The 57671-nt window shown below is 44.9% G+C and carries 20 protein-coding genes and 1 tRNA gene (2 of these 21 running past the window's edge); 7 read left to right on the top strand and 14 right to left on the bottom strand.

Translation table 11 applies throughout. The features are described from left to right. The 5 genes from FLA_RS09480 to FLA_RS09460 all read left to right on the top strand — a co-directional run. Positions 1 to 226, top strand: the 3' portion of a protein-coding gene (locus FLA_RS09480; RefSeq protein WP_076380244.1) for an AraC family transcriptional regulator. Its footprint begins 512 nt before the window's first position; only the last 226 of its 738 coding nucleotides appear in the window; its start codon lies off the left edge, out of view; it ends in the stop codon at positions 224 to 226. Between the two features lie 44 nt (positions 227 to 270). Further along, positions 271 to 1236 carry an NAD(P)-dependent alcohol dehydrogenase gene (locus FLA_RS09475; RefSeq protein WP_076380243.1) on the top strand — a complete coding sequence of 322 codons (966 nt, stop codon included), beginning with the start codon at positions 271 to 273 and terminating at the stop codon, positions 1234 to 1236. A 101-nt stretch (positions 1237 to 1337) separates the two neighbouring features. Further along, positions 1338 to 2231 (top strand): NmrA family NAD(P)-binding protein, encoded by an 894-nt coding sequence (locus FLA_RS09470; protein WP_076380242.1) that lies wholly within the window; start codon positions 1338 to 1340, stop codon positions 2229 to 2231. A gap of 391 nt (positions 2232 to 2622) precedes the next feature. Next, the gene (locus tag FLA_RS09465) at positions 2623 to 3720 is read left to right on the top strand and encodes a DUF1573 domain-containing protein (RefSeq protein WP_076380241.1); all 1098 of its coding nucleotides are present in this window, start codon (positions 2623 to 2625) and stop codon (positions 3718 to 3720) included. A gap of 30 nt (positions 3721 to 3750) precedes the next feature. Further along, positions 3751 to 4008 (top strand): chitin binding peritrophin-A domain-containing protein, encoded by a 258-nt coding sequence (locus FLA_RS09460; RefSeq protein WP_076380240.1) that lies wholly within the window; start codon positions 3751 to 3753, stop codon positions 4006 to 4008. Between the two features lie 335 nt (positions 4009 to 4343). Here the strand turns inward: FLA_RS09460 and FLA_RS09455 are convergent, their stop codons facing one another. Beyond that, positions 4344 to 5306, bottom strand: coding sequence for a zinc-binding dehydrogenase (locus FLA_RS09455; RefSeq protein ID WP_159445132.1), 963 nt, complete (start codon positions 5304 to 5306; stop codon positions 4344 to 4346). A 106-nt stretch (positions 5307 to 5412) separates the two neighbouring features. On the opposite strand from FLA_RS09455, the gene FLA_RS09450 reads away from it, so the two are divergent. Continuing rightward, the gene (locus FLA_RS09450) at positions 5413 to 5763 is read left to right on the top strand and encodes a winged helix-turn-helix transcriptional regulator (RefSeq protein ID WP_076380238.1); all 351 of its coding nucleotides are present in this window, start codon (positions 5413 to 5415) and stop codon (positions 5761 to 5763) included. Positions 5764 to 6252: 489 nt separating this feature from the next. On the opposite strand, the gene FLA_RS09440 is transcribed toward FLA_RS09450, so the two are convergent. Beyond that, positions 6253 to 6326: transfer RNA gene (locus FLA_RS09440), tRNA-Arg, on the bottom strand. Positions 6327 to 6786: 460 nt separating this feature from the next. Between FLA_RS09440 and FLA_RS09435 the strand changes: the two genes are divergently transcribed. Beyond that, positions 6787 to 7428, top strand: a complete 642-nt coding sequence (locus FLA_RS09435) for a 4'-phosphopantetheinyl transferase family protein (RefSeq protein ID WP_159445131.1) — start codon at positions 6787 to 6789, stop codon at positions 7426 to 7428. On the opposite strand, the gene FLA_RS09430 is transcribed toward FLA_RS09435, so the two are convergent. From FLA_RS09430 to FLA_RS09380, 12 genes are all read right to left on the bottom strand, one after another. Then, a complete protein-coding gene (locus FLA_RS09430; RefSeq protein WP_084206325.1) occupies positions 7409 to 8119 on the bottom strand; it encodes a thioesterase II family protein in 711 nt (236 codons plus the stop codon). The genes FLA_RS09435 and FLA_RS09430 overlap by 20 nt on opposite strands. 66 nt (positions 8120 to 8185) lie before the next feature. Next, positions 8186 to 8308 (bottom strand): hypothetical protein, encoded by a 123-nt coding sequence (locus tag FLA_RS31945; protein ID WP_262495971.1) that lies wholly within the window; start codon positions 8306 to 8308, stop codon positions 8186 to 8188. A 114-nt stretch (positions 8309 to 8422) separates the two neighbouring features. Beyond that, complete coding sequence (locus FLA_RS09425) at positions 8423 to 10363, bottom strand: prenyltransferase/squalene oxidase repeat-containing protein (RefSeq protein ID WP_076380236.1); 1941 nt, start codon at positions 10361 to 10363, stop codon at positions 8423 to 8425. Positions 10364 to 10381: 18 nt separating this feature from the next. Next, positions 10382 to 10876, bottom strand: a complete 495-nt coding sequence (locus tag FLA_RS09420) for a TPM domain-containing protein (protein ID WP_076380235.1) — start codon at positions 10874 to 10876, stop codon at positions 10382 to 10384. A 34-nt stretch (positions 10877 to 10910) separates the two neighbouring features. Continuing rightward, the gene (locus FLA_RS09415; protein ID WP_076380234.1) at positions 10911 to 13334 is read right to left on the bottom strand and encodes an outer membrane beta-barrel family protein; all 2424 of its coding nucleotides are present in this window, start codon (positions 13332 to 13334) and stop codon (positions 10911 to 10913) included. 24 nt (positions 13335 to 13358) lie between these two features. Then, the gene (locus tag FLA_RS09410) at positions 13359 to 15032 is read right to left on the bottom strand and encodes an ATP-binding cassette domain-containing protein (RefSeq protein ID WP_084206324.1); all 1674 of its coding nucleotides are present in this window, start codon (positions 15030 to 15032) and stop codon (positions 13359 to 13361) included. Positions 15033 to 15043: 11 nt separating this feature from the next. After that, complete coding sequence (locus tag FLA_RS09405; protein WP_096510867.1) at positions 15044 to 37870, bottom strand: non-ribosomal peptide synthetase; 22827 nt, start codon at positions 37868 to 37870, stop codon at positions 15044 to 15046. A 32-nt stretch (positions 37871 to 37902) separates the two neighbouring features. Continuing rightward, positions 37903 to 47436, bottom strand: coding sequence for a non-ribosomal peptide synthetase (locus FLA_RS09400; RefSeq protein WP_076382761.1), 9534 nt, complete (start codon positions 47434 to 47436; stop codon positions 37903 to 37905). Positions 47437 to 47462: 26 nt separating this feature from the next. Beyond that, positions 47463 to 48431, bottom strand: coding sequence for a 2,3-diaminopropionate biosynthesis protein SbnB (locus tag FLA_RS09395; RefSeq protein ID WP_076382762.1), 969 nt, complete (start codon positions 48429 to 48431; stop codon positions 47463 to 47465). Between the two features lie 12 nt (positions 48432 to 48443). After that, the gene (gene sbnA / locus FLA_RS09390) at positions 48444 to 49454 is read right to left on the bottom strand and encodes a 2,3-diaminopropionate biosynthesis protein SbnA (RefSeq protein WP_076382763.1); all 1011 of its coding nucleotides are present in this window, start codon (positions 49452 to 49454) and stop codon (positions 48444 to 48446) included. 11 nt (positions 49455 to 49465) lie between these two features. Further along, the gene (locus FLA_RS09385) at positions 49466 to 50869 is read right to left on the bottom strand and encodes an aspartate aminotransferase family protein (protein WP_076382764.1); all 1404 of its coding nucleotides are present in this window, start codon (positions 50867 to 50869) and stop codon (positions 49466 to 49468) included. A 30-nt stretch (positions 50870 to 50899) separates the two neighbouring features. Next, a protein-coding gene (locus FLA_RS09380) for a non-ribosomal peptide synthetase (RefSeq protein WP_084206567.1) crosses the window boundary here: on the bottom strand, positions 50900 to 57671 show its 3' portion. It continues 3026 nt past the right edge of the window; only the last 6772 of its 9798 coding nucleotides appear in the window; its start codon lies beyond the right edge, outside the window — the gene reads right to left on this strand; it ends in the stop codon at positions 50900 to 50902.

Genomic DNA, 57671 nt, shown 5'->3' with positions numbered 1-57671 from the left:
TCTTTTCAAACAACAAACAGGGAGCAGCCTTTCAAAATACCTGTTGTGGACAAGGCTACGCCAGGCTATCTACCTCACCCTTTCCGAAAAAGAAAGAAGCCTTACCGATATTGCCTACGAAACAGGGTTTTATGATCTGCCCCAGCTGAATAAGTATATGTATGAGATGTTTGGTATGCCACCAAAGGCACTAAAGCAAAACAGTGATCTGATACAAGTTTATTAGCCTGGCTATTTTCAATTTTGTGTTATCAATTAAACGATAACACAATGAAAGCAATAACGTATCACCAATTTGGCAACACAGATGTATTACAAACTGTGGAAGAATCCCTGCCTACTATCCAGGCAAACCAGGTGCTGATAAAAGTAAAAGCAGTTTCTATTAACCCCTTAGACTGGAAAATAAGAAAAGGGGAAATGAAACTGATGTCAGGCAGCAAATTCCCCAAACACACAGGTGTTGATTTTGCCGGTATTATTGAAGAAACAGGAGCATCTGTAACCCGGTTCCAAAAAGGCGATGAAGTATTTGGCGTAGTAAAAAACACAATGAAAGAAGGCGCACTGACTGAATACATCGCTGTACCTGCTACTACAATATGGCAAAAACCCTCCCACATCACTTATGCACAGGCAGCATCCATTGCTGTGGTGGGCGCTGCTGCTATTACCGCCATTCAAAAAATGGGCAACATCAATGCTCAATCTAACATCTTAGTCAATGGTGCCACCGGTGGAGTGGGCATGTTTCTATTACAACTGCTCACACCTAGAGCAGCAAGCATAACAGCAGTAACCAGCACCCATGCAATGGACTTTGCTAAAAAATGGGGCGCAAACATAGTAGTAGATTACACAAAGCAACATGTGCTTCAGCAAAAGAACAACTATGATATTATAATTGATTTGTCAGGAAAAATGGGATATGCCAATGCCAGGAAAATAATGAAACCCCAATCCCTGTTTTTAAACCCCGTACCAAAGCCCATTGAAATACCAGCGTCGCTTATTAAGAATGTATTTACCGGCAAAAAGCATGTAGTAATACTATCCAATCCCTCCTCAAAAAACATGGATATGTTATTAAATGCCATCAACACGGGATTGCAGATAGAAGTAAATAAAACATTTCCGTTTGCACAATACAAGGAAGCCTATCTATATGCCGAAAAAGGCGGTTATACCGGAAAAGTAGTCATAGAATTCAATGAAGCATCAACGCACAACAGTTAACAATAGCCAGAACAGTGATCTGGTACAAGTTTATCAGATACCTTCTAAACACCTTTGTGTCTGAAAAAAAACAATCATCATAAAGAATAAAAAAAGACAAAATGAAAAAGAAAATAGTAATCCTGGGCGCTACAGGCACAGTTGGTAGTAAAATTTCAGAAAACCTCCTTACTGCGGGCCATCAGGTAACATTAATAGCAAGAAATACCGATAAGCTGGAAAAATATCGCAGCATGGGGGCAGCAGTTATCTCCGGAGATGTTAACGATGTAGATACCCTTGCCAATGCCTTCCGGAATGCAGACAGTGCCTTTTTGATATTACCAGACAATGTTACGGCTGCAAACACAAGAGCCTACCAACGACAGGTAACAGGCAACATGATCGAAGCCATTGAACGGTCAGGGATCAGATACATCGTAAACATGAGTAGCGTAGGCTCGCACATGCACGAGGGAAATGGCATGATGGCCGGCACTGCCGAGCAGGAAGTAAGGCTGAACCAACTTAAAAATGTAAACGTGTTACACCTACGTTCTGCTTATTTCATGGAAAACATTTTAAGAACGATTGGAGTGGTGAAGAAAATGGGAATCAATGATACAGCAGCAGATGGCGACATTGCCATTCCTATGGTAGCCACAAAAGATGTAGCTGCTGTTGCTGCGAGCCATCTGTCGAACCTTGATTTTACCGGCAAAAGCGTTCACGCCGTTATGGGCCCACGCGACTACACACTCAGAGAGTTAACGGCCATTGCAGGCAATACAATTGGTAAACCAGATCTGGCTTATGTTCAATTCCCGGCAGACCAGGCTAAACAGGCATTTTTAAGCAATGGATTTTCAGATGATTTTGCTGATAATTTAATCGGGATGGCAACAGCTATTAAAGCAGGATTGATGAACTATCAAAAAAGAGATACGTCAACTACCACTCCCACCACAGCAGAAGAATTTGCAAGGGATGTTTACGCTCCCGTTTTTCATAAATGATAAATGGCGGTTACTATTTTTCTTACCCAACCATCACCAAGGAATCCGGATTGTTCGGGAACATTCCAATAATAATAAGCCGCATACAAGCATGGCCCCGCGACTTACGGCAGGAAAGGGAGGATACAACAAACCACAGTGATTTTTAAAGGGAGAAAGAAGAAAACAGCCACTAAATATAGTTTCTACGACTCCTCCCTGTTCATGATAGCGTGGCAGCCTGAATACCGGATTTGACATACACCGGAACAATTAATTATTTAAGAGGAACATCAACACAACACATCAATACTCCTCGCTGTTTCAAAAACCTTACATTAAAACATTCTCTACTCATATTACATTTTATTAAATAACTTATTTATATTTATCACAGACCAAACAAAATAGAATGCTTTTAAAAACACCCTTTCCCTGGCTGCTCTTCTTCTGTACCCTCTTCCTGAACGCCTGTCAAAATAAAAAAGAGCCTGCAATACTCCGGAATGTCTCACTGAATGAAGCGCTGCAGGCAGCCAAAGACAATCAGAAAGGCCTGTTGCTCTTATCCGGGCAAACCGACTGCCATGTGTGTAAGCTGTTTGAAACAGATTACATTACTAACCAGGCATTTAAAAATATCATTGACAGCAATTTTGTGGTGGCCAGGATTAACTTTACAGACTCCGGGCAGCAATGGCTGGCAGCACTGCTTCACAGCGGTACCTTCCCCACTTTTGCCGTGCTCGATAAACAGTTACAGACAAAAGCCGTCATAGCTGGCAACATCTCTCTGGCAGATATGAGAAAATATGTAGCCGGTATTGCAGCCGGTAACTCCTACGTGGAAATGACACGGTTTAAAGATTCTTCCCAGGTCAGTAAAGCAGAATACATCCGCGCAACAAATGCGAATTTTCAGGATAAAGCCAAAACAGACAGCATCTTTGCCAAAATCATTACAGCACCCCTGTTCATGCAGGCCTATGCGAAACTTTTAGAAACACATGTACAACAGCGCCCCTCCTTTTACAACCAGCAGTTGACCGCTCGCTTTTTCCGGTTTACGGGCGATACCCTGCGAGCCAGGCAGTATGCTACCGTTGCCTTATCCGGTATCACACCGCTCACTGCCCTCCTGAATGTGCAGGCGTTGAAGGAAATGCGGTTGATTATTGACCCCGCCTATAACGAAAAGAATGAGCCTTTTATACATGCCATCAGCGATACCGCACATATGGGCATCGTAAAGAACCATAGTACAACTTCTGTTCCTTACCCCATTACCAACACCGGGAAAAAGCCTTTGGTCATCCAGGCAGTGTATACAGATTGTGCCTGTACCGCAGCAACGTTTGACAAAGCAGCCATCCTGCCTGGCGACAGCAGTGTAGTACATCTTACCTTTTCCGCTAAAGGGGAAGGTAACGTACGACGGACGCTCCGCATTTACTCCAATGCAGCCAACAACCCGCTACAGGCCACCCTTACCGGGGAGGTTGCTCCTTAAGTCATTTTTTATCCATCAAATACACGAACAATGAGAAAGTTAACCTTGATCCTCCTGTTGCTGCTGACAGCAACCGTACTCAACGCCAACCCTGTCGGTTTCTGTCCGGAAGAAGATGGCGAGTTGCCCGTTCTTTTACCGGACGATATTCATTGCGAAGTCTTCTATGTTTGCGACTCCGGCGTTCCTGTAGCCTTTGAATGCCAGGGCGGTACTTTCTTTAACTGCGCCTCAAATGTTTGCGTGTTTCCAGAAGACATGGCAGACTGCCCTTGTCTCTACAACTAAGCGCCTTCAAAGCCACTCCGGTCTTTGTGAAGCCCGGAGTGGTTTGTATGTTTTTTTTATAGTTTTTTTGTAGCCGGCAGCTGTTCTAACGGCAGCTTCGTCGTGTCACTCCCTTGTACTTCGGGTTCATTGCGGAGCAGGATAAGAAGTATAAGCCCACCACTCCTTCTAAAATATATTGAGCATTCCCATGTCCTCTTTTGTGTTTTACACCATTATCCTATATTGGGGCAAAATACCCGACACGTGCACCTTTTAAATAGCTCTCCCGACCCGATACCTGCTTTGAGTAAAACGTTTTACATAGTCCATATAACTATCGCCGTATTGTTACCTTAAGGAATTAGAATTGCCTTCCCTTTACCTGAAGTAGCAAAAGCAAACGCTTCTTCTATTTGTGAAAATCTAAACTGCATACCGGCTTTAGTAGCAAAATGCGGGTTACCTATAATTTTGCCCAGCTCACTCAGCGCCTGTTCTAACAAAAGCGGCTCCTTCACCGTAGCTGTTCTGAAGTTACTGAATCCTTTAAGTGTAATTCCTTTCATCAAAACCCGTGTATGAAAATTCAGCGGCTCTCCACCTCCCAGATATCCATAACTATAAACACTGGTTCCTGCCGGTAACACCTCCATCACAGAATTTAATGCAGCTCCTCCAACACCGTCAAAAACAGCCGTCGTTTGCAATTCTTGTGCAGCTTGCTGTAAATTTTGTTGATATCCGGGGCTATTCTGTACCAGCACATGCTTAGCACCCAAAGATTTCAGCTCCTCGCGGGCAACCTCATTTCTTGCTAGCATTATTAATGGCACCCCATACGCCTGGCACACTCCAAGCATTGACAAACCTGTCGCAGAATTTGCTGCCGTAGCGATAATGCCCTTATGTCCCTCTGCCTTCACCTGCTGTAAGAAAGCAAAGGCGGTTATATTGTTAACCAGTGAACCAGCATAATCGCGCGGATTAACTGTATCAGGTAATATTACACAGTGCAGGTAATGTAACTGAACATACTCACTCCATGTTCCTATAATATCGTCACTAAATAACAAAGAACGATACACTGTTACATTTTTGCCTTTGTATCCGTCTGGCACCCCCTCACCTGTCTCCACCACAGTACCCACTCCTGACACACCAGCTATATTATGCCGGCTCTTAGGAAAAAAGCCTTGCGGCATAGCACCGGATATATCCAATACATCTCCGCCGTTTACCCCCATTGCCTGCATTTTAACAACCAGATGCCCTTTAACTGGTGAACCTGGTTGCGGCACATCTTTCACATCCAACATACCCGGCCCTTTAATAACTATCGCTTTCATTTTATCTTCTTTATTTCATAGGCAAAGCTATTTTTGCAATTGTTGTGTAACAAGTACCTACCCTAAAGTATGTAGTATGACGACCATTAAAGACAGCTCCAGCAATCAGCATAATCAAAGAATTATTGTTACTAAGTGCCCCGTAACATTCACCCTTTTCAAAATGGGGGGCAGATGGAAACCATTGGTTTTTTATCAACTCACTGGTGGCATTAAACGATATGGAGAATTAAAAAGAGCAATACCCGCCATCTCTGAAAAAATGCTGTTCCAGACACTGAAAGAGCTTGAGGCAGATGGCATAATCATACGTACAGTAATAGAAAACAAACCCCAGCACGTAGAATATAGCCTTAGCGTAAGCGGAAACGATCTTCGTCCGGTATTTATAGCCATGGTAGAATGGGCCACGAAATACAACATCTAAAGCCGGCCCCAACGCCAACAATATCCTTACCAATGTTTTAATATTTATCCTGGAAAAAAGCCCTGACAAATGGATACAGGTGATGCCCGCTTCAAAAGGCAAATCCAAGTATTATTCTTACTACCACTGCTTTGATGGCTGCTCCTGACGCTTTTCTGCCGAAACAGTAAACTATGCGTTTTTATACGAACTCAAACAATTTACTCCATGTCCTGAATTTCGTGAGATTTTATAAATATTGCTATTAGAAAACTGGCACGAGCAAACAAGCAATTCACAGGATGAAAAGACAACTCTTATTAAGCAAATAAAAGAATTAGAAGAAAAGATTTCTTATATCCGAGAGAGGCTTTCCTCTAAACAAATCGATCCGGCAGATTTCGAACCACAAAAATCAATGAAGCTGCACAAGTATATATAGTCTGGGAGCGGGTTTTAGCAAAAATAAAAAAGGACAAGCCAGCGAAATTTGCGACTTGTCCAATTCAGTGTCCCGGATTGGATTCGAACCAATGACCTACTGCTTAGAAGGCAGTTGCTCTATCCAGCTGAGCTACCAAGACTTGTTGTAAGGGTGGCAAAAGTAATGATCTCCAACATATTAACCAAGAATCGTTTAAGTTTTTTTTCTGACCCGGTACATTTGCTACTGTAAAAATAGAAAAACCTCCGTAATTACTTAAATTAGACACCTAAAACAGCCTAAAAAAAACATGCAACATCCCAAATCCCCACATATACTATTGCTTTTCCATCTAACCTGTTCACATTCATTCATCTTACCACTCAAACGCCGGTTCTGTTCCTCCAACCTCCTCTTATTGTTTACACACGGCTGGATATGGGCTAAAGATGAAAAAGGCCGCACTTTTATGAGTATCCCGACACACTGGTAACAGTCACCAATACCCCCCAAAATACATGGCAACACCTGCTGCTTTCAGCAACAACTTCAGACACCTTGCAACAGACAAAATTTTTATATTCAAACCAAAAATACCTTTACTCCAAACCTTTGAAAAGATGACATCTTTCACCATATATTATAGCTACTTCTATCAACCTTTACCTTCCCATCAATTTACAGCCTTGCAACTGGCGCTTCCACCAGAAATGCAGCAACAGGCAACCAGGTATAAAAAATGGGAAAGCGCACACGCTTATGTATTAGGAAAACACCTGTTGCTACAGGCACTACAGGCTGCATCAGGCACTTTCACCTTACACAATATCAGCTATAATAAATACCAAAAACCCACCATTCAAGGCTTCTATCCTTTTAACATCTCACATTCCGGCAACCTGGTAATATGTGCAGTTGGCCAACAAGGTCCGGTTGGCGTAGACATAGAGCAATGCAAAGATTTGGATATTAACGACTTTAAAAATCAGTTTACCATACAGGAATGGCAACAAATTCAACAGGCAGCCACTCCCCTGCATACATTCTATGAGTACTGGACAAAAAAGGAAGCAGTATTAAAAGCAGATGGCAGAGGTTTAACAGATCATTTATCCCAGCTATCAGTCATCCATCCGAAAGTTAGCTTTGATAACAACAACTGGCATCTTGCGCCTATCCACTTTTTCCCAGGCTACATAGGACACATAGCCAACAGCTTCGAATGCACGCACGTTGAGTTTATCAAGATGGAATTACAGTAACGGTTACTGTTGCATAACATTTTTTAATAGCATTAGTTAATGCAGCAGCCTGGCTAAAAATAAAAAAATGATCTCCCTTCAGAATGACCCACTCAAAAGCCGAAGCAGTATACCTGCCCCAGTTACCAATAGCCTCAACTTGCTCTTCCTTATCCCCCATCAGTGCGTAAATAGGCGCTTGCACCAGGGTAGAAGTATCCATATCCTCTCTTTCTACAATTTCATAATCAGCCCTCAATACAGGCTCAAATAATGCTACCCATTCCATACTCGCAAGCAATTCATCAGCTATGCCTCCTAACGACTGCACTTCTTTCCAGAACAAACGATGTTCCAGCAAATAAGTATTTCTTTTTTCACGCAGTCCAGGCCCGGCATTACCGCTCACTACCAGGTAAGCAGGATATTTACCTGCATCTTCGAGCATGGCACACACACTTAAAGCCAGGTAGGCACCCATACTATGCCCATACAGCATAAACCTTGCACCCGAAAGCTTTGAAGTTATCTGATGGAATATATCCTGTACAGCCAGATCATAATCTTTTAGCAAAGGCTCATCCAGTCTTTGCCCACGGCCTGGCAATTCCAAAGACACTACATCAAACTCTTTCAGCAGCGCAGATAAAGGCAAGTAAGAATAACAGTTGCCACCGGCAAAATGCAATAAAAATAATTGTGGTTTAATCATAGCTTTTGTTTAAAAAAGGGCTGGCATAATAACCAGCCCTCAATTCAGAGAATTAAACAGCAGAAACTAAAAATCATAATCCCATGTGTAGAACTCTGCTTTCTTTTGCAGGTCAGAAATGTCAAAAAATTCAGCCAGTGTAGTCAGGCTTAAAGTCTGTTCTGCTTTAATGGTTGAAGCTGTCATCATGTGTTTTCATTTTTTTGTTAAAGAATAAATTAATAAGGGCAATTGATTTTAATTCCGGCCTGAACCTGCCCATTGCCTCAAACCAGAATTGCTAGCCTCTTTATGATGTAATGATCAGTTTAACTGTATTTTCTTTTCCAGTAAGCATTCCAGCGCATTCACAATCGTAGCAGTGGAAAACACCCGATAATGATCCTCTACAATAATATTTACACCAAACGAACCCCGGCTCCATTGCTGCACCGCTTCAGATTCATGAAAATCCGGTGCAGGCACCAACAAGGCAAAAGAACTCTGCCAACTGCCATCAGTAGTTTGATTATCCAGCAACCATTTACACGCCTGCCGGATAGAGTTATCGTAAAGGGAAGTATTATAACAAAGCAGGGCCTTCATAGCCATAGCAGTATACAATGGACTTTCTTCCACTACTATATCACTGCTCCATGCTCCATTGGCAGCCTGTTGCGACTTTAACCAGTCCGCAGCTTTGGCACAAGCCTGTTGATAAGTCCGCGAAACAGACAAAGCCTGTAAAGCAAAAGCGGTAGCATAAACCGGGCTCGACCACCAGTACGATTTCCAGTAACCTTCCGGCATTTGTTCATTCATAAGAAAGCCTGCGGTACGATGATATAAAACACTGTCGCCATCCTGCTTAGCTAATACATATAACGCTGCAGCACTTACACACGATTTAGCCGATAACCATCCGCTGACATCAGCCACATCTTCCAGGCCCAATATCCGCTTCAATACATCGGCATCCTGATAAGTACGCCAGCCACCTGCATCATTGCAAAACGAACGCCAGTCCTGCCATAAATTATTGCTTACAGTTCCTTTACTACTATTCAGGTAACCAACCAGAAAATTAAGAGAATCGCCATCTTCCTTAATCTGGTCATTAAAAGCCCCTTTGAAATGCGAACTGTTTAATAGTTCTGCCGCCTTATCAGGAATAACAGCAACCTCACCTGCTTCAGCCAGGTTCATAGCCACATATGCCGTTATCCAGTTGCGCCCCAGACCCGCATTGGTTAAAAAGTCAGTCCAACTGCCATCTCCCTGCATAGCAGCAGCCAGGAAAGCCCTGCCCTTTTCAATAGCGCTTCTAATAGCCTCTGCGCCGGCATAGGCGCCACCAGCTACCTGCTCTTTGCTACAGCTGGCCTTAACCCTGGCTTTTTCAATCAACAACTCAATAGCCCTTAGCTGGTCCAGGCATTTTTTCACAAAGCCTGTAATAAAACCATCCAGTTTTGCCAATGAAAAAGAAGCTATTTCCGCTCTGCTTTTCTCAAACCACGTAATGGCATTTTGCAGGCATGCGGTAGCTACTCCCGAAAGAAACATCAACTTATAACGCTCTTCCTCTGCCAGCGTTCCCGATACCCCCTCCTCTTCCAGTTTCTTCCTCAGAAGACTGTCGGCAATGTTAGGCTGACCACTTTTTACGTCTTTCAAAAAATCATCTATGTCATCCATATACTGAAAACCTATGTGCAAATATTCCAGGCATCGCTGCAGCGAATCGGTAGCCATCTCTGCCGTATCCTGTAACAGGCTGATAGCAATGGGAACCGCATAACACAAAGCAGATTTTCCGGCCGCCAGCTTTTCAAATTGCTCCACAGTAATATATCCTCCTTCACCAGCCAGTTTCTTTTCAACCAGCATGGTCCGGATATATTCTGTCCTGCTTTTTTCAAAGTATTGCCAGAACACATGTCCTGATGGAAACAATGCAGACAACTCTCTGACAGCCGCCTCTAGCAACCGAATCTGAACAAAAAATTGCTGAATACCAGAATTGGTGCTTTTCTCCTGGTCAATCATTTTATCACAGGCAAGTGCAAACCTGAAATACAAGTAAACCGCCGCTCCCAATTTTTTCTTAACAGGCTCCGGCACAGAAGGATAGGCCGGAGACAAATACAGCACAAGGTGCAGGTAAAAATAATGCTCCTGCAACACCTGCTCTTTCAACAGTTCCTGTTCAGTGGCCGCATCAAACGACAACGACTCTATTAATGTTTTATAGGTTTGTATCATTCACAGGCTATTAAAAGGTTAATCCCTGCTTACATATGCACCCTTCAGGGCTTTTTGCAAAGCTGCCACACCTGCCTTAACACCCGTATCATAATCTCCTTTTTTAACAGGAGGCACTATCTCCGATTTAATCAGCTGCGTACACATTTCATTATTCAGCCTGTCTTCCAATCCTTCACTGGCTATAATCTTAATCTTCCTGCTTTCAGGAGATACTACCAGCAGTATAGCACCGCTCTTCTTGCCACTTTTAGAAGCCACAACCGTTTTGGCAGCCCCTGCAAGCAGATTGTCTATATCCTTCTGATTATACACCTTTACAGTATATACATAAATCTTGTTACCCGACTCCTTCTCTTCCTTCTGCAATTGCTGAAGCAAAGTTGTTTCAGTAGCAGGAGTAAGCACATTCGCATCATCCGTTACTACACCCTTTAACTGAGCAAAAGAAAATTGAGCGCTCAATAAAAACACAGAAAATAAACCTGCAGAAATCATTTGTTTAATACGCATAAATTTTATTTATAAATGAATAAAGAATGAACTATTACTTCATCCGCACCCGGTCAGTTTCTTCCGGCAAGGTTTTAGCAGCGACTTTGGCGGGACTATTGATACGGTAAGTAAAAGCCAGACGAATAGTCCTGGTTTGAAAACGATTGTCCAGAAAAGCATCTACGTGCTGATAGCGGCTATAAGCCACCAGTTTGTTCCAGTAAAAAACATCCGCCCCACTTAAACGAACCGACCCTTTTTTATTCAGAATCGTTTTAGAAACACCCGCGCTGATAGTACCATATGGCCTGCGAACAAAGGCGTCTTCTATACTGGAAGAACTATACAATCCATATAATTCAGCCGACCACCCTTCGGCAAACTTCCATTGGTTAAGCACTGAGCCATAAAACTGGAACTGCTCCAGAGTATAAGGCAGCTCGTTTATAACACCGGTAATACGGGTATTATTCAGTAAAATATTCCAGGTAGAAGTAAGCTTTTCCGATAAGGGAACTACGGAGCTCAGCTGAATCCCCATCACCTCCCTTTTATCCAGGTTTTGAGGCTTTAAATAAGTTTCGTTTTTCTCAGGATTTTGAAGCACTACGCTTTGAATAGGATTATTCGTACGACTATAAGAAGCTGTGGCAGACAAAAGCCCGCCCATCAGCAGATAATTAAGCTCTATATTATCAGCAGTTTGCGGCAGCAGAAAAGAATTCCCCTCTTCAAAAGTGTATTTATCTACATAATATCTGAACGGATTTAAACTTTGATACTCCGGCCGTTCAATACGTCTGCTGTAACTAACACCCAATGTATGAGATTCATTCATCTTATATTCCAGCCCTACAGAAGGAAACCACTGTGTATAATTTCTCTTGTTTACTTCACCTGTAGTTAGCAGGGAGCCTTTAGAAGCGGTATTTTCCACACGCACACCGGCCTGCACACCCATTTTACCCAATTGCTTTTTATAATTGAGGTAAGAAGCCAACACGCGCTCTTTATACAAAAAGTGGTTACTGGCAGCACTGTCCGCCACAAGATGCGAAGCCACTTCATTAAAATACATGGCATTATTATCTGTACGCACATCACTCCCCTTAACACCCGCTTCCAATTTGTCGTGCGCGCCCAATGGCAACACATAATCTACTTTCCCTGTTGCAATCTTAATAGTACGCGGCAACCTTGCCCTGAACAGTTCAGCTGTATCAGGTTTTTCCTCTAACTGCTGATAAAAATAATTATCAAACGACTGTTGATCGTTAGTGGTATATCTGATGTAATTACCATCAAACTCAATATTCTGCCCTTTTGCATTTAATGCGTGCTTCAGGTTAACATTGTAAGCAGGATTACGCCAGCTACCATTGGCAGAAGTGGAAGCAAGTACACGCTGCTGCACCGTACCATCAGGCAGTTTCAATACTGTATTATTATTACCGGTAGAATGAGTAGGATTATCGTAGTAGGAAACACCTAACCCTAATACGGTTTTGGCGTTCATGTAGTAATCTATATTCAGTCGTGCATTAGCACTCTTATTCGTAGTTTTCTGGTAACTATGCTGATCAAAAATGCTTTGAATAGCATTATCTGCTCCGTCCCGCTGATTGCGTAATACATAGTAATCCTGGAATCCGTTTAACAACTGATATCCCATTGTTAAACCCGCATTCACTTTCTCTGTCCGGTAATTCACCGCCAGACTATTGGTTGTACTGGCATACACGCCCTGCCTGTAAGCAGTTGACAGCGATGCATTCCAGCCTCTCCTGGTTTCCGTTTTAGTAATAATATTAATCACCCCGCTTCCTGCTGCATCATACTTTACAGAAGGATTACTGATAATCTCAATTTTTTCAATCTGGCTGGCCTGCATGCCCTTCAGGTAATTAGACAGATCGCCACCCGTTAAATAAGTTAACCTGCCATTAATAAGCACTACAGCCCCCTCCTTACCTTTTACAGTAATTTTACCACCGGCGCTGATAGCTACCCCAGGTAATTGAGCAAGCACTTCCGCGCCATTATTGCCCGACATGGTAACAGAATTGGCCACATTCACAATTGTGCGATCAATCTTCTGTTCAATAAGCGGCTTCACCGTACTCACGGTCACCTGCTCCAGATTCGTAGCCTCTGCCTCAAGTGTAATAGCAGCTATGGTAATGGCCGGTGCCTGTAAGCCTATAGAGTCAGACACACGCCTCTCAAATCCCACAGCCGTAACAGATACCACATACCAGCCATACGCAATACCTGTAAATTCAAATGCACCCACACTATCCGTAACTGCAAATTTCACGGTTGTTTTATCCGCATTCCTTCGCAATGCAACCGTAGCGCCAAACACCCCTTTGCCACTTCCGGCAACTGTTCCCGTAATAGATCCCGTTTGCAATGCCTGCCCCTTCCCTGGCGCCACAGACAGTAAAGCAAAAATCAATAATACAAAAGTCTTCATAGCAGCTTGCTTGATATTTTGGTGTTATAATGAATGAAAAGCCTCTTTGGTTAGTAAAGATTCATTGATATGGATATCCGAAATTTTCCCAAAATCAAAACGTACTACCTTTTCTGCACAGTGGAAATACTGATCGTCATGAGTAACCGCAATCACGGTTTTGCCATCCCGCTTCAGGGCAGGTATAATCTCTTTATAGAAAACTCCTCTGAATACAGGATCCTGCTCAGCCGCCCATTCGTCCAGTACGATCACTTCTTTATTCTCCAACAGAAGATAAATAAGCGCCAGGCGCTTTTGTTGCCCTTTCGATAGCTGGTTGGAAATACGGTTATGCTGCTCATCAATAGCAATCACGTCTGAAAGTTGCATTTTTTCAATCAACAACATCAGCTGCTCATTATTCCTGGAAAGCTGAAAGCCATCGTAATTTTCACCAGGCAAATAGCAATCCGTAAAAATGCAGGACAACTGGTTTCGATACCAGGCATAATGCTCCGGAGTCACAGGTATATCATTCCAGTATATAGTACCAGACATAGGAGTGTACAAACCCGACAACAGCTGAATAAAAGTACTTTTACCACTACCATTGCCCCCCGTAACAAACAAACTATCTCCTTTCCTGATTTCCAGATTCAGCGGCTGCAGGCGAAATGTTTCTTTTCTTTTGGCATCAAAATATTCATACTCCACATTTTCAAAACGAATGCTTTCAAATGCTTCGCCCACAGGCATCTCGCTACCATGATTCAGCTGCCCAGAACTGGCAGAATGTAACAGCGTGTTAAACTCTTGTATCCGGTTCATAGCTATCCTCATTAAAGTAAACTCCTTAATCTGAGTAATAACAACAGCCACAGGGCCCATTAAAAACAGAAGCGTTACAATAAAACTGCCGCCGTGGTCATTCGCATTCTTTTGCATAACAGGTATCAGAAAAAGCACCACACCTATCATCACATACCAGCAGTAAGTTCCAATCAATTCATTACCCATCAGGCGGGTAATGCTCTTTACTGTAAGCGCCTTTACTTTACTGCGATTGGGTACCAGAAATTGATCATAAATAGTATCGCTCCTGTCTGCGCTCATCTTCACTTCCTTGAATCCGCGCAAAAAATCGTTCACATTTTGCTGATACACATTTGCCAGGTCACGTGCAGCAGAAAGATCTTTTTGAATAGCCATATTACGCAGGTAATAAATAGCTCCCAGCAATAGCAACACCACCGATACTATAAATGCATTCAGCATATTTATCCAAAAAAGATACCCCAGGCCAATCAGCACCATTACCCCTGCATTAAACGATTCTATAAACACCTGCGGAAACCGTTGAAGAATAACTACATCAGACATCACAGTCCTTACTCTTTCCTCTCCCAGTTTCAGATAGGCCTCATAATTAGAAAAACGTAACCTTTGAAACACAGATAAATTCAATTCATTTCCAAGGTCATAAGTAAGACTGATCATATATTTCTGAAAATACCGGGCTGTAAAAAAAGATATCACTATCAGTACCACATAAATACGCCAGTCGTCATTATTCAGAAAAGAAGCATGCTCACCAGCAATTTTTCCATTAATAAACAACAACAGTGCTGCAGACCATAACGCATTGATCATCCCCAGAAACAAAAGGGACAAATAAAACAACCTGGATCTTTTTTGCAGAATTTTTAATAAATCCACGAGACTATATTTTAATGGTTAATGACAAATTGAGAAATAAAATCGGTTAACGTTGGGATATTACTATCCTGTATGAGACTAAAGTGATTGCCCTCACAAAGCTGGTGTTCAAAGCTTCCTGAAGTGCGTGTTTTCCATTTTCGCATTTTATTTTGCTTAGATGAATCTAAGGCTTCTAAAGCAAGAATATCAGCCTTTATTTTACCAACGGTTCTATAAGATTGTAAAAGCGAAATATTATGAGCCAGCAGCCGTTGCAACCTGTCCATATCCTTAAATTCCACCTGCTGCTGATGACTGAAATGCAATTGAAATATTTCCAGCAAAGCATCTTCCTCTTTCGCATTTCTGACATCAAAATCACTCCATCCTGCCGAAGGATCTTTATCCAGCAATATCAATCCTGCAGTATACCCCTTTCGTTCCAGCGAACGCACCGTTTCTACAGCCAGCAGCGCGCCCATAGAATACCCCAGCACGTATATTTTTTGCCCGGTACCAGCCGATATAATTTCCGCAGCAAATGACTCTGCCATTACCTGCATACTCTCATCAAAAGGTACATCATAGTCAAAACCGCGGTACTGTAATCCGTAACAACGAATTTCCTTTTCCTCCAATGCAGCCGCCAATGCTGTGAACACTGTGGAAGAGCCCACCACCGGCGGAATCATAAATAATGGCAAGTCATTACCACTGACACGATTAAGTGGTAACAATAATCCTTTATCACTGCTATCCCTGTTGATAAATTCCGCAAGGGAGCGAATAGTAGGATACTTCACCAGATCCCTGATACTCACAGTTTTATTCATCCTTTCCCATAACAGCGACATAAAGCGCATGGCCAGTATCGAATGCCCCCCTATTGCAAAGAAGTCATCTTCCGTGCTAATATTTTTCAATTGCAACACCTCCTGCCATATTTCCAGTAGTAATACTTCGATAGCATTAACCGGAGACACCTGTTCAACAGCATCGCCCGTCAGTTCCACCGGTAATGCGCCATAGTTAATTTTCCCACTCGCTGTTAAAGGAATAGCCTTCATAAAAAAGAAATAACCGGGAATCATATAGTAAGGAAGCTTTTGCGCCAGCCACCATTTCAATGCAGCAATATCATTAGAAGCATCAGACTCAATATAAGCACTCAACACATCCCTGCTACCGGCTTCTTTTCTATAGGTTACAGCCACAGTAGACACATCCGGATGCAATAACAACACCTGCTCTATCTCTGCCAGCTCTACCCGGTAACCTCTTATTTTCACCAGGTTATCCCTTCTGCCTGCAAAAACAATATCACCCTCCGGAGTCCACCTGCCTATATCCCCTGTTCTGTACAATTTTTCACCTGGTATAAAAGGATGGTCAATAAACTTCTCTTTAGTCAGATCAGGCCTGTTTAAATATCCACGGGCAATCCCCTTACCCGAAACCGTTATCTCTCCCCAGAACCCCTGTGGCAGCAATTGCTGATGCTGGTCAAGAATATAAACCTGTGTATTTATCAGCGGCTTCCCAATAGGGATGATGACTTCATTACCTGCAACCTGGTAAATAGAAGTACAAACACTATACTCCGTAGGGCCATAAGCGTTATAATAGTCAAGATAGGTGCTGTGATAGGCTGCATACTCCTTACCAGGTGCTTCTCCCGCTGTAACCAGTATACGAAGCGGCTGCAAAACCTGTTTACCCAGGCTGGCCAGGTACACCGGCGGTAATGTAGCAATGGTAACACCGCATTGCTGTAAGTATTGTACAAAAGCAACCGGCTGATTAATAACCTCCTGTGCAACCACTACTACACCCGCTGCCGAAAACAGCGCCATAAATATTTCATAAATAGCTGCATCAAATGATACAGTCGCAAACTGCAGGCTTCTGTCTGCAGGCGTTATAGCAAAGCGCCGTACCTGGTCATGTGCCAGGTTAATAGTACCACGATGCTCAATAACCACCCCTTTCGGCCTTCCCGTAGAACCCGATGTATAAATAACATAGGCCATATCTTCAGGCGTGTTCAGCAAAACAGGATTAGTAGCAGCATAACCCGGCAACTGATCAATTATCACTTCCAATCCAATCACCTTGCTTGTTACCGCAGCCAGCCAGGTTACTTCTTCTGTATCTGTAATTACCAGTAAAGGCATTGCATCATTCAACATAAAAACTATACGCTCACTCGGGTTAGTCGGGTCTATCGGCAAAAAGGCAGCTCCCGATTTTAATATGCCCAGCATCAGCATTACCTGCCATTCAGACCTGTCTGCGACAAAAGCAATAACACGGTCTACCCTATCAGAATATTCACTTCTTATCCAATGTGCCAGCCTGTTAGTTATTTCGTTCACCTGCCGATAACTCCACACACGGTCACCAGAAATGATAGCAGCATTATCCGGAAAATGAACAGCCTGATTTTCAAAATAACATTGAATAGCAGGAAAATGGAGCGCCTCTGCAAAAGCAGTACTATTAAACTGCAGCAGCAATTGGTGCTCCTCACCAGGTAAATAATCCAGGTAGGCAATAGGCTTTTCAGGCAGTTGCAGAACACTTTCCAGCAACAACTTCAGATGCCCCATCAGTTGCAGCATAAAAGCACCTTCATAAATATCCGTGTTATATTCTATATAAAAATGTAACCCGGTTTCACGCTCACTTACTACAAAAGAGATATCAAACTTGCTACCTTCCAGCTCTCCCTTTCCTGGCTGCAAGGTCATACCTTCTATCTCCAAAGCACCCTCTGTCCACTCTTCCTGGTTTTGATATACCAGCATAATATCAAATAAAGACTGTCTGTCAGCATCTGCTGCCCCTCCCAGATCAGACACAATTCTGTCAAAAGGATAATACTGATGCTCTAATGCCAGCAATACATTTTCCTTTACTTTCCCCAGCAATTTTATAAAACTATCCTGGCCCGAAAAACGGTTTCTGACAGCAAGCGTGTTTACATAAAAACCTACCTGCTGCAATAACTCTTCCCTCTCTCTGCCTGCAACTACGGTGCCTATTACCATATCGTCAATACCCAGGTAACGGTAAAACAAAGCATTAAAAGCAGCCATCAGCAACACAAACATACTGGTGCCTTCATCAGCAGCCATACCCTTTAAACGCTGGGTTAACGTATTTGAAAACTGGTAACCACACGAACTGCCATTAAAGGTTTTCCTGGCTGGCCTGTTTGCCTTTTCAGGAAGATGGATACGGGCAATATCGCCATGCAATGTTTCCATCCAGAACTTACGGTGTCTTTGGCCATGATCACTTTCCAGGTATTCCGCCTCCCACCAGGCATAATCTTTATATTGAATAGACAACAATGGAAGTAACACCTCCGGAGTATTATAAAATGCAACTAACTCAGACAACAAAATTTTCATAGACCATGCATCCGCAATAATATGATGCATATTAATAAGCAGTGTATACGCCTGCTTCTGCTGCTGTACAAGATATACCTGCAACAAAGGCCCGTTTTCAAGATCAAAAGCCTTATTAATACGTTTATGGATAAATTCATCCGACGTTACGCCTGCATCACGCAGTTGCAGCATAGTAACCACCTGGAAACAATCCGGCAATAAGTCCTTTCTCACAATATGCTGCTTTACCTCACCATTCACCACCCGGAACACCGTACGCAGTATATCATGACGCTGCACCAATAGTTCAAAGCTGTGTCGTAAACGGTCTACATCCGGCACACCTTGCAGGTAAAATACTTTAGGAACATTATAAGCCTGACGCTCTTCTGCTAATTGCTGCAATATCCACAAACGCTTCTGCGCATGAGACAAAGGATAATAATCCAACACAGGTGCAGCAGCAATCGCTTCATAACCCACCTTATCCTTACCGGATAAATAAGCAGACAGTTCACGGATCACAGGATAACGGAAAAACTCATTCAACGTAAGTTTCATTTCCAGATCACGGGACACAGCGTTCAACACCCTTAAAGCCTTTAACGAATGACCACCTAAACGGAAGAAATTTTCTGCCACACTCACAGGATGCACATCCAGCACCTCTTCCCATATACGCTGTAACTCCAACTCTAAGCCACCCGATGCAGCCACATACTCGGCTCCGCTACCTCCCTCTTCTAATCCCAATTCATACACTCCTAATTGCTGACGATCCGTTTTACCGTTCGCCGTCAAAGGCAACTGCCCTAAACGAACCACACTACGGGGAACCATATAATCAGGAAGGTTCAATTCCAGAAATCCGCGTAATTGAATAATATCTACGTTCTCATCCGTAACAAATGCAGCCAGAAAACCATCACCAGCACTATCCGTACGATATACCACACAACACTCCTGCACTATACCGCTGGAGATAATACATTGCTCTATCTCTGACAACTCCACACGATAACCACGAATCTTTACCTGGTGATCGCTGCGACCAAAACACACCAACTCACCGGAAGCAGTATACTTCCCTAAATCTCCCGTAGCATACAATCGCTCCCCGGGATAAAAAGGATGTTCAATAAAGCGCGCAACTGTTAAATCATCCCGGTGATAATAGCCGGCACTTAACCCGATACCCGATAAATAAATCTCACCCGGTAAACCAGCAGGCTGCACATGATGATGCTTATCCAGTATATAAGCACGCATATTGGGAATAGGACTACCTATCACTACACGGCTTGCAAAAGAATCGTAGTTATGACGATCTATACGCTTGTAAACAGAGCCAGCAGTAGCTTCCGCAGGGCCATAAGAGTTCAATACATATTTATCAGGATATAAAGACAGGAAACGACCTACATCCTTTACATGAATCATCTCACCTCCCAACATCAGGATACGTATTCCACTCAGCCACGAGGGTTCAAAGTCAGCACTGTTCAGTAACATCGAGAACAGCGTAGGTGTAAACTTCAGAAAGCTGATACCAGCAGACTGTACATAACGGCACAGATCAGCAGGAGACAGATACAAATCTTTACTCACTATATGCAAACAACCGCCACACAGCAATACAGGGAATAATACCGTATGACCAAGGTCAAAAGAAAAGGAAGATGTCAGAATAGTGGAATCGCTTTCATCATATTGCACCTCCTCTATAAACCAGTTCACATAGTTCATCAGGCTTTTCTGTGCAATAGGTACACCTTTAGGACGACCAGTGGAACCAGACGTATAAATCACATAAGCTAACTGATCTACATCCTGCGGCAGCAATAGATTATTAACTGGTTGTTCCTGTAAAGAAGGGGATAACAGATCCACTATCATACCGGAATATTCCAAACCTTCAGGCAGTTCACCAACAGTTACCACACAATCAACATCACTATCCGATAAAATATGTTCGATACGGGCAGCAGGCTGGCTGGTATCTATAGGCAAATAAGCACAGCCAGCTTTAAAAATGCCAATAATACCCACCATCATTTCTTTACAAGGAGGCAGCAACACTCCTACTACACTACCCGCAACAATACCATTGCTATACAGGTAATGCGCCAGTTGGTTGGCTTTACAGTTCAGATCAGCATAGCTCAGGAAGCCATTCTCATCCTTAACCGCAATGGTATCACCACTTTTAGCAGCACGCCCTTCAAACACACTACTATACGTGTTAACAGGAGCCGGACTATCTAATAAAGGCGCAGTAGACAATAACAGCCGCGATGCAGGGCTTAATAATTGCAGATCAAACAAATACTGAAGTTTATCCGCCTGTAAGCTGGCCATTAGCTCCCGGTAACCGTCCAATAAAGCATGTGCTGTTTCAACTGTAAACAGTGTGGTATTATATCCCAGGTGCAGATAAATATCTTCGCCATACTCCACCAGGCGAAGGTTCAGATCAAACTTACCACCGCGATCTGTAAAGAAGGCTTCTGATATCTCAGCCGACACCTCACCATCTTCGCCCATTTCCTGCCAGAAAGCATTTTTATTCTGCACACTGAACATGGTATCAAATAGTGGATGACGGCTTCTGTCACGATGAGGCCACACCGCTTCCAGCAATAGTTCAAAAGGATATCCCTCATGTTCAAAGTCTGAAAGCACTTCCTGTTTTAGATCTGATAAATATTCCACATAACGCTTCCCAGCCTGAATACGGCTCCGGATAGCAAGTGTATTCACAAACAACCCAACAATACCAGATAAATCAGCATGCTGACGGCCGGATACAGGCGTTCCCGTAATAATATCCTCCTGGCCACTCACGCGCCACAACAGTAATAACCACAACGACAATCCGGCCATATAAAGCGTAACTTCTTCTTCACTACACAAGCGACGCAGCAATAACACTTCATCTGCACTTAAACGAACTCCTGCAGAAGCTCCCTGCAAGGAACGCACTTCAGGACGCGCAAAATCTATAGGAAGTTCCAGCATTGGCAACTCACCGCTTAAACGATCAGTCCAGTAAGCACCATCATTCGCAAGCGGCAATTGCCCCGCAGCACTTTGCTCATGAACAGCAAAATCTTTATACTGAAACACCACAGGAGCAAGCGTCTCACCTGACAGGATACGTATAAACTCGTCCTGCAATATTGCCTGCGATAATCCATCCGTGATAATATGATGAATATCCAGCAATAACACACCGCCCAACTCTCCATTATAATAACCCGCACGAAGCAACGGGGCTACCGACAAATCAAAAGGCTTTACAAAATCCACTGGCATTGTATCACCATAAGCAGTCACACTCAATACTACAGAAGCCTGTACTATCTGAACAGGTACACCCTCCCTTTCCTCAAAGCTGGTTCGAAGTATCTCATGGCGATTTACCAACGCCTGCAAAGCAGCACCAACCTCTTCTATACCATACCCGCCAGGTAATGGCAACTGAAGCGGAATATTATAAGCAGTACTGAATGTATCAAACTGTTGCAACAAATACATACGACGTTGCGCATAAGACACAGGATAATAATCACTCACAGGCGCTGCCACCAAACCCGCATAAACCACCTGCGACTGAACAGACAGATAGCTCGCCAAACTACGGATGGTCGCATGCGTAAACAATTCTACCAATGGTATTTTTATACCACGGTCACGATGAATACGACCTATCAATGCGATGGCCTTAAGGCTCTGACCACCCAATTCAAAAAAGTTAGCTTCCACTGATAAATCAGTAGTAGCAATATGTAATACTTCGCTCCACACTTCCACCAGGTAACTTTCCAGCTCGCTGGAAGCAGCGATATAAGCCACCTCCTCCATTACAGGAGCAGGTAATGCACCCATATCGGTTTTACCATTCGCATTCAACACAAATACAGGTAACCATTGCAGGTAAGCAGGACGCATGTAAGAAGGTAAATGCTTTTCCAGGTGCAACCGGATAGCAGCCACAGCGCCTTCTTCGCCCGTGTAATAAGCAGCCAGCTGCTTATCGCCAACGGCACTTACCACCACTTTTACTGCGGCTTCCCGAACACTTTCATGCTCTTCCAGCACACGCGCTATCTCCTGGGGCTCTACACGGTAACCACGAATCTTCACCTGATTATCGCGGCGGCCACGGAATAAAATACGACCATCCTCATCCCAGCAACCTATGTCACCAGAACGATACACACGCTCACCCGGCACAAAAGGATTGGCTATAAAAGAGGTTTCTGTACGCAAAGCATCATTCAGGTAGCCGCGACTAACGCCTTCACCACCAAGCAATAATTCCCCATACACACCTTTACCCACCAACTTCCTATATACATCAGTTATATATACACGACTTTTAGAAACAGGATATCCTAAACGGATCACACCTTCCGCTATATCAGAAGGTAATACTTCCCCACATACCGAAAACGTAGTGTTCTCCGTAGGACCATAACCATTCACGATACGTACAGCAGGGCAGTGATGCATCACCTTGCCTACATGCGATACCGACAATTGCTCTCCACCTACCAGCACTTGCTTCAAACCAGCAAACAAAGCAGGAGACTCATCTGCCAGCTGGTTAAACCACGAACTGGTAAACCACATGCAGCTGATACCATAACCACTAATATAACCGGCCAGCTCAGTAGCATCCAGCAAATTCTCCAATGCAGTTACATACACGGCACCACCGTTTAACAATGCACCCCATATTTCGAAAGTGGCTGCATCAAACGACAATGAACCCGTTTGCAGAATACGATCGCTGCTATTCAACGATACATAGTTCGTATCTTTTACCAAACGAACAATGCTGCGATGCTCAACCATCACACCTTTAGGCTCACCGGTAGAACCGGAAGTAAACATGATATAAGCAAGCGAAGCGGCAGAAGAACGAAAGTCGTCATCAGGCGTAGCAATGCCTTTACTCAAAGCATCACTCAGCAGCACACAGGTAAATTCTTCACCCAGCCAGGAAGCAACATCAGCAGCATCCGTTACCACCACAGACACACCACCCGCTTTCAGCAAACGGCGTATACGGTCCTGCGGCAGATGCGATTCTATAGGAAGATAACCAGCACCGCTGCGTAAGATACCCGTCATCGCCAGCACAAAACCAGTACCACGCCCCATTACAATACCCACCAGTGATTCGGGCCACACATGACACTCCTGTTGCAAAAAACCGGATAACAAGCCGGAACGATGCCACAACTCTGTATAGGTATAGCTGACAGCACCATCGCTTAAAGCAATAGCATCACCATGCAGCTGTACTACTTCATGTAGTATAACAGGTACAGACAAATCATCAGGTACTGCGTGCACCTCACCGGAAAACTGAAGCACCTCCTGTTCTTCTGAAGCCGACAGGTACACTATATCGCGAATACGCTGCTGAGGATCACACACCACTGCTTGTAAAATGTTCACCAGGTGTGCTCCCATCCGTTCTATACGCGAAGCTTTATATAAAGAAGTATTGTATTCAATAGCCAGCCCTATATCTGAAGAAGACGCTGTAAAATGAAAAGTCATATCAAATTTACTCGTCGTAGTAACCCTCTCTCCGAAAAGAACTTCCAGATTATTTAACTCAAAAAGAGACTCTGTAGAAGCAGCATGCTCCATTACCACCATCACATCAAACAATGGAGAACGTGAACCATCCCCGGATAAACCTAGCTCTTCTACCAGTTTATCAAAAGGATAGCCCTGGTGATCATAAGCAGCAAGCAACCGGTCTTTTGCCACACGTAGATATTCGTGGAAGGACTGTTTGCCATCCACAAAATCTCTCACAGCAAGCGTGTTCACATAAAAACCGATCTGGTCAGATAATCCGGCATGATCACGCCCCGAAACAGGAGTTCCTACAATAATATCTTCCTGACCAGAATATTTCGACAACAATATCTGCACACCAGACAGCAACAACATAAACAAGCTAACGCCCGCTTCAGCACTGTATGCAGTAAGCCCGGCATTTACACTTGCAGGCAGTGATACCCGGTAACTTTTACCTTCATAGTTTTTTACAGCAGCGCGGGGATAATCTGCAGGCAGTTCTAACACAGGCAACTCTCCCGAAAACAATTGATGCCAGTAAGAGCGTGCAGCAGAAAATTTACCAGATAAAAGCTGTTCTTCCTGCCACACCGCATAGTCTTTATACTGAATATCCAGTTCAGGCAACCTGTAAGTATTACCCGTAGCAAGTCCATGATATACACGCAATAGCTCACCCAGCAATACCTGAACAGACCAACCATCAAAAACAATATGATGCAAGGTGAAGCACAACGCAGAAGACGCATTACCGGTTTTCACAAGCCGCACACGCAACAATGGACCATTCAGCAGATCAAAAGCATAACCGGATTCAGATGCCGCTATCTCATCACATAAGAACAAGGCATCAGCACTACCACTTACATCATCATACAACAGGTTTACACTAAACAATGATGCAGGAATAATCTTTTGTACAGGCTCATCGTTTACCACATCAAATACCGTACGCAGCACTTCATGACGATTTACCAACTGCTGTAAAGCATCCTGCAGCAGCGCGGGGTCTAATATCCCTTTCACATGTATATAGTAAGGTATATTATAAGCCTGCTGGGTAGCAGTCAATTGCTGCAATATCCACAAACGCTTCTGCGCATGAGACAAAGGATAATAATCCAACACAGGTGCAGCAGCAATCGCTTCATAACCCACCTTATCCTTACCGGATAAATAAGCAGACAGATCACGGATCACAGGATAACGGAAAAACTCATTCAACGTTAGTTTCATTTCCAGATCACGGGACACGGCGTTCAACACCCTTAAAGCCTTTAACGAATGACCACCTAAACGAAAGAAGTTCTCCGTCACACTCACAGGATGCACATCCAGCACCTCTTCCCATATACGCTGTAACTCCAACTCTAAGCCACCCGATGCAGCCACATACTCGGCTACGCTACCTCCCTCTTCTAATCCCAATTCATACACTCCTAATTGCTGACGATCCGTTTTACCGTTCGCCGTCAAAGGCAACTGCACTAAACGAACCACACTACGGGGAACCATATAATCAGGAAGGTTCAATTCCAGAAATCCGCGTAACTGAATAATATCGACGTTCTCATCCGTAACAAATGCAGCCAGGAAACCATCACCAGCACTATCCGTACGATATACCACACAACACTCCTGCACTATACCGCTGGAGATAATACATTGCTCTATCTCTGACAACTCCACACGATAACCACGAATCTTTACCTGGTGATCGCTGCGACCAAAACACACCAACTCACCGGAAGCAGTATACTTCCCTAAATCTCCCGTAGCATACAATCGCTCCCCGGGGTAAAAAGGATGTTCAATAAAGCGCGCAACTGTTAAATCATCCCGGTGATAATAACCAGCACTTAACCCGATACCCGATAAATAAATCTCACCCGGTAAACCAGCTGGCTGCACATGATGATGCTTATCCAGTATATAAGCACGCATATTGGGAATAGGACTACCTATCACTACACGGCTTGCAAAAGAATCGTAGTTATGACAATCTATACGCTTGTAAACTGAACCAGCAGTAGCTTCCGCAGGGCCATAAGAGTTCAATACATATTTATCAGGATATAAAGACAGGAAACGACCTACATCCTTTACATGAATCATCTCACCTCCCAACATCAGGATACGTATTCCACTCAGCCACGAGGGTTCAAAGTCAGCACTGTTCAGTAACATCGAGAACAGCGTAGGTGTAAACTTCAGAAAGCTGATACCAGCAGACTGTACATAACGGCACAGATCAGCAGGAGACAGATACAAATCTTTACTCACTATATGCAAACAACCGCCACACAGCAATACAGGAAACAATACCGTATGCCCCAGGTCAAAAGAAAAGGAAGATGTCAGAATAGTGGAATCGCTTTCATCATATTGCACCTCCTCTATAAACCAGTTTACATAGTTCATCAGGCTTTTCTGTGCAATAGGTACACCTTTAGGACGACCAGTGGAACCAGACGTATAAATCACATAAGCTAACTGATCTGCATCCTGCGGCAGCAATAGATTATTAACTGGTTGTTCCTGTAAAACAGGGGATAACAGATCCACTATCATACCGGAATATTCCAAACCTTCAGGCAGTTCACCAACAGTTACCACACAATCAACATCACTATCCGATAAAATATGTTCGATACGGGCAGCAGGCTGGCTGATATCTATAGGCAAATAAGCACAGCCAGCTTTAAAAATGCCAATAATACCCACCATCATCTCTTTACAAGGAGGAAGTAACACTCCCACTACACTACCTGTTGCTATACCGTTATTATGCAGATAGTGCGCCAGTTGGTTGGCTTTATAGTTCAGATCAGCATAGCTCAGGAAGCCATTCTCATCCTTAACCGCAATGGCATCACCACTTTTAGCAGCACGCGCTTCAAATACATTACTATATGTGTTAGCAGGAACAACACTGTCTAACAGTGCCGCAGTAGACAATAACAGCCGCGATGCAGTGCTTAATAATTGCAGATCAAACAAATACTGAAGTTTATCCGCCTGTAAGCTGGCCATTAACTCCCGGTAACCGTCCAATAAAGCATGTGCTGTTTCTGCTGTAAACAGTGTGGTATTATATCCCAGGTGCAGATAAACATCTTCTCCATACTCTACCAGCCGAAGGTTCAGATCAAACTTACCACCGCGATCTGTAAAGAAGGCTTCTGATATCTCAGCCGACACCTCATCATCTTCGCCCATTTCCTGCCAGAAAGCATTTTTATTCTGCACACTGAACATGGTATCAAATAATGGATGACGACTTCTGTCACGATAAGGCCACACCGCTTCCAGCAGTAGTTCGAAAGGATATCCCTCATGTTCAAAATCAGAAAGCACATTGTTCTTTACTGTTTTCAGAAACTCCTTATATCGTTGACTCTCCGTAATCTTATTACGGATCGCAAGCGTATTCACAAACAACCCGGCTATACCGGCTAAATCAGCATGTTGGCGTCCAGATACAGGCGTGCCCGTAATAATGTCCTCCTGGCCACTCACGCGCCACAGCAGAAGTGACCACAACGACAACCCGGCCATATAAAGCGTAACACCTTCTTCACTACACAAACCACGCAGAAAAAGCACTTCATCTGTATTTAAACGAACTTCCGTAGAAGCCCCCTGCAAGGAACGCACTTCAGATCGGGCAAAATCTACAGGAAGCTCCAACACAGGCAACTCTCCGCTCAAACGGCTTGCCCAATACTCACTATGCCCCGCAAGCTGCAACTGCCCCGCAGCACTCTGCTCATAAACTGCATAATCTTTATACTGGAACGGCACGGGTGCCAGCACTTCGCCTGACAATAACCGGATGAACTCATCCTGCAATATCGCCTGCGATAATCCATCCGTGATAATATGATGAATATCCAGCAATAGCACTATTCTGTTTCCACTGTTATAATAACCTGCCCGAAGTAACGGAGCTACAGATAAATCAAAAGGCATCACAAAACCATCCGCCTCTACACCATCGTAAGCGTTCAATTCAAGCGTTACAGATGCATGTACCACCTGAACGGGCACACCCTCTCTCTCTTCAAAACTGGTTCTAAGCACTTCATGGCGATTCACTAACTTCTGCAAAGCCACAGACACCTCCTCTATGCTATATCCATCCGGCAACGGTAACTGAAGCGGAATATTATAAGCAGTACTGAATGTATCAAACTGCTGCAACAGGTACATACGGCGCTGTGCGTAAGACACAGGATAATACGCATTCACAGGCGCTACCACTAAACCTGTATAAACTACCTGCGACTGAACAGACAGATAGCCGGCCAAACCACGGATGGTGGCATGCGTAAACAATTCCACCAAAGGAATCTTTACGCCACGGTCACGATGAATACGACCAATCAATGCGATAGCCTTAAGGCTCTGGCCACCCAATTCAAAAAAGTTAGCTTCCACAGACAAACCAGCGGCAGAAATATGCAGTACCTCACTCCACACATTTACCAGGTATACTTCCCACTCAGTAGCTGCAGCCGTATAGGAAGTTTCTTCCATTACCGGGGCAGGCAACGCCTTCATATCTGTTTTACCACTGGCATTCAGTGCAAATACAGGCAACCATTGCAGATAGGTAGGACGCATATAAGAAGGTAAATGCTTTTCCAGGTACAATCTGATAGTAGCCACAGCGTTTGCTTCGCCTGTATAATAAGCGGCCAGTTGTTTATCGCCACCAGCACCCACCACCACTTTTACAGCTGCCTCGCGCACAGCTTCGTGCTTCTCCAGTACACGGGCAATTTCCAGAGGTTCTACCCTGTAGCCACGTATCTTCACCTGGTTATCGCGACGGCCGCGGAATATGATACGTCCATCCTCATCCCAGCAACCAATGTCACCAGAACGGTATACCCGCTCACCCGGCACAAAAGGATTGGCAACAAAAGCTGCCGCTGTGCGTAAAGCATCATTCAGGTAGCCACGGCTTATACCCTCCCCCCCTAACAGCAATTCACCATAAACGCCTTTTCCTGCCAGGTTTCCATGCTTATCTACAATATAGGTGCGGCTTTTAGAAATAGGCTTTCCAAGACGAATAATACCCGACAGGATATCTTCTTTCCTTACATCACCACAAACGGCAAATGTGGTATCTTCTGTAGGTCCATAGCCATTCGTAACTACCAGATGCGGACAACTGGCCATCACCTTTCCTACATGCACAACCGACAATTGCTCCCCACCCACTAATATCTGCTGCAGGCTGCTGAACAAAGAAGGATCTTCATCAGCCAGTTGATTAAACCACGAACTGGTAAACCACATCCGTGTAATGCCATACTGCTGAATAAACAATCGTAACCGGGTAGTATCCAGTAAATGCTCAAGCGCAGTAATATACAAGGTTCCACCGTTTAACAACGCACCCCATATTTCAAAAGTGGCCACATCAAAAGTCAGGGAGCCACCCTGTAAAATCTTATCCTTGTTGTTCAACCGCACATAATTGGTATCTCTTACCAGGCGTACAATCCCCCTATGCTCAATCATCACCCCTTTTGGCTCTCCGGTTGATCCGGAAGTAAACATGACATAAGCCAGCGACGATTTACTGATAGCCACCTGGCTCACCTGTGCACCCTCCCTCATCGCCACCTGTATATCTACGCATGGCATATACCCATCACTTACCATTTCGGCTATAGCAGTATTGTTTGTAAGCACTGCCGCTACGCCACCCACCTTTAATAAGAGGCGAATACGATCTTCCGGTAAATGAGACTCTATAGGTAAATAAGCGGCACCACTACGCAGGATACCTGCCATAGCCAAAATGAAATCAGGTCCCTTATCCATCACAATCCCCACCAACGCTTCAGGCTTCACCTTACATTGTTGCTGAAGATAACCAGCTATGCGGCCAGACTTATTCCAAAACTCATCATAGGTATAGTTAGTGATGCCATCACTCAAGGCAATAGCATCACCATGCTGCTGTACCATTTCGTATAACAAAGCAGGAACAGACAATGCTTCAGACACTACACTCACTTCTCCCGAAAAACTTCGTAACTCCTGCTCCTCAGCAGCAGACAGGTACACCATATCACCAATACGCTGTTTTGCATTGTTTGCTATAGCATTTAATATGTTAACCAGATGCCCCACCATACGCTCTATGCGGGAACACTTGTATAAAGAGGTGTTATATTCAATACCCAGGCTTATTTCCGCAGAAGATTCTGTAAAGTGAAAGGTCAAATCAAACTTACTCGTTGTAGTAACGCTTTCACCAGGAAATACTTCCAGCTTGTTCTTCTCAAAAAGCGACTCTGTAGAAGCAGCATGCTCCATCACCACCATCACATCAAATAATGGAGAACGCGAACCATCTCCGGATACACCTAGTTCCTCTACCAGTTTATCAAATGGATAGCCCTGGTGATCATAAGCAGCAAGCAACCGGTCTTTCAACACCTGGATATATTCTTCGAAGGATTGATTGCCATCGATATACCCCCTGATAGCAAGTGTATTTACATAAAAACCAATCTGGTCAGCCAATCCCGCATGATCACGCCCCGAAACAGGAGTTCCTACAATAATATCTTCCTGACCAGAATATTTCGACAACAATATCTGCACACCAGACAGCAACAACATAAACAAGCTAACGCCCGCTTCAGCACTGTATGCAGTAAGCCCGGCATTTACACTTGCAGGCAGTGATACCCGGTAACTTTTACCTTCATAGTTTTTTACAGCAGCGCGGGGATAATCTGCAGGCAGTTCTAACACAGGCAACTCTCCCGAAAACAATTGATGCCAGTAAGAGCGTGCAGCAGAAAATTTACCAGATAAAAGCTGTTCTTCCTGCCACACCGCATAGTCTTTATACTGAATATCCAGTTCAGGCAACCTGTAAGTATTACCCGTAGCAAGTCCATGATATACACGCAATAGCTCACCCAGCAATACCTGAACAGACCAACCATCAAAAACAATATGATGCAAGGTGAAGCACAACGCAGAAGACGCATTACCGGTTTTCACAAGCCGCACACGCAACAATGGACCATTCAACAGATCAAAAGCATAACCGGATTCAGATGCCGCTATCTCATCACATAAGAACAAGGCATCAGCACTACCACTTACATCATCATACAACAGGTTTACACTAAACAATGATGCAGGAATAATCTTTTGCACAGGCTCATCGTTTACCACATCAAACACCGTACGCAACACTTCATGACGATTTACCAACTGCTGCAAAGCATCCTGCAGCAGCGCGGGGTCTAAAATCCCTTTCACATGTATATAGTAAGGTATATTATAAGCCTGCTGGACAGTAGTCAATTGCTGCAATATCCACAAACGCTTCTGCGCATGAGACAAAGGATAATAATCCAACACAGGTGCAGCAGCAATGGCCTCATAACCCACCTTATCCTTACCGGATAAATAAGCAGACAGATCACGGATCACAGGATAACGGAAAAACTCATTCAACGTAAGTTTCATTTCCAGGTCACGGGACACAGCGTTCAACACCCTTAAAGCCTTTAACGAATGACCACCTAAACGGAAGAAATTTTCTGCCACACTCACAGGATGCACATCCAGCACCTCTTCCCATATACGCTGTAACTCCAACTCTAAGCCACCCGATGCAGCTACATACTCGGCTCCGCTACCTCCCTCTTCTAATCCCAATTCATACACTCCTAATTGCTGACGATCCGTTTTACCGTTCGCCGTCAAAGGCAACTGCACTAAACGAACCACACTACGGGGAACCATATAATCAGGAAGGTTCAATTCCAGAAATCCGCGTAATTGAATAATATCTACGTTCTCATCCGTAACAAATGCAGCCAGGAAACCATCACCAGCACTATCCGTACGATATACCACACAACACTCCTGCACTATACCGCTGGAGATAATACATTGCTCTATCTCTGACAACTCCACACGATAACCACGAATCTTTACCTGGTGATCGCTGCGACCAAAACACACCAACTCACCGGAAGCAGTATACTTCCCTAAATCTCCCGTAGCATACAATCGCTCCCCGGGATAAAAAGGATGTTCAATAAAGCGCGCAACTGTTAAATCATCCCGGTGATAATAGCCGGCACTTAACCCGATACCCGATAAATAAATCTCACCCGGCAAACCAGCAGGCTGCACATGATGATGCTTATCCAGTATATAAGCACGCATATTGGGAATAGGACTACCTATCACTACACGGCTTGCAAAAGAATCGTAGTTATGACGATCTATACGCTTGTAAACAGAGCCAGCAGTAGCTTCCGCAGGGCCATAAGAGTTCAATACATATTTATCAGGATATAAAGACAGGAAACGACCTACATCCTTTACATGAATCATCTCACCTCCCAACATCAGGATACGTATTCCACTCAGCCACGAGGGTTCAAAGTCAGCACTGTTCAGTAACATCGAGAACAGCGTAGGTGTAAACTTCAGAAAGCTGATACCAGCAGACTGTACATAACGGCTCAGATCGGAAGGAGACAGATACAAATCTTTACTCACTATATGCAAACAACCGCCACACAGCAATACAGGGAATAATACCGTATGACCAAGGTCAAAAGAAAAGGAAGATGTCAGAATAGTGGAATCGCTTTCATCATATTGCACCTCCTCTATAAACCAGTTCACATAGTTCATCAGGCTTTTCTGTGCAATAGGTACACCTTTAGGACGACCAGTGGAACCAGACGTATAAATCACATAAGCTAACTGATCTACATCCTGCGGCAGCAATAGATTATTAACTGGTTGTTCCTGTAAAAAAGGGGATAACAGATCCACTATCATACCGGAATATTGCAAACCTTCAGGCAGTTCACCAACAGTTACCACACAATCAACATCACTATCCGATAAAATATGTTCGATACGGGAAGCAGGCTGGCTGGTATCTATAGGCAAATAAGCACAGCCGGCTTTAAAAATGCCAATAATACCCACCATCATCTCTTTACAAGGAGGAAGTAACACTCCCACTACACTACCTGTTGCTATACCGTTATTATGCAGATAGTGCGCCAGTTGGTTGGCTTTATAGTTCAGATCAGCATAGCTCAGGAAGCCATTCTCGTCCTTAACCGCAATGGTATCACCACTTTTAGCAGCACGCGCTTCAAATACATTACTATATGTGTTAGCAGGAACAACACTGTCTAACAGTGCCGCAGTAGACAATAACAGCCGCGATGCAGGGCTTAATAATTGCAGATCAAACAAATACTGAAGTTTATCCGCCTGTAAGCTGGCCAATAACTCCCGGTAACCGTCCAATAAAGCATGTGCTGTTTCAACTGTAAACAGTGTGGTATTATATCCCAGGTGCAGATAAACATCTTCGCCATACTCCACCAGGCGAAGGTTCAGATCAAACTTTTCGCCCTGATCAAAACCATCCTCCTCCTGTTCACCAGTAAGCCAGACTTCCTTCCAGAACGCATTTTTATTCTGCACACTGAACATAGTATCAAACAGCGGGTGACGGCTTCTGTCGCGATGCGGCCAAACTGCTTCCAGCAATAATTCGAAAGGATAATCTTCATGCTCAAAATCTGAAAGCACATTATTCTTTACTGTTTTCAAAAACTCGTCATATCGTTGACTGCCGGTAATCTTATTACGGATCGCAAGCGTATTCACAAACAACCCTACAATACCGGATAAATCAGCATGTTGCCGACCAGATACAGGTGTACCCGTGATAACATCATCCTGACCACTTACACGCCACAGTAGCAATAACCACAACGACAATCCGGCCATATAAAGTGTCACCTCCTCTTCGTTACACAAACGGCGCAGAAATAACACTTCTTCAGCACTCAATTTAATACCCAGAGAAGTACCCTGTAAGGAACGCACTTCAGGGCGGGCAAAATCCACAGGAAGCTCCAACACGGGCAAATCGCCGCTGAAGCGATCGGCCCAATAATCGCCATGCCCGGAAAGCTGCAACTGACCAGCAGCCCCTTGTTCGTAAACAGCATAATCTTTATATTGAAACACAACCGGAGCAAGCACTTCTCCTGATAGTATACGCATCAACTCATCCTGCAATATCGCCTGAGATAATCCATCCGTAATAATATGATGAATATCCAGCAATAACACACCGCCAAGCGCTCCCTTACAATAACCTGCACGAAGCAGCGGAGCCACAGACAAATCGAAAGGAGCCACTATAGCATCCAAATTAACCTTTTCACACGCTTTCACTTCCAGTTTCACAGAAGCCTGCACTACCTGAACAGGCACACCCTCCCTTTCCTCAAAGCTGGTTCGAAGTATCTCATGGCGATTTACCAACGCCTGCAAAGCAGCACCAACCTCTTCTATACCATACCCGCCAGGTAATGGCAACTGAAGCGGAATATTATAAGCAGTACTGAATGTATCAAACTGTTGCAACAAATACATACGACGTTGCGCATAAGACACAGGATAATAATCACTCACAGGCGCTGCCACCAAACCCGCATAAACCACATGCGACTGAACAGACAGATAGCCCGCCAAGCCACGGATGGTCGCATGCGTAAACAATTCTACCAATGGTATTTTTATACCACGGTCACGATGAATACGACCTATCAATGCGATAGCCTTAAGGCTCTGGCCACCCAATTCAAAAAAGTTAGCTTCCACTGATAAATCAGTAGTAGCAATATGTAATACTTCGCTCCACACTTCCACCAGGTAACTTTCCAGCTCGCTGGAAGCAGCGATATAAGCCACCTCCTCCATTACAGGAGCAGGTAATGCACCCATATCGGTTTTACCATTCGCATTCAACACAAATACAGGTAACCATTGCAGGTAAGCAGGACGCATGTAAGAAGGTAAATGCTTTTCCAGGTGCAACCGGATAGCAGCCACAGCGCCTTCTTCGCCCGTGTAATAAGCAGCCAGCTGTTTATCGCCAACGGCACTTACCACCACTTTTACTGCGGCTTCCCGAACACTTTCATGCTCTTCCAGCACACGCGCTATCTCCTGGGGCTCTACACGGTAACCACGAATCTTCACCTGATTATCGCGGCGGCCACGGAATAAAATACGACCATCCTCATCCCAGCAACCTATATCTCCGGAACGATATACCCGCTCACCCGGCACAAAAGGATTGGCTATAAAAGAGGTTTCTGTACGCAAAGCATCATTCAGGTAGCCGCGACTAACGCCTTCACCACCAAGCAATAATTCCCCATACACACCTTTACCCACCAACTTCCCATATACATCAGTTATATATACACGACTTTTAGAAACAGGATATCCTAAACGGATCACACCTTCCGCTATATCAGAAGGTAATACTTCCCCACATACCGAAAACGTAGTGTTCTCTGTAGGACCATAACCATTCACGATACGTACAGCAGGGCAGTGATGCATCACCTTGCCTACATGCGATACCGACAATTGCTCTCCACCTACCAGCACTTGCTTCAAACCAGCAAACAAAGCAGGAGACTCATCTGCCAGCTGGTTAAACCACGAACTGGTAAACCACATGCAGCTGATACCATAACCACTAATATAACCGGCCAGCTCAGTAGCATCCAGCAAATTCTCCAATGCAGTTACATACACGGCACCACCGTTTAACAATGCACCCCATATTTCGAAAGTGGCTGCATCAAACGACAATGAACCCGTTTGCAGAATACGATCGCTGCTATTCAACGATACATAGTTCGTATCTTTTACCAAACGAACAATGCTGCGATGCTCAACCATCACGCCTTTAGGCTCACCGGTAGAACCGGAAGTAAACATGATATAAGCAAGCGAAGCGGCAGAAGAACGAAAGGCGTCATCAGGCGTAGCAATGCCTTTACTCAAAGCATCACTCAGTAGCACACAGGTAAATTCTTCACCCAGCCAGGAAGCAACATCAGCATTATCCGTTACCACCACAGACACACCACCCGCTTTCAGCAAACGGCGTATACGGTCCTGCGGCAGATGCGATTCTATAGGAAGATAACCAGCACCGCTGCGTAAGATACCCGTCATCGCCAGCACAAAACCAGTACCACGCCCCATTACAATACCTACCAGTGATTCGGGCCACACATGACACTCCTGTTGCAAAAAACCGGATAACAAGCCGGAACGATGCCACAACTCTGTATAGGTATAGCTGACGGCCCCATCGCTTAAAGCAATAGCATCACCATGCAGCTGTACTACTTCATGTAGTATAACAGGTACAGACAAATCATCAGGTACTGCGTGCACTTCACCGGAAAACTGAAGAACCTCCTGTTCTTCTGAAGCCGACAGGTACACTATATCGCGAATACGCTGCTGAGGATCACACACCACTGCTTGTAAAATGTTCACCAGGTGCGCTCCCATCCGTTCTATACGCGAAGCTTTATATAAAGAAGTATTGTATTCAATACTAAACGAAACAGCTTTACCTGTTTTTTCAAATTCAATATTCAGATCAAACTTAGCTGTCTTATGCTCCTGTGCTTCATAACTTACAACTACATCTCCTAATTGCGGCAAAGCGGACTGCTCACCTGGTATAAACGAAAACATCACCTGGAACAATGGATGACGGCTTATATCACGGGATGTTTCCACTGCTTCCACCACCTGTTCAAATGGAACAGCCTGATGCGTATAAGCAGCAAGCATCTCTTCTTTCACCCGCTGAAGCATTTCTGCAAACGATGCATTGCCCGGTACACGGGTACGTATAGCAAGTGTATTCACAAAAAAACCGATCAGCAATTCCAACGCTGTCTCGCTACGGCCTGCTACGGGCGTACCCACACATATATCATCCTGCCCACTATATCGATGCAGTAATACCTTAAAAGAAGCCAGCAATAACATATACAGCGTAACCCCTTCCCGTAAGGCCAGTTCTTCCAGCTTACTCCCCAGGCTATCAGGCAACTGAAAAACCAGCTGCGCACCGTCTGTACCTAAAACCACCGGGCGCAGATAATCTGCCGGCAACTCCAGCACCGGCACTCCTGTTAATTGCTGCTTCCAGTAAGCAAGCCCGGCCACCTGCACATCCTTACGTTGCGCCCGTTGCCAGCATGCATAATCGGCATATTGAATGCCCAACAAAGGCAATACCGGCACACGCTGTTCCAGCTTAGCCTGGTATAACTCAGATAACTCACGAATAAATACGGCAACAGATGCCCCGTCCGAAGCAATATGATGCATCACTAACACCAGTATATGCTCCACATCAGAAATCTGTATTAACTGCACACGGAACGGATAATTCAAAGACAACAGAAAAGGGCGCTCTATAAACCCGGCAATTACAGACGTCAGCAAAGCTACATCCTGTTGATTCATCAGCAACAAAGGCTCCATGCTCCAGGAATGTTCACGGCCAATTTCCTGGTACCCCACCCCGTCCTTTTCATGTATCAGCGTGCGTAATATATGATGACGGTTCACCATTTCCCCCAAAGCCATTTCCAGCAGGGCAATATCCAGCCTGCCTTTTAAACGCAACACTGCCGGTATATGATATTGTGCACTCCCTTGTAGCTGATCTATCACCCACAAACGCTCCTGCGAAAAAGACAAAGGCACCACAGAACCCGCTTCTCGTGCAGGTATGAGTGAAACATCTGCAACAGGTTTATTTTTTAAATAAGCAATCAGTTCAGTTTTTCTTTCGCTCAATTCAGCTTTAATAGCTTCACTAAGGCTGGCTCCCTTTTTCGCCATCACTTTTATATTGCCATCCGACAGGGAAACCATAATACCTTCCGTCTTCAGCTTAATCAAGAAGTCTAACGTATTTTTCATACCGCAATTAGGTTACGCTTACAAACAAATAATTAAAGTATTTCAATCTCTTCGTACAATGTACTTTCTGTATCCAGGTTCCGTTGCTCTTTCTCCCAGTCAATCAGCTTTGCCAGGCTTTCTATATCCGGATATTCAAATACAGCCCTGATGGCAACTTCCAATCCCAGTTGTTCCCGTATCAGCGCTACCAACCGCATCACCAGCAGCGAATGCCCGCCCAACTCAAAAAAGTTATCATGAACCCCGGGCTTATCATTCCCTAAAAGCACGCTCCATATTTCAGCCAGCTTTGTTTCTGTTTCATTTCCTGGAGCCACATAAGGCTGCCTGGTTATTTCCATTCCATCCGGTAATGGCAAGGCTTTTTTATCCGCCTTTCCACTGGCAGTAAGCGGAATAGAATCTAACTGAACATAGTAATCCGGAATCATATAATAAGGTAGCCTGGACTGCAGAAATGCCTTCATTTCCTTCGCCTGTACCGGCTCACTTCCGGCAACATATGCCGCCAGTCGCTTCCCGCCTTCATTTGCAGAAAGCACAGTTACTTTCGCCTGTGTAATACCAGGTAATTGCAGCAGCACATTCTCTATCTCGCCTGGCTCTATCCGGAAGCCTCTTATTTTTATCTGGTCGTCTGAACGTCCCAGGTACAGGATATTACCATCAGGCAACCATTTGGCAATATCACCGGTGCGATATAACCGTATAGCAGTGCCATCATATAACCAGTTAATAAACCTTTCCTTCGTTAACTCCGGCAGGTTTAAATACCCCCTGGCCAGCTGCACACCTCCTATCCACAAATCGCCCGGCACCCCCGGTGGCACCGGCTGCAGTTGCTTATCCAGTATATACAACTGCGTATTACTTACTGGTTTACCAATAGGTACAGCAGCACCGGACACTCCTTCTGCAGGCACCGTCCAGCAACTAACGTCAATAGCGGCTTCTGTAGGCCCATATAAGTTATGTATCACCACATGTGGCAGTTTTTCTTTACACAATGCCACCAGCTCAGCATTTAAGGCTTCGCCACTGCATAACACCTGCTTCAGCGGCAGGCAATCGCCTGCTGTTACTACAGCAAGGAACAATTCAAGCATAGACGGCACAAAATGTAACGTAGTAATTCCAGCTGTGGTAACCAGGTCTCTGATATAAAAAGGATCTTTATGTCCTTGTGGCTTTGCCATCACCAGCTTTGCGCCGGTTAACATAGGCCAGAATAATTCCCATACTGATACATCAAAGCAATAGGTCGTTTTTTGCAGCACACTGTCCTGCACGGATAACTGAAAGTAATCCTGTGCCCAAAGCAGGCGGTTCAACAGGCTTCCATGTTCAATCATCACCCCTTTGGGCTTCCCGGTAGAACCGGAAGTATAAATAATATAGGCCAGCGCATCAGCTGCAACGTTTACAGCAACAGCACCCGCAGCCTCTCCCGCAAAACTGCTCATATCCAGCACATCGCAAACAGCAGGCACTCCTGCCGTATTCCACAATTCAGTAGTGGTAACCAGCAGCACTGCTCCTGTATCTTCCAGTATATAGGAAATTCTTTCAGCAGGATACTCCGGATCAATAGGCACATAAGCCCCTCCTGCTTTCAATATGCCCCATAAGGCAATACTTAATGTAACAGACCGGTCAAGGCACACGGCAATAACAGGCGCCTTACCAGAAAACCTTCCCGCTATATAAGCAGCCAGTTGGTTCGATTGCGCATCCAGTGCAGCATAGGTTAACGTATCGGCATCTGCTTCTACCGCAATAGCTTCCGGTGTTTTCATTACCTGCTCTTTCAACAGGTCCACAATGGTAGTATACGCAGGATACCTCTTATCCGTGTTGTTAAACTCCACTACTACCTCTTTCACTTCCTGCTCACTCATAAAAGGTAAGGCTGCCACAGCTTTTTCCGGAGTAGCAATGATAGCCTCCAGCAAACTACAGTAATGACCTGCCATTCTTTGCATAGTGGCAGCTGTATATAAATCTGTATTATATTCAACACTTACCTGTAATCCATCGGTTTGTTCTATTTCAAAGTTAATATCGAATTTAGCCGTGTTATGCGGTATCGTCTCTTCCGTAATAGTCACTTCACCCAACTGTTGCAAATGATCAGAACCGGAAGCAATAAAAGCAAACATGACCTGGAATACCGTGTGACGGCTGATATCGCGTGGTAAGTCCAGTACATCTACAATCTGCTCAAAAGGTACCGATTGATGTGCAAAAGCCTCCAGCGTAGTGCTCTTTACCTGCTGCAATAGCTGCACAAAGGAGTCATTGCCGGTAACAGGAGTTCGTATAGCAAGCATATTCACAAAGAAGCCTACAAGCGGTTCCAACACGGAATGATGGCGACCCGCCACGGGCGTGCCTATGCAAATATCTTCCTGACCACTATAACGGTGCAGCAGTACGTTAAATGCCGATAACAGCACCATATATACAGTAACACCTTGTTGCAAAGCCAGCTGTTGCAACCTTTCATTTACCTGTGCCGGCAACGCCAGGATCACACGCCCTCCATTCACCCCCATCAGGGCTGGCCGTAAAAAGTCAGTAGGCATTTCAAGGTTAGCTACGCCTTTCAGTTGTTTTCTCCAGTAAGCTATTTCAGCTTGCTGCTTTGTATTTTCAGCCGCTCTTTGCCAGCAGGCATAATCAGCATATTGAATTTGTAGTGCAGGCAATACAGGCGCACGCTCTTCCAACCGCGCCATATACAATTCATACAATTCACGAATCAGCAATGGCACAGAAGAACCATCGGCAGCAATGTGGTGCATTACCACTATCAGCAGGTATTCCGTAGCAGACAACCGGATAAGCTGCACCCGTAAAGGGCTGTGCGCTGCCAGCACAAATGGCCGGCTGATCACCTCTTCAATAGCAGCATTCAGGTCTTCCCCATCTTTCAGGGTCAATAATGATTCTATTTGCCAGTCATCAGCAGAACGTATAGTCTGTGCACCTCCACCTCCTTCTTCTGTTATCACTGTTCTCAATACTTCATGGCGGCGGGTAATTTCCCGGAAAGCATGTTCCAGTGCCGCCATATCCAGGTTACCCTTCAAACGAAATACCGCAGGGATATGATACTGTACGCTTCCCTGAAGCTTGTCAATAAACCACAAACGCTCCTGGGCAAAAGACAAAGGAATCACCACCCCTTCTTTACGCACAGGAATCGTATCCAATTCATTACCGGCAATACTTTCAGCCAGCACAGCAGCCAGCGCCTGCAATTCAGGATACCTGAACAGGGTGCTCAATTCTATTTTGCGTCCGGTAAGCTCTTTTATTTTATAGCCCACCTTCACCGCCGTTAATGAATTACCTCCTATCTCAAAAAAATGATCGCTTACACTCACGTCTTGCCTATCCAGCACTTCTTTCCAGATATGACTCAACAGGCTTTCTTCCGCACTACGCGCAACAGTTACCTCCTGTTCGCCCGGTTCTATCCGGATAGATGCTAAAGCAGCCAAATCCAGCTTCCCATTCCTGTTAAGCGGCATCTGCGCTATATGTCCAACAAAAGAAGGTACCATATAACCAGGCAGGAGGTTACGCAACTGCGCTTTTACCGCTGTGGCATCTTTTTCCTTTCCGGTATACCAGGCAATCAGCTGTTTATCCCCTTTCGCATTCACACGCACCGCTACAGCCGCCTCAGCCACGCCCTCCTGCTGTTCCAGCACCCGTGCAATTTCTGAAGGCTCCACCCGGTAACCACGAATCTTTACCTGGTTATCATTACGGCCACGGAAAAGGATACGGCCATCTTCATCCCAGCAACCAATATCACCCGAACGGTATATACGCCCACCTGCCACAAACGGATCGGCAATAAAGGCAATAGCATTACGTGCCTCATCATTCAGATAACCACGGCTAACGCCCTCACCCCCCAGCCACAATTCACCATAAATACCTTTACCCACCAGCTGCCCATAGGCATCTGTTATATATACACGACTTCTGCTTACAGGATAGCCAAGGCGAATGGTTGCCGATGCAATATCTGTAGCCAACACCTCTCCGCAAACAGAGAAAGTAGTATTCTCTGTAGGACCATACCCATTAATGATACGTAATGCAGGGCAATGAACTTTTACCTTATTAAGGTGCGCTATCGATAACTGCTCACCACCTACCAGAATTTGTTGTAAGCTGCCAAATAAAGCAGGCTGCTCGTCGGCCAGTTGATTAAACCAGCTACTGGTAAACCACATACAGGTAATACCATAGCGTACAATCCTTTCCTGCAGCGCTTCTGCATCCAGCAGGTTTTCCAGCGCAGTGATATAAACGCTTCCCCCGTTTAACAAAGCGCCCCATATTTCAAAAGTGGCCGCGTCAAAAGACAGCGCCCCCGTTTGTAAAATGCGGTCACGGTGATCCAGCGAAATATAATTGGTTTCTTTTACCAGGCGAATAATGCTACGCTGTTCTACCATTACTCCCTTAGGTTCGCCGGTAGAGCCTGATGTAAACATCACATAAGCTAATGCAGCGCTGTTCAGCTCCATCACTTCAGCCGTCCATCCTCCTGCCAGCGCATCTTTGATATCCACACAATAAAACGAATGGCCCAATGTCTCTGCCGTAGCTTTATCATCTATTATTACCACCGACACATTTCCTGCCTTCAACAAGTTGCGCATACGTTCGGCAGGCATGTCCGTTTCCACCGGCAAGTATGCCGCTCCTGCACGTAATGCAGCCACCATAGACAATACAAAACCGGTTCCCCGCTTCATCACTATGCCTACCAGCTGCTCACTACCCACATGGCACACATTTTTGAGATAACCCGAAATAATGCCTGTGTACTTCCACAGCTCGCCATAGGTATACCAGTTATCCCCATCGCTCAGCGCCGTTGCATCGTAATGGGCCGTTACCATTTCCTTTAATAAAAAGGGAATAGAAGTCTTCTCAGCTACCCGGCTATCATCACCTGCATATTGCAATAACGCAGCACGTTCTGCTTCTGAAAAATAATTCAGCTGTTTAACCAGCTTACCGGGTGTGGTAACTACCTCTTCCAACAGGTAAATCAAATGCGCTCCCATCCGCTGAATACGGCTGGCTGCAAACAAGCCTGTACAGTATTCTATATTCAGGTGCAGTGCCCCCCCCTTTTCTTCAAAATCAAATAATAAGTCAAACTTACTGCCCAGGCTGGCGAATGTAATAGCCTCAGCCTGCCACTCATCCAACGCCTGCGGTGCATTCTGCTCTGTATCCTGCATCACCACTGCCACATCAAACAGCGGCATACGGCCTGCTTCCCTTTTAACGGCCAGATCATCCACCAGCAGGTCAAAAGGATACGACTGATGTTCATATGCCTGAAGCGCGGTAGATTTCACCTGTTGTAAAAACTCCCGAAAACTACCCTCTGCTTTTACTACAGAAGACAAGGCCAGCATGTTTACATAAAACCCCACCTGGTTTTCCAATGCTGCATGCTCTCTGCCCGAAGCCGGTGTACCTACTACCACTTGTTCCTGGTGGGTATATTTATGAAGCAGGGTTTTGATCACTGCTATAACCAGCATGAACATACTTGTTCCCTCCTGCCTGCATAGGACTTTAGCCTTTTGCAATAACCCATCTTCTATCACAAAGGAAAACGAAGCTCCTTCTTGTGTCCTATCTGCTTTCCTGGGAAAGTCAAGCGGCAACTCCAGCACGGGAACGCCTTTTTCAAACGTTCGCATCCAATAGGCGCGGTGTGCATCCATTGCCTTTTCCTGCATTTTTATACGATGCCAGGAAGCATAATCTTTATACTGGATGGCCAGCTCCGGAAGTACAGATATGGGTTTGCCCGAAAGATGCCGGTACAACATCAGCAGATCGCCCATCAGGATGTCGCACGACCATCCATCTGAAATAATATGATGAATAACAAAACCAAACACCCAGCGTTGTGGAGCAGTTTGTATCAGCAACGCTTTTAATAAAGGCGGCTTTTCCAGGTCAAAAACAGTCAGAACCAGTTTCTGTATCAATTCGTCTGCACGTTCTTCTGCGCTTGCCTGCTGTTGTAAATCCACATAGCTAATCACCTGCGCTGCAGCTACCTCCTGAATATATTGTACTATTTCGCCATCCACTACTCCAAAAGCAGTTCGTAATACTTCATGCCTTTGCAGCAGCGCTTCCATTGCCTTTATGAATAGAGCCGCCTGTATCACCCCTTTGAAACGGAAGGCAGCAGGCATGTTATAATGAGTACCTTCCTCTGCCAACTGACAAGCCAGCCACATGCTGCGTTGCGCATGAGACAATGGATAATGCGGCGCCACAGCCAGCACAGGAATCTCCTCTTCCTTTACAGTACCTTTCTGAATCAGAACAGCCTGTTCCTGTATAGTAGGATAAGTAAACACAGCTTTCAGCGTAATACCAGCCTGCAACCGTTTGTTCACCTGTATCACCAGCCGGGTAGCACTCAGCGAGTGCCCTCCTATATCAAAGAAACTATCCTTAGTGCTGATAGTTGTTTTACCCAATACTTTTTGCCATATCTCCAGCAGTTGACATTCCGTTTCATTAGCAGGGGCTATCAACCCTTTGCTGCTTTTATCCAAATCCGGCACAGGCAATGCCTTTCTATCCACTTTATCACTCAGGTTAACCGGGTAAGCCTTCATGAACACATACGCCACCGGGCGCATAAAAGCTTCGAGGTGGGCTCTGGCATATGTACGCAGGCTCTCTTCGAGCAGTGCGGTATCGGTTGCTACCCCTTGCCTTGCAATCAGGTAAACCACAGGTAGTTTTTCCTGCTGCACCGGCTGCAGCACTACCACAGCATCCGCGATATCGGAATGATTGCGAAAACAGTTTTCTATTTCTTCCAGTTCTACACGTTGCCCTCTTATTTTCACCTGCAGGTCAATACGTCCTAAAAATTCCAGGTTTCCATCCGGCAGGAAACGGGCAAGGTCACCGGTTTTATAATACACATCTCCTAATAAACCAGGAAAACGATTCGGCTTAAAACTGGCAGCCGTTTTTACAACATCATTCCAGTAACCACCACCTACGCCATCACCACTCACACATAACTCGCCCGGTACTCCCATAGGCAGCAGCCTTTCTTTTTTATCAAGGATGAAAATATTCATATTGGCCACCGGCTTGCCCACAGGCACGCGGGTGGTGTGATGTAAAGGCTCACTGATCACATATTGCGCTATATCGTCAGAAGCTTCACACGGCCCGTAAGCATTGAGCATTTTACAGGCAGGAAATGCAGCCATCCAACGGTTTACCAGTACTACAGGTAATTCTTCTCCTGTCATCATTACCCATTTTAAATGGGCTAAACGGTTTTTCCAATGTGGATGCAACTCTATATATTCCAGCAGGCCGGCTGTGTAAGAAGGAACCCATTCAACCAGGTGCACCTGCTGTTTTTCCAGCAGCAACAAGGTAGTTTCATAATCAAGTAAATCTTCTTTATCTATCATTACCACCACACCGCCTTTCATTAAAGGGGCCAGCATTTGCCACACAGAAATGTCTGATGCCACTCCTGCACTCTGCAAAAACCGGAACCCTGCCGGCAGATCCATAGCGTCCAGTTCGGCCAGTATATGGTTCATGGCACCTTTATGCAAGGTAATAGCACCTTTAGGCTCACCGGTAGAGCCGGAAGTAAACAGCACATAGGCAGGATCATCCATGCCTATTACCGGCGGCTCATAGATAGCTGCCTCTACAGCATCTTCTGCCAGCTGCCATTTTTCAGTACAAACCACTGCCTCTGGCAATGTGTATTCACCAGCATTGGCCGAAAGGGTTTCCAGCAATGCCTCTGTGGTGATCAATACTCTTATTTTATTATTATGGATCAACCTGGCTACACGAACAGGCAGATGCTGGTTATCAAGCGGTACATACACACCACCTGCTTTCAATATCGCCATCAGGCAATATACCAGTTCAGGCGTACGAGGCATATATACGCCTACCAGTTCTCCTTTTATAACTGGTAAAGATTGCAATACAGAGGCGATATAATTAGCAGCCTTGTTGAGGTAGCCGTAAGAGATGTTCTTGTCCTGATACATAATCGCTGTAGCAGCTTCATATAAAGGCACCTGCTTTTCAAAGTAAGCAGCCACAGGCCAGTGATTCTCCATAGGCACACGCCCCTGGTTAAACACAGTGGTAAGCATCTCCAATTCCTTACCATCCATAATATCCAGTGCTTCTACCAATACATCAGCATTCTGCAACACCTGCTTTACCAGGTAACAGAACCGGTTTAAAAGACTTTGCATATACGCATCTGTATAAGAGCGCGTGCGATAGTTAATCTGCATGACCACCTGCTCTCCCACTTCCACCTCTACATCCAGTTCATAGCTGGTAATATCTATAGTAGTAGCATTATCTGCATGCAGGTAGTCTTGCTCTGAAGTATCGTGTATAGAGTTTCGTTGCGGATAATTTTCAAATACAAAAACATGATGCAGCAACTCTTTTCCCAATGCCGATCTCGATTGTATTTCGGGCAACGAGCAATATTGATGCGAAAGATGATGGGTAAAATGCTCATGCAGCTGTTTTACCAGTTCCCGGAAAGTAGTAGTATCATCAAAGCGGATACGCTGAGGTATGGTATTAATAAACAGCCCCAATATGGTTTCAACACCAGGCACTTCTACAGGCCTTCCGGCCACCACATTCCCAAACACCACATCCCTAACCTGGTTATAGCGTGCCAGCAAAATACCCCATACGCTTTGAAAAAAAGCGTTCATAGTAATATGCTCCCGTTGCACCAGCTGGTTTATCCGCTGTACTGTTTCTTCATCAAAAGTGGCACGCACACTCCTGGTAACGGTTCGCAACTGTTGCTTATCACTCACCGGTACAGGGGGCACAAGGGCTACTGTGTCATACCCTTCCAGGTATTGCTGCCAGTAATCCAGCGAAGCACGCTGATCCTGGCTACCCAGCCACTGAAGGTAACGGCTATAGGGCACCGGCGCTGGCAGCGCCACTTCTTCATGGCGCAGATATCCATAATATGCCTGCTTCCATTCCTGGATAAGCATAGACAAACACCAGCCATCCATAATAATATGATGAAAGCTCCATACAAATTCATACTCATCATCGGCCAGCTGAATCAGCGATAGGCGAAACAACGGTTGTTTTACCAGGTCAAAACCTTTTTCCACATCCGCCAGCTTAAAATCGGCAACCGCCTGCTCCCTTGCATCGGCCGGCAAATGTGTGTAATCAATAATATCAAAACCCAGCTTACGCTGCTTTAATACTATCTGCAAAGGCCTGTCTGCCTGCTGATATACAAAAGCAGTACGCAGTATTTCATGCCTTCCGGCAAGAAAATCAAGGCTTCTTTCCAGCACTTTCACATTCAATGGCGCTCTACTTCTATAAGCTGTCTGGCAGAAGTAATCGCTGGATAATTCGAATATAGTATGAAACAACATAGCCTCCTGCATAGGAGTAAGAGGATAGATCTGTTGGATGTTTTCTTTCGTATTCATGACTCAGGCCGCTGATTTAACAATAACTAATAATTAAGCAGAGTTCCCGCACTTTCTGCTATAGACCGGCGATAATAATAAGAAGCCACAGCCACATCAAATATGGCCATACCCATAGGGTTAAACATCACCACTGCATCATCGGAAAGCCTACTCCATACTGAATTATTGAGCAATGCACCCAGGTTTACCGTATCCTGTTTCTGCAATTGTTTATCCTGGTGCATTTTTTCTATATCCGTGTTTTCCCGGCACACTTCCTCCCAGTCATCTACAATAATCATATCTGCGTGGTGCACAAAATCCGGCTCATAATCGCGCAATGACACGTTCAGATGAACCGATCCTTTTTTAGGCGGCTTATTAATATACCGGTTGCTGGAAACCGTACAGGTAATAAAAACATCGGCATCCATATATGCTTCTTCCCAGGAAGATACCTGGGTAACCTTGCCATCAGGCCACTCTTTCAGCAATGCTTCCTCTATAGGCTTCAGATCAAAAATGCGCACCGCACTGATGTTGTTACCAAATAACGAAAGCAGCATTTTCAAATGCAATTGCCCAATAGGTCCAAAACCCGTAATACCTGCAATTAAACCGCTGCGCTGTCTGTATGTCAGAAATTTAGACAATACAAAAGCAGATACACCTGCAGTGCGTATGCCACTGGTAACCGCACTATTGATAATGCAACAGGGAATACCTGTATCCGCTTCATTCAATACAGTTACCGAATGCGCCCTGGGAATACCCTGCCTGGTATTATCCGGAAAACTGGCTATCCATTTAATTCCAGAAAAGCCGATATTTCCACCTACATAAGCAGGCATGGCAATAATGCGGTTGGTTAAATTATTATACCGCAGATAAGGCTTCACAGGCTGGGCGTAATCAGTAGCAGGCATCGTTTGCACCGCACTTTCAATACAGCTTACCACTTCAGACCACTGCAACGGCAATTGTTGAATATCACTTGTGTTCAGATAAAGCATATAAATACATAATTAGGATAAAGAGGTTCCGTTTAGTACCAGTGGTGTTTCGGAAAGCACTACCGGCACTTGTTCTGTGGTATGATAAAGTACATTTTGCACCCAGGCTTCGTTATATACATTGCTCAGATACGAATTACCTTTATCGGTAGAGAAAAATAATACCTGCGCTTCCGGCTCTATCCCATGCAGTAAAGCATATTTTTTTATAGCCTGGTATACTGCGCCGGTAGACGCACCACTTAATATGCCTTGTTCAGACAACAAAGCCCGGCATCCTATAATAATTTCCCCATGCGTTACATGCACCACATCATCAATACTGGCAATAGATACCAATGCCGATTTTTTACTGGCTCCAATGCCCGATACAAATCGTTTACGTGGTTTTTCAGAAAACAGTAACGACCCTTCCACATCTACCGCTACCACTTTAATATGGGGGAAATGCTCTTTCAGTCTTTTAGAAATACCCGTGATGGTGCCACAGGAGCTTACTGCTATAAACACATAATCCAGCTGCGAAAATTGATTACATATTTCAAGGCCCATGGTATTATAATAACCCAGGTAGTTATCGGGATTTTCATACTGATTAGTCCAGAAACTGTTAGGATGCTTCCTGCGCAATTCCTGCACCGCTTCAATACGGGTAAGCAGGTAACCATTGGTATGATCCGGCTTATCCACCTTTATCACTTCCTCTACCAGCATGCGAAGCACTGTTTCATTTTCCTGATTAATATTCGGATCAATAACCGGGATAAATTTCAGCCCTATCTGCTTGCAAATCATGGCCAGCGCAATGGCAAAATTGCCGGAACTGGACTCTACAATCAAGGTATCTTTATTAATTTCATTTCTTTTGATAGCATTCAGCAGAATGCTGTAAGCAGCCCTGTCTTTAATACTTCCGCTATAGTTAACATGCTCCAGTTTAATAGAAAGGCGGCAATCGAAGCGGAGAGATTTAACGGGAGTATTCCCAATCAAAGGCTCCAGGTGTAATAACGCGTCTAACATAGGAATCTATATTATTGATGATGAAGTAAAATTTCGGTTAAGTTGTTTTTCATAGCCGCCAGCGAATCTTCCATAATTTCTAAAGCAGCAGCAATGATAGCAGGCGTGATAATTAAAGGAGGCACCAATCTTACCACATTATTGAAATGGCCTCCCACTTCAAATATTAACCCTCTATGTAAACAGTTCTTTCTAAACTCTTTTACCGATCTGGCATCCGGCTCACGGCTCTCCCTGCTCTTCACAAATTCAATTCCTATCATAAGTCCCTCTCCACGCACCTCCCCAATAAGCGGGGAAACAGCTTTGAGTTTATCAAGCCCTGCAAATAACAGTTTGCTCATCGCCTGTGTATGCTCGTTCAAATCGTATTTATCTACAAAGTCAAAAGCGCCGTTCGCTGCTGCCAGGCTTACCTGGTTGCCCCGGAAAGTGCCAATATGCGCAGCAGGCCCCCAGGCTTCGATGTCACGTTTATAAATAATGCCGGCTACCGGAAACCCCACGCCCCCCAGGCCTTTGGATACGGTAATGATATCCGGGATGGCCTTACCATGCATAAAAGATAAAAACTCTCCGGAACGGAAAAAGCCCGACTGTACTTCGTCAAAAATCACCAGCACATCATGCTTATGCGCCAGTTCCACTAAAGCTTCCAGGTAACCCGCTTTCGGTTTTATGTTACCCCCTTCGCCCTGTACAGGCTCCAGGATAATAGCAGCTGGTTTAGGAATACCTGAATGCCCGTCTTCCAGCACCATTTTCAAATAGCCCAGGCAATCCAAAGCACAGTTATCCGGATTTTTCTTAAACACACAGCGGTAACAGTAGGGATAAGGAACAAAATGAATATTGGGCACCAGGGAAGATATTCCCTGCCTGAATCCCGTATCGGAGGTTAATGCCAGTGCAGTAGCGCTCATGCCATGATAGCCGCCTGAAAAAGCAATAACTGTATCGCGGCGTGTTTTAATTTTAGCCAGCTTAATAGCCGCTTCAATAGCATCCGATCCGGTGGGCCCTACAAAACTAACTTTATACTCATCGCGCAACGTCACCGGCAAATGCGCCAGTATCTTCTGAATAGCATTCAGTTTATTTTCAGTAGGAAAATCCAGTGCATGAATCAGCTCTTTCTGTTGCTTTTCAGCATAGGCCAATACTTCTTCATTACAATGTCCGAGGTTAACTACACCGGCACCAGCAAAAAAATCAAGATAATAGTTGCCATCTACATCTTCTATAATGGCACCTTTAGCCCTTTTAATAGCTATAGGAATATTTCGTGGATAAGAAACGATACTGCCTTCCAGCTTCGTTTGCAGGTCCAGCAAACGGCGGGATTGGACACCCGGGATTTCATCACTGACAATCAGAGGGTGTTCACATAAGTGAAAATGCGAAAATTTATGCATATGTTTTGAGCTTTGGTATTTTTTTCAGTATCAGCTTAAGAGGTTATTCAAATCTTCTAATTCTTCCAGCGAAAGGCTGGTGTAGGCAAAATCACTGGGCGTAAGCCGGGTGCCCGATTGTGCAGCACAGTAATGGATGAGTTGTTGCAGATACAACACATAAGCATTCATCCATTGTTGGAGAGTAGCATCGGTAAACATAGACGGGTAGTAAAATGCAGTTAGCGATAATCGTCCCTTGTTTACGATACCGGTTATTTCTACAGGGTATTCGCCCTGATTATCGACATCCTCTTCGCAGCCCGGCATATGCCCCAGCCACTCAAAAGCATTGCCGGCAGTAGCTTCGTCTGTTTGTCCCAGGTAGTTGAACAGAATAGAAGGACGTACCCGCTCTTTCAGTTCACCATCAGGCAAATGCTTTAACAGCCCATATCCAATTCCTTTATGGGGCACCTGGTGCAACAGTTCTTTCACAATACGTATCTGTCTGCCCGTATCCTGATTCACATCTACCGATAACACTACGGGGTAAACACTGGTAAACCATCCCAGGGTTCTGTCTACAGACAAACCTGGCTCTAACTCTGCCCTGCCATGGCTCTCCAGCATTACACTTACGGCGCCAACAGCAAACTGTTGTTGCGTAGCAAGCGTTAATGCAGCTAACAACAAATCGTTCATATCTGTATTAAAAGCCTGGGGAGCCACTGTTAACAACAAGCGTGTATCTTCTTCCGTTAACGCCACCCTGTAATGCCGCAGGCTGTTAATGCTGCCAGGCTGCGCGTTCTCATAATCCAAAGTAAGTTCGCAGATACCTGCATACACCTTTTTCCAGTACTCCGTTTCCGCAGCCAGCACTTCTCCCGAAGCGTATACCTGTAGCTGCTCGCTCCATCGTTTAAACCCATCTGTTTTAGCAGGAAGCACCAGAGGCTCTTCTTTCAACGCCTGTTCGTATAAAACAGTTACATCTTCCAGCAGTATCCTCCACGAAACACCATCAATTACCAGGTGATGGATAATCAACAGCAAATAGGCACCTTGGGCAGTATTAAAAACAGCCACCCTGGCCAAAGAGCCTTCTGTTAACCGGATAGCAGCAGCCAGTTCCAACGCTTTCTCTTCCATAAAAGCCATTACTTCTGTTTCTGCAGACACCTCAAACCATTCTACAGATGCCCACTCCGTTTCAGGGCGGTTATATTGAGTTACCTCCCCGTCTTTCAAAGTAAAGGTGATACGAAGCGCATCATGCCACTCCTGCAACTTATGCCACACCGCAGCAATAGCAGCGGGTTTTAGCCCGGCAGCAGCGTATAACAATGCAGACTGATGATAATGATTTTTATTAGCCTTATCCGAAGCAAAAAAATCTTTCTGAACAGAGGTTAGCGGAACCTGCCCAATAACCGGTTCCTGCCAGGCCAACTGTGTTACAGGCCGCAGGTAAGGAGCCAGTTCTTTAATAGAAGGATAGCGCATAATATCTCTTATTTCTGCCTTGTATCCTTGTCGGGAAATATGAGAAGCCAGTTGTATGGCAGTAATAGAATCACCACCAGCCTGGTAAAAATTTTCATTCAAATGCACTACCGGCTTTTGAAAAACCTGTTGCCAGGCAGTAGCCAGCACTTCCTGCTCGCGTGTAGCAGGCGCTTCTGCCTCTCCTGCTTCTTGCTGCTGCAGCGCAATAGCCCCCAACGCACGCCTATCGGCTTTCCCGTTCACCGTAACAGGGATCGCTTCCATAAAATGATACCGGTGTGGCACCATATAGCCAGGCAGCTCACGTGCAATAGCTTCTTTAATTTCACTGTAAGAAACTTCAGACATTTCCTGCGGCACCACATAAGCAGCCAGGTATTTTTTACCAGCTTCGTCTTCTTTATCCAGCACCACAGCTCCTTTCACAGAAGATAGCTGGGTAATACGTGCTTCTATCTCGCCCAATTCAATGCGGTGCCCATTTACTTTTACCTGGTGATCTTTCCTGCCACCTAATTCCAATATTCCTTTTTCGTTAAAAATGGCACGGTCGCCCGATTTATATAAACGTTGCGGCCTGTTTGTAAAAGGATCTGTCATAAAAGACACGGCAGTTTTTTCAGTATCTTTCAAATACCCACGCCCCACACCTACTCCTGCCAGGCACAACTCACCTGCAATACCATCCGGAACCAGGTTCATGTTTTCATCGGTAACATAGCTGCACATGTTGTGCAACGTGTAACCCACAGGAACTTTCTCCTTCAAACCTTCAGCAGAATATAAAGTGTAAAAAGTAACAGTATCCGATACCTCCGTAGGCCCGTAATCATTTACAATAGGAATATGAGGAAATAATGCAAACCATCTTTTCACCAGCGAAGGCTTTAGTATCTCTCCACAACTATCCAAAAACTGCAAGGAAAGCGGATACCGGGCAGGATCGGCTTCTATTATATCCAGCAATAAAGCCAGGTAAGAAGGCACCAGCAGCAAATGAGTGGCCTTATCGTGCAACAACCTTGTAAGGAAGGCTTCTGGATCATTCACCAGTGCATCTTCATAAATGACGGTAGTTCCTCCGGCAGTGAATGCATTAAAAAACTGCCATACAGATATGTCAAATCCATGCGAAGCACTCTGTATCAATTTCATATCCGCATTCATATTAAAAACCTCCACACTATTGTAAGCATGGTTCATTTTACCGGCGTGCTCCAGCATGGCCCCCTTAGGCTTACCGGTAGAACCCGAAGTAAACAGTACAAAGGCCAGCGCATCCACCTCCATAGGCACGACGTAATTATCCGTTGGTTCAACCTTGGCTTCTTCTAACAATTCATCTATGTAGTGAAACACACATATATCTTTCATGGCTTCTGCAATAGTCTCCGTAACACATTCCCTTTCCGCTACCACATGCTTTACACCCGCCTCTTCTAATATGCTGATGATGCGGTTATCGGGAAGTTTTCTTTCCAGCGGTACATATGCTGCACCCGACTTCCATATGGCCAGAATAGCAGCGGCCATTATTTCACTGCGACGCATAAAAACACCTACCAGCTCTTCAGAACGTAAGGCAGCACGCCTGTTCAGTACCCTGGCCAGCTGGTTCACCAAAGCATTCAGCGAGCCGTAACTAAGCTTCCGGTCGTTGTATACAACAGCGGTTTTATCCGGCGTTTCTACCGCAAACCTTTCCATACAATGGAAATAAGTTTGCTCCAGCGGATACGCTTCTACTGTAAACCGCTGATGATAAGCCTGCTGTTCTGCCTCGGTCAGCAACGATAACTTCCCTACAGGCATTTCCGGATCGCGCTCCAGTTGCTCCAGCAACAGGTCTATATGCCCGGCCAGGTTTTGCATCCGGCGTTCTTCAAACAGGTTTGTGTTATAGTTCAGATAAAGCCATAAAGCCCCCTCCTGTTCGGCAAATTCCAGTTCTATATCAAAAAGGCTATGCTCTACTACCAGCGGCAGTGTATTTACCTGTAACTCGCTCAGCTGCCCTTTAAAAAGCGAACTTTCATCTTCATCAAAATTCTGCAGTACAATAGCGATATCAAACAGCGGGTTCCGGCTCATTTCACGTTGTACATGCAAATCGTTCACCAGCAAATCAAATGGGTATGCCTGGTGGTCAAATGCCTCCAGCGTACGTTGCTTCACTACCTGCAGCCATTGCACCAGGTTCTTTTCAGGCTCAATGGTATTTCTCAAACAAACCGTGTCCAGAAAATAGCCAATCTGCTCATCCAGGTCCGGATGATTTCTACCGGAAGTAACAGTGCCTATCACAATATCCCGCTGCCCTGTATACTTATACAGCAACACATTTACCAATGCATTCAACACCATAAACAAGCTGGCGTCTGCTTTTTGAGCCAGCCTGTTTAACAAGGCCAGTTTTTGCGCAGAAAAGCAATGTCGTATCGTTTGCCCCTTATACGTTTTAACAGCAGGCCTCTCTTTGCTGTAAGGCATTGCCAGCACAGGAACTTCTTCTTCAAATACCTGCTGCCAGTATTGTTTATGTGCCGCATACTCATCTGAAACCAACTGCTGTTGCTGCCAGAAAGCGAAATCTTTGTATTGAACAGGTAATACGGTGCTGTTATGCTGCTTCTCCGGCTGCTGGCCAAAGGCGTGGTAATTCCGGAACACTTCCCGGATAAGCAGGTTATTAGACCAGCCATCGCAAATGATATGATGCATCACACAAAAGAAATAGCTGGTATCGTCAGGCAGCAAATACACCGTTGCCTGAAATAGCGGGCCATTCTGCAAATCCATAGCAGCATATGCACGCTTTTGCAACAATGCCGTGATGGTTTCCCGGTTATAAGTTCCATTTGTGCCATCCACTACTTCCAGTTGTACAGGCAAATCACCGGAACCATGCACCCGCTGCATCAGCACACCATCTGCCACTTCAAAAGTGGTTCGTAGTATTTCATATTTATCCACCACCTGTTCTATCGCATTACGCAATGCGGGTATATTCAGGTTGCCGTTTAATTCAAAAGCAGCATAAGAATTATAAGCTACCAGTTCGTCTTCCATCTGGTCTATCAGCCACAATCTTCTTTGTGCATTGGAAGCCGGATAATAACCCGCTTCATTTTTAACTACCGGATGAATGGGAACAAATTGCTGATGCTCTGTTCTATCAATATAAGCAGCAAGACTACCCAGTTCAGGATATTCAAATACATTTTTTACGGATATTTTCGTTTTTAGCAATCTGTAAACCTGTGAAACCAGCTGCGTGGCTTTCAGCGACTGACCGCCTGTTAAAAAGAAATGACTATTTACCCCAACCGTCTCTTTTTGCAGTAACTGCTTCCATATATCTGCCAAAACTTTTTCAGTAGCAGTTTGCGGAGCAATTACCTGCCCGTTAGTAATGCCGGCAGGAGTAAGCGCAGCCAGTTGCTGCCTGTCGGTTTTACCATTCGCATTCAGCGGAAGATGTTCCAGCACCAGCCATTGTTCCGGAATCATATACTCCGGAAGTATACGGCTAAGCCATCCCCTGATAGCAGGAATATCGGCTGCAGTTGCGCCAGCCCATGTAATAAATGCAGCAAGCGCCTGCTCTCCTCCATTCTCCTTCACCAGTACTGCCGCTTCTTTTACATCCGGAAACTGCACCAGGTGAGCTTCAATTTCTTCCAGTTCAATTCTATTACCCCGTATTTTTACCTGCTGATCTATTCTGCCTAAAAACTCAATATTTCCATCCGGTAAGTACCTTCCGATATCTCCTGTTTTATACAGCCGAACATCCGGCTGACCGCAAAAAGGATCAACAATAAATACATCCTGTGTTTTGACTGGATTGTTTATATACCCTTTCCCCACACCTACGCCGGAAACCCATATTTCACCACTAACGCCCCGGGGACATAACCCACCTCCGGCATCTACTATATATATTTTCAGGTTAGGCACCACACGACCTATAGGTACAATTAATTGTTCAGGGGCCTGGTGCATCACAAAATGCGTAATATCATCAGAAACCTCCGTTGGCCCGTATGCATTTACCACAGGCACCCGGAATAGCAAAAACCATCTGGCAAGCAATCGCTGTTTAACGGTTTCACCCGTTACCACCAACCATAATAACCGGCACAAGTAAGACTGACCAGGCTGTAACTCCATTTCATCCAGCATCACAGACAAATAACTCGGCACCACTTCCAGCACCGTCACCTTGTCTTGCTCAAGCCGGCTAATGAAAGCAGGCACATCCAGTATTACTTCCTGATCGTAAACAACCACCGTACCGCCCACCAGCAGGGCAGCAAAAAACTGCCATACCGAAATATCAAAGCTTTGCGAAGCATTCTGCGCAACAACACTGTTGTCATTCAGCCCCAGTAAATCTATTTTGGCAAACAGGTGATTCACCATTCCCTGCTGCTCTACCATAGCGCCCTTAGGCTTTCCTGTAGAGCCGGAAGTATAAATAATGTAAGCAAGCTCTTCTCTCCTGTTTGCCGGTAATGCAGCACGGGTTACCATTACAGTAGCAGGCACTGTTGTATGCCAGCTAAAAACACCGGGCGTATAGGAAACAATCACATGCTTTACCACTCCACGCTTCACCATTTCCTCTGCCAGGTACAGATACTTTCCTTCTGTAACCAGCACGCTAACAGCAGCATCCTGCACCATAAAATCCATCCTTTCTCCAGGTAAATCCGGATGCAGGGGCACATAGGCCCATCCTGCCTTCCAGCCGCCATAAATAGCCGCTACCAACTCCACAGATCTGTCCATCAATATACCCGTTACCTGGTAGCCTGCCACCTGCCCTATAGTGGTTAAAAGATCACAAAGTATGGTAGCTGTATTGTCCAGCTGACGGTAAGATACAGTACGGCCGCCTGATACAAGAGCCGTTTTATCTGCATATTGCCGAACCACCGCTTCCAGCAGCAAATCTGCCGGTTGGTGCAATGGAAAAGACTTAGCACTGTTGTTCATCTCTTCCAGCCACAAATGGTCAGCTTTAGTCATAACAGAGAAAGAGGACAAGGAATTAGCAGGAGCATTTAGTAAACCACCGGCTAACTGCTCAAATGCAGCCAGCATCCTGGCAATATGCTCCTCGCTATAAACGGCAGTATTATACCCGCAGCGTATGAACAAAACATCACCAGACTGTACAAACTCCATATCCAGATGTGCTAAAGCCGTGCCGTTATGAATTTCCCAGGGACTTAACGTAGCGTTGTGCAACACTACTTCGGCTGCTTCGTGATCAAAAGCCTGAAACTCTACCAATACGTCAAAC

This window comes from Filimonas lacunae, from assembly GCF_002355595.1.
Classification (GTDB): Bacteria; Bacteroidota; Bacteroidia; order Chitinophagales; family Chitinophagaceae; genus Filimonas; species Filimonas lacunae.
Note: the sequence above shows the minus strand (reverse complement) of the source record. Positions and strands in the feature narration are given on the sequence as shown.

What these genes read in the sequence shown, in the direction of transcription:
- FLA_RS09475 (WP_076380243.1), top strand. Translation starts at nt 271, where the DNA reads ATGAAAGCAATAACGTATCACCAATTTGGCAACACAGATGTATTACAA.
- FLA_RS09470 (WP_076380242.1), top strand. Translation starts at nt 1,338, where the DNA reads ATGAAAAAGAAAATAGTAATCCTGGGCGCTACAGGCACAGTTGGTAGT.
- FLA_RS09465 (WP_076380241.1), top strand. Translation starts at nt 2,623, where the DNA reads ATGCTTTTAAAAACACCCTTTCCCTGGCTGCTCTTCTTCTGTACCCTC.
- FLA_RS09460 (WP_076380240.1), top strand. Translation starts at nt 3,751, where the DNA reads ATGAGAAAGTTAACCTTGATCCTCCTGTTGCTGCTGACAGCAACCGTA.
- FLA_RS09455 (WP_159445132.1), bottom strand. Translation starts at nt 5,306, where the DNA reads ATGTTGGATGTGAAAGATGTGCCGCAACCAGGTTCACCAGTTAAAGGG.
- FLA_RS09450 (WP_076380238.1), top strand. Translation starts at nt 5,413, where the DNA reads ATGACGACCATTAAAGACAGCTCCAGCAATCAGCATAATCAAAGAATT.
- FLA_RS09435 (WP_159445131.1), top strand. Translation starts at nt 6,787, where the DNA reads ATGACATCTTTCACCATATATTATAGCTACTTCTATCAACCTTTACCT.
- FLA_RS09430 (WP_084206325.1), bottom strand. Translation starts at nt 8,119, where the DNA reads ATGATTAAACCACAATTATTTTTATTGCATTTTGCCGGTGGCAACTGT.
- FLA_RS31945 (WP_262495971.1), bottom strand. Translation starts at nt 8,308, where the DNA reads ATGATGACAGCTTCAACCATTAAAGCAGAACAGACTTTAAGCCTGACT.
- FLA_RS09425 (WP_076380236.1), bottom strand. Translation starts at nt 10,363, where the DNA reads ATGATACAAACCTATAAAACATTAATAGAGTCGTTGTCGTTTGATGCG.
- FLA_RS09420 (WP_076380235.1), bottom strand. Translation starts at nt 10,876, where the DNA reads ATGCGTATTAAACAAATGATTTCTGCAGGTTTATTTTCTGTGTTTTTA.
- FLA_RS09415 (WP_076380234.1), bottom strand. Translation starts at nt 13,334, where the DNA reads ATGAAGACTTTTGTATTATTGATTTTTGCTTTACTGTCTGTGGCGCCA.
- FLA_RS09405 (WP_096510867.1), bottom strand. Translation starts at nt 37,870, where the DNA reads ATGAAAAATACGTTAGACTTCTTGATTAAGCTGAAGACGGAAGGTATT.
- FLA_RS09400 (WP_076382761.1), bottom strand. Translation starts at nt 47,436, where the DNA reads ATGAATACGAAAGAAAACATCCAACAGATCTATCCTCTTACTCCTATG.
- FLA_RS09395 (WP_076382762.1), bottom strand. Translation starts at nt 48,431, where the DNA reads ATGCTTTATCTGAACACAAGTGATATTCAACAATTGCCGTTGCAGTGG.
- sbnA (WP_076382763.1), bottom strand. Translation starts at nt 49,454, where the DNA reads ATGTTAGACGCGTTATTACACCTGGAGCCTTTGATTGGGAATACTCCC.
- FLA_RS09385 (WP_076382764.1), bottom strand. Translation starts at nt 50,869, where the DNA reads ATGCATAAATTTTCGCATTTTCACTTATGTGAACACCCTCTGATTGTC.